This is a genomic window from Salmonella sp. SAL03688 (assembly GCF_046551895.1).
GTDB classification, from domain to species: domain Bacteria; phylum Pseudomonadota; class Gammaproteobacteria; order Enterobacterales; family Enterobacteriaceae; genus Salmonella; species Salmonella enterica.
The window spans coordinates 57,672-115,342 of record NZ_JBGDVI010000008.1; the positions used below are offsets into that span (position 1 = coordinate 57,672).

Genomic DNA, 57,671 nt, shown 5'->3' on the forward strand with positions numbered 1-57,671 from the left:
CGCTGGATCTGGAAACTTCCGCCACGATTCTGGCCCTGCTCAGACAGATCAACGCACAGCTCGGGATTACTATTGTACTGATCACCCATGAAATGAACGTGATCAAATCTATTTGCGATCGCGTGGCGGTGATGTCGGGCGGTAAGGTTGTGGAGTCGGGCGAGGTGTTTGATGTGTTTGCCCACCCGCAACACGCTTTCACACAGCAACTGGTGTCCCATACCCTTAATTTGACCCTGCCGGAACGTTTACGGGAACACCTGCCCGGGCAGTTGCTGAAAATTTTTTTTATCGGCGATTCGGCGGAGCAGCCGGTACTGTCAGAGGTGGCGATCAAGTTTGGCGTCGCGGTCAATATCCTGCATGGCAAGATTGAGTATATCGGCGAACGCGCGTTGGGCATTCTGGTGGTGCAATTAACCGCGCCGCATAATCCAACGGCGGTGGCCGCCGCCGTGGAGCATATCCGTCAACGTACCGCACAGGTGGAGGTGATCCGTGGATGATTTATTGCCGGATTTAACGCTGGCGTTCAATGAAACTTTCCAGATGTTGAGTATTTCAACGGTGCTGGCGATTCTTGGCGGTCTACCGCTCGGTTTTCTGATTTTTGTCACCGATCGTCATCTGTTCTGGCAGAACCGTTTTATTTATCTCGTCGCCTCGGTTCTGGTGAATATTATCCGCTCGGTGCCATTTGTTATTTTACTGGTGCTGTTACTGCCGCTAACGCAGCTTTTGCTGGGCAATACCATTGGCCCGATTGCAGCCTCCGTCCCGCTGTCGGTGGCCGCCATCGCGTTTTATGCACGCCTGGTAGATAGCGCGCTCCGTGAAGTCGATAAAGGGATTATTGAGGCGGCGCTGGCATTCGGCGCTAGTCCGATGCGTATTATCTGTACCGTACTGTTGCCGGAAGCCAGCGCAGGGCTGCTGCGCGGCCTGACGATTACATTGGTAAGCTTAATCGGCTACTCGGCGATGGCCGGGATTGTCGGCGGCGGCGGGGTAGGCGACCTGGCGATTCGCTATGGCTACTACCGTTACGAAACCGAAGTGATGGTTGTTACCGTAGTGGCGCTGATTGTGCTGGTTCAGGTCGTTCAGATGCTGGGCGACTGGCTGGCAAAACGTGCCGACAAGCGCGACAGACACTAAGCCGGCTCAATGTAGCGTCAGCCGGCAATAAAAATAAGCTATTGCGCTTTTAGCCAGTTGGCAACGTCTTGCCATGGGCCGCGAAAAACGATATTCGCGGCTTTTTTCTCCAGTTGATAGCGATACATTGGGTTGTAATATTCGTTAAGTAGCGGAACCAGCCATGCCATATGGCCGTCGGTGCTGCCGCTGGATAATTGCTCCGCCAGCGCCCTATCCAGCGTGTCCGTCAGTTCGGCAAAGCGTTGCAACCCCAGACGGCGGCGAATAGCGAACAGTCCATGATGAAGATATTCACTATACGCCTGCCAACCGGCTTCATCGCCGTAGGCGTGGGTGAAGTCGTGATGCATACGGATGAAATACTCTTCACGCAGTCGTTCCAGACGAAGCGCAAACGGATCTTCCACTACCGCAATGGGGGCCTGCGCCATTCTTTCGCGTAAACACTCAGGTAGATGGTTGGCGCCGATCGTTCGCCCTTCATCTTCCAGTACCCACCTTTTTAGCGTCTGACGCGCGTTAATTTTCAGCAATTCAACGGCAAGTTTGTTTTCAAAACTGGCCTGGCTGAGCTGGGGTTTCAGCGTGCGGCCAAAAGAGGAGCCGCGATGACGCGCGAGACCTTCCAGATCCACGCCGTTGGGCTGTTGTCGCACCAGTTGCGTTTTGCCGCTGCCCGTACAGCCGCCAATTAAAAGTATCGGTTTTTGCGCCAGTTGCCAGGTCGCCTGAATTGCTGTCTGGCGCAGCGCTTTATAGCCGCCTTCAATAAGCGGGCAGTCAATCCCTGTTTCTTGCAGCCAACGTTGTACGATATGTGACCGCTGACCGCCGCGCGCGCAGCACAGATACCCGTTGGGGAAACGTTGATACGCGGCTTTCCAGGCCTCAAGCCGCTGCTGGCGAATGTCGCCGCAAACCAGCCGATGCCCCAACGCTAACGCCGCATCCGCGCCCTGACGTTTGTAGCAGGTGCCGACGGCGGCCCGCTCGTCATCCATCATCAATGGCAGGTTGATAGCGCCCGGCATGGCGCCCTGTTCAAACTCAATCGGCGCGCGTACATCAATTAAAGGCGTATCGGCAAGGAGGAGCGCGCGATAGTCCTGTGCTTTTTGTCTGTCTTGCATAACGTAAAACGTAACCTTAAATCATCCTTTGCGCTATTTTACGCGCCAATTCGCAAAGTGGCTTGATTTTTAACAGCGTACCGTGTTGAAAATGGATAAAAAACCGGCTATTTCGGGCTGTCGTTGGGTAAATAATTTCACAATGTCTTCTACCGCTTTGCCTCCGCCAAATTTATGCCAGGCGAGGCTTAACGGTGAGGGCGGACGCATCGTCGGAATGGTACAGCTCACCAGTTCGTTTTTGTCGATCAGCGTTTGACAAAGCGGCTGCGGGACAAAACCGATACCGACGCCTGCCAGATGAGCGGCGATTTTGGTTTCCATATCAGGCACGATAATTTCCTTCTGCCCCGGAAGGCGCCAGGCTACCCGCTTGGTCAGCGTACGCGCGCTGTCTTCGATATTAATTGCCGGGAAACGGCGCAACTGCGCTTCTGTTAGAGGCCCGCTGACGTGAGCTAAAGGATGATCCGCAGACATCACAAAACGCCATTGTACGGAACCTAAAGGGTCGAGCATAAAGGTATTAGCCAACGGTTCGGTGCCAGTTACGCCAATCGCCAGCGAAAAACCTTCATACAGGAGCGAATCCCAGACGCCCATATAAATTTGCCGGGAAAAGTGAAACTGAGTGAAGGGGTAACGCGCATTAAGCCACGATAAGAGACTGGCGACCGCTTGCGGGCTATAGAGCAGGTTATTCACCACAATATTGACCTGACGCTCTACGCCGTCGTTAACCTGGCGTAGCTCGTCAGGCATGCTATCCAGCCACGCAAGCCAGTCTTTTGCCTGAGAGAGAAGGTGAGAGCCCGCCGCCGTCAACGAGACGCTTCGCGTTGTGCGAAAGAACAGCCCTACGCCGGTATTTTCCTCCAGCAGTTTGATGCGGTAGCTAATGGTTGCCGTGGTTTTACACAGGCGCTCCGCCGCTTTGGAGAAACTCCCCGTTTCGGCAACGCTGATAAAGGTACGCAGTGTTTCCGGGTCAAACATCGTCAGACGCCTCCTTACGATCCTGATAAAACCAGAATTGTTTTCCTATGATTTTTAAGTAGTTTTACATAATAGCCATGTTTGATTTGTGGTCTAAATCTACTTTTGGAAAAATATTCCAACTTTTATGTTGATGTTAAATCCCGAAGGTTTTAGATTGCATGGTATTGAAACCGGACAGAGTCCAAACCGCGGTTAAACGGAATCGAGCTACAAGGGAAAAATAATGAAACTTGAGGTATTACCGTTAGATCAGAAGACGTTCAGCGCTTATGGCGATGTTATTGAGACGCAGGAACGAGACTTTTTTCATATAAACAATGGGTTAGTTGAGCGATATCACGACCTGGCGAAGGTTGAAGTTCTGGAGCAGGATCGCACGCTGATCAGTATTAACAGGGCGCAACCGGCAGCGATGCCTATTGTGGTACATGAACTGGAACGTCATCCTTTAGGTACGCAGGCGTTTGTGCCGATGAACGGCGAGGCTTTTGTCGTTATTGTCGCGCTCGGCGATGATAAACCCGATCTCTCCACGCTGCGGGCGTTTATTAGCAATGGACGGCAGGGCGTCAATTATCACCGTAATGTATGGCATCACCCGCTGTTTGCGTGGCAGACGGTTACCGATTTTCTGACGGTGGATCGCGGTGGCAGCGATAACTGTGATGTTGAAAGTATCCCGACACATGAACTCTGTTTTGCGTGACGCTATTGGCCTTCTTGCATAAGATGAACATATTGTTCATTGTTTATGCTCATATTTTGGGCCGGAGTTAACGTAAATATGACGGAAGTAAGACGACGCGGCAGGCCAGGACAGGCAGAGCCGACTGCGCAGAAAGGCGCTCAGGCGCTGGAGAGGGGCATAGCGATATTGCAATATCTCGAAAGAAGCGGCGGCAGTTCATCAGTTAGCGATATTTCCGGCAGCCTGGATTTACCGCTTTCTACGACGTTTCGCCTGTTAAAGGTACTGCAAGCGGCTGATTTTGTGTACCAGGATAGCCAGCTTGGCTGGTGGCATATTGGTTTAGGCGTATTTAATGTGGGCTCTGCGTATATTCATAATCGCGATGTCCTCTCGGTGGCCGGACCCTTTATGCACCGACTTATGCTGCTTTCTGGCGAGACGGTCAACGTAGCGATTCGCAACGGTAATGAAGCGGTGTTAATCGGTCAAAAGGAGTGCAAATCGATGGTCAGAATGTGCGCGCCCTTAGGGAGTCGTCTGCCGTTACATGCTTCCGGCGCCGGAAAAGCGCTGCTTTACCCGCTCACCGAAGAAGAGCTGGTGGGGATCGTCGTCAATACCGGTTTGCGGCGGTTTACGCCGACCACTCTGGTGGATTTACCTATCCTGCTTAAAAATCTGGAGCAGGCGCGTGAACAGGGCTACACCGTCGACCAGGAAGAACATGTTGTCGGGCTGAATTGTATCGCCTCCGCTATCTATGACGATGCGGGCAGCGTGGTCGCCGCTATCTCAATATCGGGACCGGCTTCCCGGCTGACGGAAGATCGCTTTATCAGCCAGGGGGAACTGGTACGGGATACCGCGAAAGACATCAGTACGGCGCTTGGGCTAAAACCCCCTGTAGCCTGAGCCGCATCCCGCTCGCTGGAGCGGGACTTTTTTAAAATTTTTAAAAGTTGGAAACTTTTTCCAATAAAAAGAGGTAGCAATAAAATGGCAAAAATGAGAGCCGTGGATGCGGCAATGTATGTGCTGGAAAAAGAAGGTATCACCACAGCATTCGGCGTTCCTGGGGCTGCAATCAACCCCTTCTATTCTGCAATGCGTAAGCATGGAGGCATTCGCCATATACTGGCGCGTCATGTGGAAGGCGCTTCGCATATGGCTGAGGGCTACACACGTGCGGCGGCAGGTAATATTGGGGTCTGCCTGGGCACTTCCGGCCCGGCGGGAACCGACATGATCACCGCACTCTATTCCGCTTCTGCCGACTCTATCCCGATTTTATGCATTACCGGTCAGGCGCCACGAGCGCGTCTGCACAAGGAAGATTTCCAGGCAGTCGATATTGAAGCGATTGCAAAACCAGTCAGCAAGATGGCAGTGACGGTTCGTGAGGCGGCGCTGGTGCCGCGCGTATTACAACAGGCTTTTCATCTGATGCGCTCAGGCCGCCCAGGTCCTGTGCTGGTTGATTTACCGTTTGATGTCCAGGTTGCGGAGATCGAATTCGATCCGGATATGTATGAGCCGCTACCGGTATATAAGCCAGCCGCCAGCCGCGTACAGATTGAAAAGGCGCTGGAGATGCTGATTCAGTCCGAGCGCCCGGTAATTGTCGCGGGCGGCGGGGTTATTAACGCCGACGCCGCGCCACTGCTGCAGCAGTTTGCCGAACTGACCAGCGTACCGGTGATCCCTACTCTGATGGGCTGGGGCTGTATCCCGGACGATCACCCCTTAATGGCGGGGATGGTCGGCCTGCAAACGGCGCACCGCTACGGTAACGCCACTCTGCTGGCATCTGATATGGTTTTTGGCATCGGTAACCGTTTTGCTAACCGTCATACGGGGTCCGTTGAGAAATATACTCAGGGGCGAAAAATCATCCATATCGATATTGAACCGACGCAAATTGGCCGCGTGTTGTGCCCGGATCTGGGCATCGTTTCTGACGCCAAAGCGGCGCTAACGTTGCTGATCGATGTTGCGCAGGAGATGCAAAAAGCGGGGCGTTTGCCATGCCGGAAGACCTGGGTGGACGAATGCCAGCAGCGTAAACGGACTTTGCTGCGTAAAACCCACTTTGACAACGTGCCAGTGAAGCCGCAACGCGTCTATGAAGAGATGAACAAAGCCTTTGGTCGCGATGTGTGCTATGTCACCACCATTGGATTGTCGCAAATCGCGGCAGCGCAGATGCTGCATGTGTTTAAAGACAGACACTGGATCAACTGCGGCCAGGCGGGGCCTCTTGGCTGGACAATCCCAGCGGCATTAGGGGTATGTGCTGCCGATCCGCAACGCAATGTGGTGGCGATTTCCGGCGATTTCGACTTCCAGTTCCTGATCGAAGAGTTAGCCGTCGGCGCGCAGTTTAACATTCCGTATATCCATGTGCTGGTTAACAACGCTTATCTTGGCCTGATTCGCCAGTCGCAACGCGCATTTGACATGGACTACTGCGTACAGCTCGCCTTTGAAAATATCAACTCCAGCGAAGTGAATGGCTATGGCGTTGACCATGTAAAAGTGGCGGAAGGGTTAGGCTGTAAAGCAATTCGTGTCTTTAAACCGGAAGATATTGCGCCTGCATTTGAACAAGCCAAAGCGCTAATGGCGCAATATCGCGTTCCGGTGGTGGTGGAAGTCATTCTGGAACGCGTAACCAATATTTCCATGGGCAGCGAACTGGATAACGTAACCGAGTTTGAAGAGGTTGCGGATAGTGCGAAAGATGCGCCAACAGAAACCTGTTTTATGAAATATGAGTAAGGGAGGTAATCGATGTTACGTTTCTCTGCCAATCTTTCTATGCTGTTTACGGAATATGATTTCCTGGAACGCTTTGATAAAGCGGCGTTGTCGGGATTTCGCGGCGTGGAATTCATGTTTCCCTACGATAACGATATCGAAGTGTTAAAACGTAAGCTCAGGGATAATAATCTGGAACATACGTTACATAATTTACCGGCTGGCGACTGGGCGGCTGGCGAACGTGGAATTGCCTGTATTCCTGGGCGCGAAGAAGAGTTTCGCGATGGCGTAGCGGCCGCAATCCGCTATGCACGTGCGTTAGGTAATAAGAAAATAAATTGTCTGGTGGGTAAAACGCCGTCAGGATTCTCCGCAACGGAGATCCACGACACGTTGGTCGAAAACCTGCGCTATGCGGCAAATATGCTGGCGAAAGAAGACATTTTATTACTTATCGAACCTATTAATCACTTTGATATGCCGGGATTCCATCTCACCGGCACTCAACAGGCGTTAGCATTAATTAAGGATATCGGCAGCGATAATATCAAAATTCAGTATGATATTTATCACATGCAACGCATGGAAGGGGAATTAACGCAAACCATGACGGCATGGGCCGATAAAATAGGCCATTTACAGATTGCTGATAACCCGCGTCGCGGCGAGCCGGGGACCGGGGAAATTAATTATGACTTTATTTTTAATGTCATTAAACAGTCTGGTTATGATGGCTGGGTTGGCTGTGAATATAAACCACTGACTACCACGGAAGCGGGATTATCGTGGATTAATCAGTACCGTTAAAACGCAGAATAATTCGGGCAGCGCTTTTTTTCCACTGTGTTGGAAGGGGATTGTGTTGCCTGAATCTGGAAACACCGAAAGCAATAAAAGAGGTTGTATATGAAACTGGGATTTATTGGCCTGGGAATTATGGGCTCGCCAATGGCTATCAATTTGGCACGCGCCGGTCATCAATTACACGTTACGACTATTGGTCCGGTCGCGGACGAACTGCTCTCGCTGGGGGCGGTAAATGTTGAGACTGCACGTCAGGTAACTGAATTTGCAGACATTATCTTCATAATGGTGCCGGATACGCCGCAGGTTGAAGAGGTGTTATTTGGCGAACACGGTTGCGCTAAAACATCGCTTCAGGGAAAAACCATCGTCGATATGAGTTCTATTTCTCCTATCGAAACCAAACGTTTTGCCCAGCGCGTTAATGAAATGGGCGCTGATTACCTGGATGCCCCGGTTTCCGGGGGAGAAATCGGGGCGCGTGAAGGCACTCTGTCGATTATGGTTGGCGGCGAGCAGAAAGTCTTTGACCGCGTTAAACCGCTCTTTGACATCCTGGGAAAAAATATCACCCTGGTGGGCGGCAATGGGGATGGGCAAACCTGTAAGGTGGCTAACCAAATTATTGTTGCGCTGAATATTGAAGCGGTTTCTGAAGCCTTAGTGTTTGCTTCAAAAGCAGGTGCCGATCCGGTACGCGTGCGCCAGGCGTTAATGGGCGGGTTCGCCTCTTCACGCATTCTGGAAGTTCACGGCGAGCGGATGATCAACCGGACGTTCGAGCCTGGTTTCAAAATCGCGCTTCATCAGAAAGACCTTAATCTTGCATTGCAAAGCGCAAAAGCGCTGGCGCTGAATTTACCGAATACGGCGACCTGCCAGGAATTATTCAATACCTGTGCGGCAAATGGCGGGAGCCAGCTTGATCATTCGGCAATGGTACAGGCGCTGGAATTAATGGCCAATCATAAATTGTCCTAATTATGTGTATCGCTGCGGCTGCAGCGATACCTGTTCACAAGGAACACTCTGTAAAGGTGAAGAACATGAGTGAAACTAAAAAATCCGGAATTGATTACTGGAAACAAATTGTTGTCGTAATGAGTCTGGGCTGGGTAGCGATTTGGATCTATCGCACCGTGCTTACGCCAATTTATCCAGAAATTCAGGCATCTTTAGACAATGTAAGTAATGCTGAAATAGGCGCCATTGCAAGTTTTTACTTTTTTGCTTACTGCAGTATGCAAATCCCTTGCGGAATATTGGTCGATAAATTCGGTCAAAAAATCATGCTGATGGCCGGATTTACGCTTTTTATTATTGGTACACTCTGTATCGCGAAAGCCAATGGCCTGACCATGATCTATATAGGGTCGCTAATGGCAGGTGGCGGATGCGCTTCTTTCTTTAGCTCGGCTTATTCACTCTCTTCGGCAAACGTGCCGCAGGCCCGTCGGGCATTAGCCAACGCGATTATCAACAGCGGGTCGGCTATAGGGATGGGGATTGGCTTAATCGGTTCCAGCGTATTAGTAAAAAACATGAGCATGGCCTGGCAAAATGTACTGTATATCGTGGCCGCGATATTAGTAATCATGCTGTGCGTCTTTACGCTGATCATTCGCGGTAAAGCCAAAAGCGACTCTGCGCAAGCGGAAAAGCAAACCCAAACCGTTACGGAAGATGAGAAACGCGCACCTTTATTCTCTGGTTTATTGTGTAGCGTTTACTTCCTCTATTTCTGTACCTGCTACGGTTACTATTTGATAGTGACCTGGCTGCCCTCTTATCTCCAGACTGAAAGAGGATTTGATGGCGGAGCTATCGGGCTGGCATCAGCGCTGGTGGCGGTGGTTGGCGTACCGGGGGCGTTATTTTTTAGCCATCTGTCAGATAAATTCCGTAACAGTAAAGTTAAGGTTATTCTCGGTCTGGAAATTGTGGCGGCAGCAATGTTGGCGTTTACGGTTTTGTCCCCGAATACCACGATGCTGATGGTCAGCCTGACGCTATACGGCTTGCTGGGGAAAATGGCGGTAGACCCGATCCTGATCTCCTTTGTATCTGAACAGGCTTCGGCAAAAAGTCTGGGAAGAGCTTTCAGCCTTTTTAACTTCTTTGGCATGAGTTCAGCGGTTGTCGCTCCAACGTTGACCGGATTTATTTCGGATGTAACGGGGTCGAAGGAGATCAGTTTTGTGATTTCAGCTTGTTTAGTGGTTACCGGAACGCTGATCTTTGCTGTCGTCACTTTATATAAAAAGAAAGCAACGCAACGTATTGCTTCAGCTTAAAAATAATTATATCTACTGTTTCTTTATTTTATATTTATTTGTTCCTCATAGCTAAACCCATAACAACGTTATCCGATGCGTGAAAAGAGGGATTTATGGAACATCAAAGAGAGCTATACCAGCAGCGCGGTTATAGCGAAGACTTATTACCTAAAACAGAAACCCAACGAAACTGGAAGGCATTTAACTATTTCACCTTATGGATGGGATCTGTACATAACGTGCCAAATTACGTTATGGTCGGCGGTTTTTTTATACTGGGGCTATCAACATTTAATATCATGTTGGCCATTATTATCAGCGCATTATTTATTGCGGCGGCGATGGTAATGAATGGCGCGGCAGGCAGCAAATATGGTGTTCCTTTTGCTATGATATTGCGAGGTTCTTACGGCGTCCGCGGCGCGCTATTCCCTGGATTATTGCGAGGGGGAATCGCGGCAATTATGTGGTTCGGCTTACAATGTTACGCGGGATCGCTGGCATTTCTTATTTTGATTGGGAAGATCTGGCCAGGATTTCTGACATTAGGCGGAGATTTCAAGCTGCTGGGTCTTTCACTGCCAGGACTAATTACTTTTCTAATTTTTTGGATTATTAACGTTGGCATCGGTTTTGGCGGTGGTAAAGTATTAAATAAATTTACCGCTATCCTCAATCCATGTATTTACATTGTCTTTGGCGGCATGGCTATTTGGGCAATATCGCTGGTCGGCATTGGCCCGATTCTGGACTATCTGCCTTCAGGCGTGCAAAAAGCAGAGCACAGCGGCTTTCTGTTCCTGGTGGTGATTAACGCCGTAGTCGCCGTCTGGGCTGCGCCAGCGGTAAGCGCGTCCGATTTCACGCAAAACGCGCATTCATTTCGCGCTCAGGCATTGGGACAAACATTGGGGCTTATCGTAGCGTATATATTATTCGCCGTAGCCAGCGTGTGCATTATTGCCGGAGCCAGTATTCATTATGGTATGGATACCTGGAACGTGCTGGATATTGTGCAGCGCTGGGACAGTCTGTTTGCTTCATTCTTTGCGGTGCTGGTGATTCTGATGACGACAATTTCAACCAACGCTACCGGTAATATTATACCTGCGGGGTATCAAATTGCGGCGCTTGCCCCGACAAAGCTTAACTATAAAAATGGCGTAATGATTGCCAGTATTATCAGTCTACTGATTTGTCCATGGAAATTAATGGAGAATCAGGACAGTATTTATCTGTTCCTCGATATTATCGGCGGTATGCTTGGCCCGGTAATCGGCGTAATGTTAGCTCATTATTTTGTGGTAATGCGTGGAAAAATTAATCTTGATGAGCTGTACACCGCCAGCGGTGATTACAAATATTATGATAATGGATTTAACCTGACTGCATTTTCAGTCACCCTGGTCGCAGTCATTCTGTCATTAGGCGGCAAGTTTATACCATTTTTGGAGCCTTTATCCCGCGTGTCCTGGTTTGTAGGCGTAATAGTTGCGTTCGTTGCTTATGCGCTATTGAAGAAACGCACGGGTTTTGAAAATACAGGAGAGCAAAAACTCGCAGGTTAAATATTGAAAAAGCATTAAGCGTATTTAATGAAGTGTGCGCTATTTAAAAACTATCTGTATCCATACAAGGAGTTTGTTATGTCTTTTGATTTAATTATTAAGAACGGTACTGTCATCTTAGAAAACGAAGCGAGAGTTATCGATATCGCCGTCCAGGGCGGAAAAATCGCCGCGATTGGCGAGAACCTGGGGGAAGCGAAAAATGTGCTGGATGCGACGGGATTGATCGTTTCGCCGGGCATGGTTGACGCGCATACCCACATTTCTGAACCGGGCCGTACCCACTGGGAAGGCTATGAAACCGGTACGCGCGCGGCGGCGAAAGGCGGTATTACCACGATGATTGAGATGCCGCTCAATCAGCTGCCGGCGACGGTCGATCGTGAGACGATTGAGCTCAAGTTTGACGCGGCAAAAGGTAAATTGACCATCGACGCCGCGCAGCTGGGCGGTTTGGTTTCTTATAACCTGGATCGGCTGCATGAGCTGGACGAAGTGGGCGTTGTCGGCTTCAAGTGCTTTGTCGCCACCTGCGGCGATCGTGGCATCGATAATGATTTTCGCGACGTTAATGACTGGCAGTTTTACAAAGGCGCGCAAAAACTGGGGGAAATGGACCAGACGGTACTGGTACATTGCGAAAATGCTCTGATTTGCGATGAGCTGGGCGAGGAAGCTAAACGCGAAGGACGCGTAACGGCGCATGATTATGTCGCCTCACGTCCGGTATTTACTGAAGTGGAAGCCATTCGTCGCGTGCTGTATCTGGCGAAAGCGGCAGGTTGCCGTCTGCACGTTTGCCATATCAGCAGCCCGGAGGGGGTAGAGGAAGTAACGCGCGCGCGTCAGGAAGGTCAGGATGTCACCTGTGAATCGTGCCCGCACTATTTTGTCCTCGATACCGATCAGTTCGAAGAGATTGGCACCCTGGCAAAATGTTCTCCGCCAATTCGCGACCAGGAAAACCAGAAAGGAATGTGGGAAAAACTGTTTAACGGCGAAATCGACTGCCTGGTATCCGACCACTCTCCATGCCCTCCGGAAATGAAAGCAGGCAATATCATGCAAGCATGGGGTGGAATTGCCGGACTGCAAAACTGCATGGACGTCATGTTTGATGAAGCGGTGCAAAAACGCGGTATGTCGTTGCCGATGTTTGGCAAATTAATGGCGACCAACGCCGCCGATATTTTTGGTCTGAAACATAAAGGACGTATTGCCCCCGGCAAAGATGCTGACCTGGTCTTTATTCAGCCTGACAGCAGCTATGTTCTGAAAAATGAAGATCTGGAATATCGCCATAAAGTCAGTCCGTATGTTGGCCGTACTATTGGTGCGCGTATTACCAAAACGATTTTGCGCGGCGATGTTATTTATGACATCGAGCATGGCTTCCCTGTGCCGCCAAAAGGTCAGTTTATCCTTAAACATCAGCAGTAATCCGGTGTGATTTAATGCCCGTCGTCACGACGGGCATTCTCTATTTTAAGGTGTGGATATGTTCCCTGTTATTAACCGCGAAAGTGTATTGTCCGGCTTTCAGTGGTTTTTCTTTATTTTCTGTAACACGGTTGTGGTTCCCCCTACCTTGCTGTCCGCTTTTCATCTTCCCGCTGATAACCTGTTAATGCTCACACAATACGCTTTTTTGACCACCGCGTTGGCCTGCCTGGTTCAGGCATTTTGCGGCCATCGCCGCGCCATTATGGAAGGGCCGACAGGGTTGTGGTGGGGCGCTATTCTTACGATTACGCTTGGCGAGGCGTCTCGCGGCACGCCGCTGAACGATATCGCCTCCAGCCTGTCGGTCGGGATTGCGATCTCCGCGATGGTGACGATATTTATCGGCATTAGCGGGTTAGGACACCGTCTGGCTCGCCTGTTTACGCCGGCGGTAATGGTTTTTTTCATGCTGCTTTTGGGCGCGCAGCTGACCTCAATATTTTTTAAAGGCATGCTGGGGCTGCCTTTTGGCATTGCCGATACCAGCGCCAGAATCAAATTGGCCCCCTTTGGGTTGGCGGTCGCGGTGATGTGTTTTATCCTCGCAATGATTATTTTCCTGCAACAGCGTATCTCCCGTTACGCGTTACTGGTAGGGACCGTGGTCGGGTGGGGGCTATGGCGGTTATGCTTTCCTTCATCACACTTACCGCCGGGTGAATTAAGCTGGCGATGGTTTCCGCTGGGCAGCCACGGCACGCTGATGCCGGGTATTATTGTGACGGCGGTGATGACGGGGTTAGTCAACATCAGCAACACTTACGGCGCCATCCGCGGTACCGATATCTTTTATCTGCATCAAGGGTCGGGCAGTTCTCGTTATCGCCGAAGCTTTATGATTTCCGGACTGATGACGTTAGTGACGGTGCCTTTCGCGGTCGTGCCTTTTTCGCCTTTTGTATCTTCCATTGGTTTATTAACGCAAACCGGCGACAGTTCTCGCAAATCCTTTATCTGCGGTAGCGCGCTGTGTCTGCTGGTTGCCATTATAACGCCGTTAACCCGCTTATTTTGCGCTATTCCACTGGCGATCAGCAGCGCCGTTATGCTGGTCTCTTATTTACCTTTACTTTATTCCGGTTTGGTTTTTAGCCAGCAAATTACGTTTACCGCGCGGAATATTTATCGCCTGGCATTACCGCTTTTTGTCGGCATTTTTTTGATGGGGCTTCCTCCGGTCTATTTACAGGATCTTCCACTGATGATTCGTCCTCTGCTTAGCAACGGATTACTGGTGGGAATCTTACTGGCAGTGCTTATGGAAAATCTTATTCCGTGGGAACGCATTAAATAACGTGAGAAAACAAGGAGACATGATGAAGATTGTAATTGCGCCAGATTCATTTAAAGAGAGCTTAAGTGCTGATAAATGCTGTCAGGCTATTAAAGCGGGATTTTCAACCGTATTTCCTGATGCGCGCTATGTTTGTTTACCGATCGCCGATGGCGGAGAAGGAACCGTGGACGCAATGGTGGCTGCGACCGGCGGGAAACGGGTTTCTGTGGACGTTAGCGGGCCGATGGGGGAAAAAGTAAACGGATTTTATGGCCTGACCGGCGACGGCAAAACGGCGATTATTGAAATGGCGGCGGCGAGCGGATTGATGCTGGTGGCGCCCGAGGCGCGTAATCCGCTGCTGGCATCCAGTTTCGGCACCGGCGAATTGATTCGTCACGCCCTGGACGCGGGGATTCGCCATATTATTCTGGGTATCGGCGGCAGCGCCACGGTGGATGGCGGAATGGGAGTAGCGCAGGCGCTCGGTGTGCGTTTTCTGGACGCGCAGGGAACGCCGCTTGGCGCCGGAGGGGGCAATTTATCGCGCCTGGCGAGCATTGACCTGCAGGCGTGCGATCCGCGAATTTCAGAGTGTCGTATTGAGGTCGCCTGTGATGTTGATAACCCGTTGGTGGGGCCACGCGGCGCGGCGGCGGTATTCGGTCCACAGAAAGGGGCGACGCCTGAAATGGTTGAGACGCTGGAAAATGGATTACGTAATTATGCCCGTGTTTTACATGCCCTGACCGGACGCGACATGTCTCAAATACCGGGCGGTGGAGCGGCCGGAGGAATGGGGATTGCTGCTATCGTCTTCCTGGAAGCGGAAATGAAGCCCGGTATTGAGATTGTTATGCAGGCGGTGAAGTTGGAGGAGGCGGTAAAAGAGGCCTCGCTGGTGATTACCGGAGAAGGGCGAATCGACTCGCAAACGGCGGGAGGAAAAGCGCCGATAGGCGTTGCGTCAGTGGCGAAACGGCATCACGTCCCGGTTATCGGCATTGCCGGCGTACTGGGCGACGGCGTGGAAGTGGTCCATCGCCACGGTATTGATGCGGTATTCAGTATTTTGCCGCGGCTGGCGCCTTTGCCGGAGGTTCTGGCGAACGGTGAACAAAATCTCTACCACAGCGCCTGTAATATTGCCCGCGTCATCAAACTTGGCCAGGATATCGGGACTCGTTAAGCATAAAAAAAGCCACGGTTCTCACCGTGGCAAAATCCAACATAGCTAAATTAAAAATAATCAGGAGGGCTGTCCGCCGTTAAATCATAACGTCGCGGTTACAGTCTTTGGAGTAGATGTAGCTAAATGCTTCGCCACGACCTACACCGTATCCGGCCTGCAGGGAATAAGCGCCCATGAAGATGTAGTCGCCTTTTTTCACTGGCACCCAGTTGTTGTCGAGGTTATAAACTCCCTGGCCGGAAAGGATATAAGCGCCATGTTCCTGGACGTGGGTTTCAATATAGCCGTGGCTGGCGCCCGGTTCGAACGACAGAATATGCATATTCATATCGAAGCCCAGCTCTTTAGGCAGGAAATCCAGCAGAATAACATCTTCCATGCCTTCATAATGAATACGCTCCAGCTGGCTGGCGTTGCCGGAAACCAACCACGGGGCATGCCCCTCGACAGGAGTATAGCGGCGTTTATATAAAAATAGCTGGCTGTCTTCCGTTTGAGCGTTGCTAAAGGTCATCATCTCGCCCGGTGGACAATAGAGGTATCCGCCCTGGGTTAAAGAGAGTGTTTTTCCTTCTGCTTTAGCTTCAATATTTCCCGTAATGACATAGAGAAAAGTTTCAATCCCCTCGCCGCCAAAGCCCTGCTGGTTGCCGCCATTCTGATGTAAGGTGACCAGATAATCGACGAAAGAAGCACCCAGCTTCGGCGTCGAAAGGATGGTGACGTCACAGTTTTCAAATCCGGGAATAATATTTTTCACCAGACCGTCCGGCGTTAAGAGCGCATAGTTACCGTGTTTCACAATGGCGCGGTTCGCCAGTAAATCATCGCGGTAACCCGTGACGTTATTCAGATATCCCATTGATGGCTCCTTATTTTTGCCAGGCAAGTTGATGCAGCATTAATGCCAGAGTTTTGACCCCTTCAGCAAGGTCATTAATGTTGGTACGTTCCGCCGGGTTATGGCTGATACCATTAATGCTGGGGACGAAAATCATACAGGTAGGGACGCGCGGCGCGAAAATTTGCGCGTCATGACCTGCGCCGCTATGCATTATGCGATAGTTCAGTTGTTCGGTTTCACACAGCCTGGTGAGGGCCGCGACCAGTTCGGCGTTCATCGGCACCGGCGCTTCGTCCATCCACAAATCGATATCGATGCTGATATCCATTTCATCGCAGATTGCGCGCATATCGTTTTCCAACTGTTCGGTAAATTCGCGAAGTACCGCGGCGTCCGTATGCCGGCAATCGATTGTAAATGTGGTTTTTCCAGGGACAACATTGACCGTATTCGGCTGCGGCTCAACTTTGCCGAACGTTAATACCAGGGGATCGCCATGCTGTTTGGCTTTTTCAATGGACTGACTGCAAATACGACTGAAGGCATGCACCGTATCGCGACGATAGCCCATTGGCGTTGTGCCTGCATGGTTGGACTCGCCGTTGAGCGTCACCGTGTAGCGACGTTGCCCGACGATGGCGTTGACGACGCCAATCGACTGTCCGTTGCTCTCCAGAACGCAGCCTTGCTCAATATGCAATTCAACAAAGGCGCGGATATCGGTTCGCGCGGCGAGCGGCGCGGCGGGAAGGGTAAATCCGCACGCCTGCATAGCGTCGACAAAGCCTGTGCCTTTGGCGTCCTGGATATGGCGTACCTCTTCAGGATTCGCCAGGCCAAAAATGTTCTTGCTGCCCCAAAAAACGTAAGGGAAACGGCTGCCTTCTTCCTCAGCCATTGACACTACCTCGACGGTGCGCAGCGGCGCGCCGTAGGTCGCTTTTAGCCAGTCGAGCGCCAGCCAGGCGGCAAGCGCGCCGAATTGCCCGTCCAGATTGCCGCCGTTGACGACCGTATCAATATGCGAACCGCTTAAAATCACCTGCTCCGGAAATTGTGTGCCGCAAAGGCGGCCATATAAATTTCCGACGTCATCAAAGCGTGTCTCCAGACCGCTTTCTGCCATTCGCTTTTTAAACTGCTGCTGTGTTTCCAGCCACTCAGGCGAATAAAGTAAACGCGTCATTCCACCCGTAGGATCGGCTCCAATGGAAGAGAGCCAGGGCAATGTTTCTTCTATCGCGTGGCGAAAATGCTTTATCATAGAAAATTCCTGTTTCAATAATTATTGGGCAAAGGGATTTTTTGTTTCGTATGACTTGAGATAGAGGGCATCGGAAATCAGATATTGATAAATATCATCAACAATATCGATACCATTCATATCGGCATTTTTCTGTTTAATATCCTGATCCTGTCCAGGATAATAAACCTGTTTAAAACCGGGGGCGGGCTTCACGGAATTGAGTTCCTGCATGGTCTGACTAATATGTTTGCGGAATAATTCACAGGAAGAGAAGAACGCCGGATTAATGACCAGATGAAGTTGTCCTAAATTGCGTCCGGCGTGTAAATCTTCATACATCGAACTGACCTGGCGGCCAAACGGCAGCCCCAGCAGAATACCGGACAGAATATCGATCATCATCATCAGGCCGTAACCTTTCGGGCCTGCGGCGGGTAATAACGCATTGACGGCAAAAGGATCATGTGTCGGCGCGCCGTTTTTATCAACGGCCCAATTCTCCGGAATGGACTCATTGCGGGACCGTGCATCGAGGACTTTTCCCCAGGCCTGCACGGTGGTGGCCATATCGAAGGTAATGATGTCGTCGCCTTCGCCCGGCGCGGCAAAGGCCAGCGGATTAGTGCCATAGTAAATATCCGCCCCGCCAAACGGCACGACCATAGGATCGGACTGACAGATAGACAGACCGATCAGGCCTTCGCGAGCAGCCTGGCGGACGAAATAAGAGATGGCGCCGCTATGGCCCATTCTGCTAATGCCGACAACCGCGACGCCATTTTTTTTGGCTATTTCAATAGCATGCTCCATTCCCATTTTGGCTGCGACCTGTCCGGCAGCATTATCGGCATGCAGTATCGCCGTACAGGGACCGGTATTCTCAATGCGGAACGTCGGCTCCCGGTTGGTGCCGCCTTTTGAAATTCGTTCGGCATAATATTCAACGCGTACGGCGCCATGTGAGTGAATACCTCTGGCATCTGCATAAACCAGTACGTCGGCGACGATGGCGGCGTGCTCACGTTTTAGTCCGGCTTTATAAAGCTTATTTTCGATAAGCTGATGGAGTGTTTCCCGACTGATTTTCATCTGTCTTCCTTTTTAACGACGGTGTGAAGCATGACTGCGATTAACATACCGGGAAAATAAAATGATTATGTGATCCAGACAGGCAAAAAAATATAATTAGAATTTATTTGATAATCAGGCGGGTTTTATCTTTTTGCTTAAATAAAAAGCTTTTTTAGAAAATCATAACTAATCCTTTAGCTGTTGTTTGAATTCTTTTGTTAATAAATTTGATGTGACGTTAATCACTCTATTTACCCTCCTGGATATATACCGTGAAGCGCACATTAACACTGCTCGTGCAATTGCAATGGGTGCAATTATTAAGGAGTTGTTATGATCCACGCCTTTATTAAAAAAGGGTGTTTTCAGGACTCTGTCAGCTTAATGATTATTTCTCGAAAGCTGAGTGAGTCCGAAAATGTTGATGATGTATCGGTAATGATGGGAACGCCTGCGAATAAGTCGCTGCTGGAAACTACCGGTTTCTGGCATGACGATTTTCATGGCGCAACGCCCAATGACATTTGTGTGGCGATTCGTACCGAAGCGGTAGATGACGGCATTACGCAAGTGATTGTGCGACAGCTCGAAGAAGCATTGCAGCAGTTGGCGCAGGGAAGCAGCGGCAGCCAGTCGTTAATCCAGGTCAGACGCTGGGAAAGCGCCTGTCAGAAACTGCCAGAGGCGAATCTGGCGCTGGTATCGGTGGCCGGCGAATATGCGGCGGAACTGGCGGAGCAGGCGCTGGATCGTTCGTTGAACGTGATGATCTTCTCCGATAATGTCACGCTGGACGATGAAATCAGACTAAAACGCCGGGCGCGTGATAAAGGACTGCTGGTCATGGGGCCGGATTGCGGCACCGCTATGATCGCCAATACGCCGCTGGCTTTCGCTAACGTCATGCCAGAGGGCAACATCGGGGTGATTGGCGCTTCCGGCACCGGTATTCAGGAGCTCTGTTCACAGATTGCGCTGGCGGGGGAAGGGATTACCCATGCTATCGGGCTTGGCGGACGCGATTTGAGCGCCGAGGTCGGTGGGATCAGCGCGCTAACGGCACTGGACATACTCAGCGCGGATGAAAAGAGCCAGGTGCTGGCCTTTGTCTCCAAACCGCCTGCCGATGCGGTTCGTCAGCATATTATCTCGGCGATGAAAGCCACCGGGAAACCCGTTGTAGCGCTGTTCTTAGGGTTTTCCTCCCCCGTTGCGCGTGAGGAAAACGTCTGGTTTGCCTCGACGCTGGATGAAGCCGCCCGACTGGCATGTTTATTGTCTCGCGTGACGTCGCAGCGTAAAGAAATGGTTTCAACAGGCGGCGTGATTCGTGGTCTCTATACCGGCGGAACGCTGGCGGCGGAAGCGGCGGGGCTGCTGGCTGGCTATCTGGGCGTCGCGGCGGATACGGAACATCACCATGGCATGATGCTTGACGCTGACGGCCACCAGATTATCGATCTGGGCGATGACTTTTATACCGTTGGGCGACCACATCCGATGATTGACCCGGCGTTACGTAATCAGCTTATCGCCGGGCTTGGCGCGCAGCCGCAGGTACGCGTGTTATTAGTAGACGTCGTTATTGGTTTTGGCGCGACCGCCGATCCCGCCGCATCGCTGATTCAGGCCTGGCAGAAGGCATGTGCCGCACGCGCCGGCGACCAGCCGCTGTTTGCCATCGCAACCGTCACCGGAACGGAACGCGATCCTCAGTGCCGCTCGCAACAAATCGCCGCGCTCGAAGATGCCGGCATCACGGTAGTGGATTCTCTTCCCGAAGCCACTCTGTTGGCCGCGGAACTGATTCGACCCACTCTCTCTTCCACTCATCCATCAGCTCCCCGGTTACTGGAAGCGGTAGCGGTGATTAATGCCGGGTTACGTAGCTTCGCGCTGGATTTACAGGCTGCCGGTATGCCCGTGGTGCACTACCAGTGGGCGCCTGTCGCTGGCGGTAATAAAAAACTGGCTCGTCTGTTAGAACGTTTGCAATAAGGGGTTCCCATGTTTACATCAGTGGCGCAAGCCAACGCTGCAGTCATCGAACAAATTCGTCGCGCACGTCCGCACTGGCTGGATGTGAAGCCAGCTTCTTCATTAATTAGCGTGCTCAATCAAGGGAAAACGCTTCTTCATGCCGGCCCGCCGATGCGCTGGCAAGAGATGACCGGCCCGATGAAAGGCGCCTGTATCGGCGCATGCCTGTTTGAAGGATGGGCCAAAGATGAAATGAGCGCGCTCGCGCTGTTAGAGCAGGGAAAGGTCAACTTTATTCCCTGCCATCACGTTAACGCCGTGGGGCCGATGGGCGGTATTACCTCAGCCAGTATGCCGATGCTGGTCGTGGAAAATATCACCGACGGCAATCGCGCGTACTGCAATCTCAACGAAGGGATCGGCAAAGTGATGCGTTTCGGCGCCTATGGCGAGGATGTTCAGCAACGTTTGCGCTGGATGCGTGATGTGCTGATGCCGGTATTAAGCGCGGCGCTGGGACGTCTGGAGCGGGGGCTCGACCTGACCGCAATGATGGCGCAGGGCATTACGATGGGAGATGAATTCCACCAGCGCAATATCGCCTCTTCCGCATTGCTGATGCGCACGTTGGCGCCGCATATCGCCCGTCTGGAACACGATAAGCAGCAGATAGCGGAAGTGATGGATTTTCTGAGCGTCACCGATCAATTCTTCCTTAATCTGGCGATGGCCTACTGTAAAGCCGCCATGGACGCGGGCGCGCAGATTCGCGCCGGCAGTATTGTGACGGCGATGACCCGCAATGGCGATATGTTTGGCATTCGGGTTAGCGGTCTGGGCGACCGTTGGTTCACCGCGCCTGTTAATACGCCACAGGGGCTATTTTTTACCGGTTTTTCGCAGGATCAGGCCAACCCGGACATGGGCGACAGCGCCATTACTGAAACGTTTGGTATTGGCGGCGCTGCGATGATTGCCGCGCCTGGCGTAACGCGTTTTGTCGGTGCCGGGGGAATGGAAGCGGCGAAATCTGTTTCTGAAGAGATGGCTGAAATTTATCTCGAACGCAACATGCAGCTACAAATCCCCGGCTGGGATTTTCAGGGGGCCTGTCTGGGACTGGATATCCGCCGCGTGGTCGAGACCGGAATTACGCCGCTGATTAACACGGGTATCGCGCATAAAGAGGCGGGGATTGGCCAGATTGGCGCGGGAACCGTCCGTGCGCCGCTGGCCTGTTTCGAGCAGGCGCTGGAAGCGCTGGCGGAAAGCATGGGCGTAAGTTAAGAGAGCGTCTCATGAAACGTATCCATCCTCTTATGGCAAGCCGACAATCGGCGGATTATCGGCAACCCTGGCAGATGTCAGGGGTATGGCGTCGCTCTATTAATTTTGTGGCGAAAAGCGGTGAGTTATTAACACTTCACCGTCGGGGGAGCGGCTTCAGTCCGGGAGGGTGGATACTGCGCGGCGGCGATTTTGACGCCTTGCGCGATGTGCTCACCGATGGCGAAAAACCGCAGTCAACCGCTGCCGGTATTCAGATTGGCGAGTTTCTTTTATGCGAGCCGGAGAGGCGCTGTTCGCTGCGGGTTCCGCGCTATCTTGCGTCGCCGCGTCTTAACGCGACGTACATGCAGCGTAGTGAGGAGACGGGACTGTTTGGGCCGTTAACCGTCGCCGCAGCTCAGCCTCTATGTCCGGAACTTCGCCAGTTTTGTCACTGCTTTCAGTCGGCGCTTGCAGGTGCTGCGACTGACTGGCGGCTATGGCTGGGTAAAGGGCCGGGCTTAACGCCCAGTCATGACGACACGCTGACGGGAATGTTGCTGGCGGCCTGGTATTTTGGCGCCATAGATGAACGCGCCGGGCGTAATTTTTTTGCCCAATCCGGCAGCCTTGATCGGGCGACGACGCTCGTGAGCGTCAGCTATTTACGCTATGCGGCTATGGGTTATTTCGCGTCGCCTTTACTCCACTTTATTCATGCGCTGCGACGAGATGCTCGCACAGAAACGGCGATTGACGGACTGCTGGCGCTGGGGCACACCTCTGGCGCGGATACGCTGCTGGGGTTCTGGCTTGGACAACAAATAGTAAAAGGATAGGGAATGAAAACGTTGGTAGTTGCTCTTGGCGGCAACGCATTATTGCAGCGCGGAGAAGCGCTAACGGCAGAGAATCAATATCGTAATATTGCCGACGCGGTGCCTGCGCTGGCGCGACTTGCCCGCTCGTATCGGCTGGCGATAGTACATGGCAACGGCCCCCAGGTCGGCCTGTTGGCTTTACAGAACCTTGCCTGGAAAGCCGTTGAGCCTTATCCGCTGGATGTGCTGGTAGCAGAGAGTCAGGGAATGATCGGCTATATGCTGGCGCAGCGTCTGGCGCTTGAACCCGATATGCCGCCGGTGACTACAGTATTAACGCGAATAAAGGTATCGGCGGACGATCCTGCTTTTCTTGAACCGGAAAAGTTTATCGGTCCCGTTTATTCGCCAGAAGAGCAAATGGCGCTGGAAGCGACTTATGGTTGGCGTATGAAACGTGATGGAAAATATCTGCGCCGTGTCGTTGCTTCCCCGGCGCCGCGTCAGATTATCGAAAGCGCCGCTATTGAGTTATTGCTAAAAGAGGGCCATGTGGTGATTTGCAGCGGCGGTGGCGGGGTACCTGTTGCCGGCGAGGGCGAAGGGGTCGAGGCGGTGATAGATAAAGACCTGGCGGCGGCATTGCTGGCGGAGCAGATAGCGGCCGATGGTCTGATCATTTTGACGGATGCGGATGCGGTGTATGAACATTGGGGAACGCCGCAGCAGCGAGCTATTCGTCAGGCTTCGCCCGATGAGCTGGCGCCGTTTGCCAAAGCCGATGGCGCGATGGGACCGAAGGTGACCGCGGTAAGCGGGTATGTGAAGCGGTGCGGAAAGCCGGCATGGATTGGCGCATTATCGCGTATTGACGATACCCTGGCGGGCAGAGCGGGAACCTGCATCTGTCTGTGATCGCGACGGGCGGCGACAGAGAATGCGCCGCCCACGCTGTTTATTTAAGCTTACTTTGCGCCCAGATAATGCCGCTGGCGTATTCGCCCGGCAGGAGCGGAGAGAGCGCTTCCAGGGTGGCGCTAAGACGTGACGTATCGCTGTCGGTCAGATTCAGATGGCCGACTTTTCGCCCCGGACGTACCGCTTTATCATACCAGTGCAGATGTACCAGCGGCAGCTTCAGCCAGTCGTAATTCAGCTCGCTGCCGATCAGGTTGATCATCACCGACGGGGCGTTAATCACCGGCGCGGGCAACGGCAGGCCGGTAATCGCGCGCAAATGCAATTCAAACTGACTGATGCTGGCGCCATTTTGCGTCCAGTGTCCGCTGTTATGCACGCGCGGCGCCAGTTCATTGATTAACAGGCCTTCCGGCGTGATAAAACATTCCATCGCCATTACGCCGACGTAGTTCAGCGCCTGCATAATTGCTGACAGCATCGATTCCGCCTGCGCCTGCTGTTCGGCGTTCGCCTGTGGGAACGCGACGCTGGTCCGCAAGATGCCGTCCTGATGCAAATTGTGCGTTAGCGGGTAAAACACGGTACTGCCGTCATGAGCGCGCGCGCCGACTAACGACACTTCGCCGGAAAAATGGATACCGCGCTCAACAATACATTCGCCATAGCAGTCATCCGGCAGTTGCCCGGTTTCGTCCGCGCGTAGACGCCACTGCCCGCGACCGTCGTAGCCGCCAACGCGACGCTTAATAATCGCCAGTTCGCCCAGACGGTCAAAGATGCCGGACCACTCGTCGGCGCTGGTCAGCAGCTGCCACGGCGCGGTCGCGAGTCCCAGTTTATCGAAAAGCTGTTTTTGTGTCAGACGGTCGGCGATGATCGGAAATACATCGCGATTGACGAAGGCCGGGTGGCGCGCCAGCTCGCGGGTAAGCGCGGTTTCCGGCCAGCGCTCAATCTCTGCGGTAATGACGCTCTGCTGTACCGGCACGGCGGTAGGCTCTGCATCCAGGCCAACCGGCCAGACGGCGATACCCAGCGGTTCGCCCGCCTGGCGCAGCATTCGGCCCAGTTGTCCGTTGCCGAGAACGCAAACTTGCTTCATAGCGTCCCCCGCGGATCGGGATTTTCCAGAACTTCATCGGTTTGCGCTTTGCGCCAGTCAGCGATGCGCTGATGCAGTTCCGCGTCGTGTTGCGCCAGAATCTGCGCGGCGAGCAGGGCGGCGTTAGCGGCACCGGCTTTACCGATCGCCAGCGTACCCACCGGAATGCCGCGCGGCATCTGCACGATGGAGTAGAGGCTATCCACGCCGCTGAGCGCAGCGCTTTGTACCGGCACGCCGAGTACCGGGACCAGCGTTTTTGCCGCAATCATTCCCGGCAGGTGCGCCGCGCCGCCCGCGCCGGCAATAATCACTTGATATCCGTTCTCTTCCGCCGTTTCGGCGAAGCTGAACAGTTTATCGGGGGTGCGATGAGCGGAAACCACTTCTACATGGTGCGGGACATCCAGAATTTCAAAAATTTCGGCGGCGAATTGCATGGTAGCCCAGTCGCTTTTGGACCCCATCACGATGGCGACACGCGCCGGATTATTGCGGGAAGACATGCGTCTTAAAACTCCTGTGGTGCGGGACACGCTGCTTTTGAGGTGTCAAAGAATAGCATGATAATCAGGCAAGGAAAACGGTTGCGTGTGCGCCGTAACGGACGATTCGACGAACATTTACAGGGGGAAGGCGATTAACTCAACGTTGTCCGGCGTGACTTTTACCATTGAACCTTCATGATGCCATGCGCCTAACACCACGCGGAACGCGGGCTGGTCGTTGACGGAAAGTTCATGTACCGCCGGGCGGTGGGTGTGACCGTGAACCAGCCACTGTACGCGGTGTTTTTCCATTTCGGCGACGACGGTCTGCGCATTGACGTCCATAATATCCAGCGATTTGCTGCTGTTGGCGGCTTTACTGCCGGCGCGCATTCTGGCGGCGATACGGCGGCGGATAAACAGCGGCAGGGTAAGGAATAGTCGTTGAACCCACGGATTATGGACTTTGGCGCGAAACGCCTGATATCCGGCATCATCGGTACAGAGCGTATCGCCGTGCATAATCAACACATTGCGGCCATACAGGTCGAGCACTTTTTCCTGCGGCAGTAGAATCATGCCGCTTTCGCGGGCAAATCGCTTGCCAATCAGGAAGTCGCGATTACCATGAATAAAGAAGCAGGGAACGCCAACATGCACCACCGCTTTGATGGCGGCGGCTATCTCACGATGTAGCGGGTTGGGGTCGTCGTCGCCAATCCAGGCCTCGAAGAGATCGCCAAGAATATACAGCGCGTCGGCCTGACGGGCTTCTACGGCTAAAAAACGCAGAAAACCGGCGACGATCGCCGGTTCTTCCGTTTGCAGATGCAAGTCTGCAATAAACAGTGTCGCCACGATTACTCGCTGACGGTCACGTTTTCAATGATGACGTCTTCTTTTGGTACGTCCTGGTGCATACCGCTACGGCCAGTGGCGACGCCTTTGATTTTATCTACCACGTCCATACCTTCTACGACTTCCGCAAAGACGCAGTAGCCCCAGCCCTGCAGACTTTCGCCGGAGAAGTTCAGGAAGTCGTTGTCTGCCACGTTGATGAAGAATTGCGCGGTAGCCGAGTGTGGCGCCTGAGTACGTGCCATTGCCAGCGTACCACGGGTATTTTTCAGACCATTGTTGGCTTCGTTTTTGATCGCCTCTTTGGTGGCTTTCTGTTTCATGCCCGGCTCAAAGCCGCCGCCCTGAATCATAAAACCGTTAATCACACGGTGGAAAATGGTGTTGTTGTAAAAACCTTCGCGGCAGTAGTCCAGGAAGTTTTTAACTGTTTCAGGCGCTTTATCATCAAAGGTTTTGATTACGATATCGCCGTGATTAGTGTGGAAAGTAACCATTTTTGCATCCTGTTCCAAGAGAGTGGTGCTTTAGCCCGCAATGGGGCACATATAGGGGCTTGTTATAGCATAACCGTAAGCTGCGATCACCTTGCAAAGTGTGCTGCTTCGATTACGAATAATATGTATCATACGGAGATTATTACCCACACACGTCTATACGGAATCTTCGATGTTAAAAATTTTTAATACACTGACGCGCCAAAAAGAGGAATTCAAACCCATTCATGCCGGGGAAGTCGGCATGTACGTGTGTGGTATCACCGTTTACGATCTCTGCCACATTGGTCACGGACGCACGTTTGTCGCTTTTGACGTTGTCGCGCGCTATTTGCGTTTTCTCGGTTATAAGCTGAAGTATGTGCGTAACATTACCGATATCGACGATAAAATTATTAAACGCGCCAATGAAAACGGCGAAAGTTTTGTCGCGCTGGTCGACAGAATGATTGCGGAAATGCATCAGGACTTCGACGCGCTGAATATTCTGCGTCCGGACAGCGAGCCGCGTGCGACGCACCATATTCAGGAAATTATCGAGCTCACCCGCACCTTAATCGAGAAAGGGCACGCCTATGTGGCGGATAACGGCGATGTGATGTTTGATGTACCGACCGATCCGACTTATGGGCAGCTTTCCCGTCAGGATCTTGAGCAGCTTCAGGCGGGCGCGCGCGTGGATGTCGTTGACGTGAAGCGTAACCCGATGGACTTCGTGCTGTGGAAAATGTCGAAAGAGGGCGAGCCGAGCTGGCCGTCGCCGTGGGGCGAAGGGCGTCCGGGCTGGCACATTGAATGTTCGGCGATGAACTGCAAGCAGTTGGGCAACCATTTTGATATTCACGGCGGCGGTTCCGATCTGATGTTCCCGCACCATGAAAACGAGATTGCCCAGTCTACCTGCGCGCATGACGGCGAATACGTCAACTACTGGATGCACTCCGGTATGGTGATGGTGGATCGCGAGAAGATGTCCAAATCGCTGGGCAACTTCTTTACCGTGCGCGACGTGCTGAAATACTACGATGCGGAAACCGTGCGCTACTTCCTGATGTCCGGGCATTACCGTAGCCAACTGAACTACAGCGAAGAGAACCTCAAGCAGGCGCGCGCCTCGCTGGAGCGGTTATACACCGCATTGCGTGGAACGGATAAATCAGCGGCCCCGGCGGGCGGCGAGGCGTTTGAAGCGCGTTTCGTGGAGGCGATGAATGACGATTTCAACACGCCGGAAGCCTACTCCGTCCTGTTTGATATGGCGCGTGAAGTCAACCGTCTGAAGGGCGAGGATATGACCGCCGCGAATGCGATGGCGTCTCATCTGCGGAAGATTTCCGGCGTGCTGGGACTGCTGGAGCAGGAGCCGGATGTTTTCCTGCAAAGCGGCGCGCAGGCGGATGACGGTGAAGTTGCGGAAATTGAAGCCTTGATTCAACAGCGTCTGGATGCCCGTAAAGCGAAAGACTGGGCGGCGGCGGACGCGGCGCGCGATCGTCTCGCTGAAATGGGTATTATTCTGGAAGATGGCCCGCAGGGCACCACCTGGCGGCGTAAGTAATTGCCGTATTGCCGGATAAGGCGCAGGGCGTCTTATCCGGCCTACCTGAGATGAAATCTACAGGTCGGGTAAGCGTAGCGCCGTCCGACATTAGCGAGCCCGCTTTTCGTCCCCTATACGCCATCTGTGCCAGCCCAATATCCCCATTAGCACGCCTCCCGGTAGCCACACCCATAGCAGCTCCGAAATAATCACCTGGTGTCCATACGGCGTGATGTAGCTTGAAAGCGCGAACGGCGCGACTTTAATCACCTGCCAGGGCGCAAAAAAACGTTCATCTGACCACGGCCACAGCCATCCGACGCCTTTCCCACCCGTGGTTATCGAATCCAGCAGGCTGTGCGACAACAATGAAACGGTTAAAAACAGCCAGCAGCGCACCTGCCCAGCTCGAAACCATCGTCGTCCCGCGAGTACGCACAACAGGGGGAGGACGAATGCGAAAAGTAAAGAGTGGGTAAATCCGCGATGGCCGAACACGTTGCCGTAGGCGACGCCAAATTTAAAGGCCAGCACGTCGGCATCGGGGAGCATCGCCAGCACAACACCGGCAAACAGCAGGCGAGGAGGGATAACTTTCAGGCCTAAGCCTGCGCCAAAACACAGGGGAACGGCGGCGTGGGTGATAACGGTAGGCATAGCGATGGTTCACAGGGAAATAGCCATGCTAGCAGTTGGAACGCAGAGGATTAAGTGGATGATTATCTGAAAAGACAGCGTAATCAGGCCGGATAAGACGCTTTGCGTCGCTATCCGGCACTCTGTATCAGGCCACGACGTTCACACTTTGGCCTTCGAAGCTAACGGTTTGCCCGGCGACAATTTTGCAGCGTTTACGCGTTTCAACCACGCCATCAACCTTCACCAACCCGTCGGCAATGGCGATTTTCGCCTGCGCGCCGCTTTCGCTCCAGCCTTCCAGCTTGAGCAGATCGCACAGCTCGACGTGCGGGTGCTTGCCTAAAGAGAATGTCGCCATATTATTTTCCTTGTGGATCGTGATATTCAATGCACGCCTGCAGCGTGTTTTCGATAAGCGTGGCGACCGTCATCGGGCCGACGCCGCCCGGTACTGGCGTGATGTATGACGCGCGCGCCGCGGCTTCGTCAAACACGACGTCGCCAACGACCTTGCCATTTTCCAGACGGTTAATACCGACATCAATCACAATTGCGCCTTCTTTAATCCATTCGCCGGGAATAAAGCCCGGTTTACCTACGGCGACAATGAGCAAATCAGCATGCTCGACATGGTGACGCAGATCTTTGGTAAAGCGGTGCGTAACGGTAGTCGTACAGCCAGCCAGCAGCAGCTCCATGCTCATCGGGCGTCCAACGATATTGGACGCGCCAATGACCACCGCATTCAGGCCGTAGGTATCAATATTGTAACGCTCAAGCAGCGTCACAATACCGCGGGGCGTACAGGGACGCAGGCGTGGCGCACGCTGACACAGACGACCGACATTATAAGGATGGAAACCGTCTACGTCTTTATCTGGCGCGATACGCTCCAGCACTTTAACGTTGTCGATACCTGCCGGTAAAGGCAACTGCACCAGAATACCGTCGATCGTGTTATCTGCATTCAGAGTATCGATAAGCGCCAGCAGTTCGGCTTCGCTGGTGGTTTCTGGCAGGTCATAGGAGCGGGAGACGAATCCCACTTCGTCGCACGCTTTACGTTTGCTTGCGACATAAATCTGTGAGGCCGGATTGCTGCCGACCAACACCACAGCCAGGCCGGGAGCGCGAAGACCTGCTGCGACGCGTGCCTGAACTTTTTGAGCAACCTCAGATCGCACCTGCTGCGCAATCGTTTTACCGTCAATAATCTTTGCTGCCATCAGAGAGAAGATTCCATCTGTTACTTCAAGTCAAAGGGGATAACGCTATTTTGTCAGAAGCGGGCCTCGCTGTCAGTTAACGTTTGTGTTTCCGATGCAAACGCGACGTCTCCCCCGTCCGTTGCCGATACTGAGACGTGACCAGTAAGCGCGCCATGATTAACCAAAAAGAAACAATTCATCACCCTGGCTATGGTTACCGTAATCCCTCGTCGTTAATAGCGTCGGGCGGCATAATGCGACATTTTATACAAAATAAGATTAGACCCTTCTTATATCCCAATAAGAATTAGCTTAGGTCATTAAAAGAGTTTGCGGCTATTTTTTATTTAGCGAAATGTTTAATTTATTACCGTGACGAAATGTCATATTCGCAAAGATTAATTACTGCGTCTGATACTCAGGGGAGAAACAGAAAACTAATTAATCTGCGATATCTATCTTTACAGGATGCAGAGATAACTTTTCTGACATGCTATGTCGATAATAATTCAAACGGAGCCGACAGGATGCCGAAACCGGGTGTGTGTAATTCAAGGGAAATCCATGAAACATAAATTAATGACCTCTACTATTGCGAGTCTGATGTTTGTCGCTGGCGCAGCGGTTGCGGCTGATCCTACTCCGGTGAGCGTGAGTGGCGGTACTATTCATTTCGAAGGTAAACTGGTTAATGCAGCCTGTGCCGTTAGCACTAAATCCGCCGATCAAACGGTGACGCTGGGTCAATACCGTACCGCCAGCTTTACGGCGATTGGTAATACGACTGCGCAGGTGCCTTTCTCCATCGTCCTGAATGACTGCGATCCGAAAGTGGCGGCCACCGCTGCCGTGGCTTTCTCTGGTCAGGCAGATAACACCAACCCTAATTTGCTGGCTGTCTCCTCTGCGGACAATAGCACTACCGCAACCGGCGTCGGGATTGAGATTCTTGATAATACCTCTTCACCGTTGAAGCCGGACGGCGCGACCTTCTCGGCGAAGCAGGCGCTGGTTGAAGGCACCAATACGCTGCGTTTTACCGCACGCTATAAGGCAACCGCCGCCACGACGCCAGGCCAGGCTAATGCCGACGCCACCTTTATCATGAAATACGAATAATCCCGTCTGGGAACGCCAGGGAAGGGAGGCGCCTCAACGGAAGAGGCTATCGGGGATAAAAGAGAACATAACAGATGATAAGGAAAGGCGCGGCGCTAGCGGGGCTTGTTTTGATGTCGCCCGTCATTGCGCAGCCGGTAATGGTGGAGAGCGGGCGTGTTCACCTGCGCGGACAACTGGTCAATGGCGGCTGCGCTGTCGCCACTGAAAGCCAGGATTTGCGCGTACTGATGGGACAGTACCGCACGAATGCGTTTACCGGTCCTGGCAGCTTCGCTCCCGTCAGCGTTCCATTTTCGTTACGGTTAATCTCCTGTAGCGCGGAGGTCTGGCGTCATGTCGGCATTGCGTTTGCCGGCGTTACGCCTGCGGAAGATCCCCATGTTTTTCTGGCCAGCGGCGAGGGTATCGGTAATGCCGGAATCGGCCTGGCATTATTTGATGACCAGCAGCGGCAAATCATACCTAACACGTTACCGCTTCATTACACGCCCATTTTAACGTCAGAAATGACTTTGCATTTTACTGCCCGCTATCGGGCAATTTCAGAAAATATGACGCCGGGACGAATTCATTCAGAAGTGTGGTTTACGCTGGTTTACCCATGAATTTTCTTGCCGACGTGACTCAATGCAAAAGGTATTTTTTACCATGCTGAATAGTATAAAATTAGGCTTTATTGTTCTTCTCACGTTATTTACTTCGCTGAACGTACAGGCGGCGGGGGGGATTGCATTAGGCGCCACGCGCGTTATTTATCCCTCGGCGGCGAAACAGACCTCTCTGGCAATCAGTAATAGCGATACTCAAGAACGTTACCTCGTCAATTCATGGATCGAAAATAGCGCCGGGCAGAAAGAAAAAACGTTTATCGTTACGCCGCCTTTATTCGTCAGCGAGCCCAAAAGCGAAAACACGCTGCGCATTATCTACGCCGGGCAACCGCTACCCGGGGATCGGGAGTCGTTATTCTGGATGAACGTGAAAGCCATTCCGTCGGTCGATAAAAGTCATATTGAAGGAAAAAACGTTCTGCAACTGGCGATTCTGTCGCGCATCAAACTGTTCGTGCGTCCGGCGAATTTGCCGCAGACGCCGGAAGACGCGCCGACCTTGCTGAAATTTTCCCGTGTCGGCAACCATCTCAAGATAACCAACCCATCTGCTTATTACCTCACGCTGGTCAATATCAGCGTGGGCGCGAAAAAGATTGATAACGTGATGATCGCGCCAAAAAGCGACATGCAAATTCCCTTACCGACTGGCGCGCAGGGCAGCGTGACATTTCAGACCGTCAATGATTACGGCGCATTGACGTCGGCGACAACGGCCAGTCTCGGTTAAGCAGAGAGCGTGAAGCCACACGAGAACACGATGAAGAAGACAACCTGGTTTGCAGGGCGATTTCCCGGCTATGTATCACCGTTAAACGGCGTGGCGCTGTCGGTGCTGGCGGCGCTGTGTCCGCTGACGAGCCGCGGCGAAAGTTATTTCAACCCTGCGTTTTTGTCGGCGGATACCGCGTCCGTGGCGGATTTATCTCGCTTTGAAAAAGGTAATCATCAGCCGCCCGGTATTTACCGGGTGGATATCTGGCGTAACGACGAATTCGTAGCGACGCAGGATATTCGTTTTGAGGCGGGCGCCGTGGGTGCCGGCGATAAATCCGGCGGCCTGATGCCTTGTTTTACACCGGAGTGGATTAAACGGCTGGGCGTGAATACCGCGGCGTTCCCTGTCTCAGATAAAGGCGTCGATACCACGTGTATTCGCCTTCCTGAGAAAATTCCGGGCGCGGAGGTCGCGTTTGATTTCGCGTCGATGCGCTTAAATATTAGCTTGCCGCAGGCGTCATTGCTCAACAGCGCGCGTGGCTATATCCCGCCGGAAGAGTGGGATGAAGGGATACCTGCCGCACTCATTAATTACAGTTTTACCGGTAGCCGCGGAACAGACAGCGATAGCTATTTTTTGAGTCTGCTGAGCGGGTTGAACTATGGCCCCTGGCGGCTGCGTAATAACGGAGCCTGGAACTATTCGAAAGGGGACGGCTATCATTCGCAACGCTGGAACAACATTGGCACCTGGGTACAGCGCGCCATCATTCCGCTAAAAAGCGAACTGGTCATGGGGGACAGCAATACCGGGAACGATGTTTTCGACAGCGTCGGCTTTCGCGGAGCGCGGCTGTACTCTTCTGACAATATGTATCCCGATAGCCTGCAGGGCTACGCCCCCACGGTTAGAGGAATCGCCCGGACGGCGGCAAAGCTGACGATACGACAGAACGGGTATGTTATCTACCAAAGCTATGTGTCGCCGGGCGCGTTTGCGATTACCGATCTTAATCCTACCTCTTCCAGCGGCGACCTTGAGGTGACGGTAGATGAAAAAGACGGTAGCCAACAACGTTACACGGTGCCTTACTCTACCGTTCCGCTATTGCAGCGTGAGGGCAGGGTGAAGTATGACCTGGTGGCCGGGGATTTTCGCAGCGGCAATAGTCAGCAGTCTTCGCCATTCTTTTTCCAGGGAACGGTGATTGCCGGCCTGCCTGCGGGGCTGACGGCTTACGGCGGTACGCAACTTGCCGATCGTTACCGTGCCGTGGTGGTCGGGGCGGGGCGAAATTTGGGCGACTGGGGAGCCGTGTCGGTCGATGTCACACATGCGCGTAGCCAACTGGCAGATGACAGCACCCATCAGGGGCAATCGTTGCGTTTTCTGTACGCCAAATCGCTGAATAATTACGGGACTAATTTTCAATTGCTGGGTTACCGCTATTCCACACGCGGATTTTACACCCTGGATGATGTGGCATACCGCAGTATGGAAGGGTACGACTACGAATACGATAGCGACGGACGCCGCCATAAAGTGCCGGTGGCGCAGAGCTACCACAATCTCCGCTACAGCAAAAAAGGCCGCTTTCAGGTCAATATTTCGCAAAATCTGGGGGATTACGGGTCACTGTATCTTTCCGGCAGTCAACAAAATTACTGGAATACGGCGGATACCAATACCTGGTATCAACTGGGATACGCCAGTGGATGGCAAGGCATAAGTTATTCGCTGTCATGGTCGTGGAGCGAGTCGGTGGGGATCTCAGGCGCCGACCGCATTCTGGCATTCAATATGTCCGTTCCGTTTAGCATTCTGACCGGACGGCGCTATGCGCGCGACACTCTTCTTGATCGTACTTATGCCACGTTTAACGCCAACCGCAACCGCGACGGCGACAATAGCTGGCAGACCGGCGTGGGCGGCACGCTTCTGGAAGGACGTAATCTGAGCTACAGCGTGACGCAAGGACGTAGCAGTAGCAATGGTTATAGCGGCAGCGCCAGCGCTAGCTGGCAGGCGACGTATGGCACGCTGGGCGTGGGATATAACTACGATCGCGATCAGCATGACTATAACTGGCAACTTTCCGGCGGCGTGGTCGGTCATGCGGATGGTATTACGTTTAGCCAACCGTTGGGCGATACCAATGTCTTGATTAAAGCGCCGGGAGCGAAAGGCGTGCGCATCGAAAACCAGACCGGCGTGAAAACGGACTGGCGGGGCTATGCGGTAATGCCCTACGCCACGGTATATCGCTATAACCGCGTCGCGTTAGATACCAACACGATGGACAACCATACCGATGTCGAAAATAACGTCAGCAGCGTAGTGCCGACAGAGGGCGCGCTGGTGCGGGCTGCTTTTGATACGCGGATAGGCGTAAGGGCAATCATTACCGCGAGGCTTGGCGGACGTCCGTTACCGTTTGGCGCGATAGTACGAGAAACCGCCAGCGGCATTACCAGTATGGTCGGCGATGACGGGCAAATTTATCTGAGCGGCTTGCCGCTAAAAGGTGAATTGTTCATCCAGTGGGGAGAGGGGAAAAACGCACGTTGTATCGCCCCTTACGCCCTGGCGGAGGATAGTCTGAAGCAGGCGATTACGATAGCCAGCGCGACCTGTATCCGTCCGGCGTCATAAAAGGAAAAATAGAGATGAAAATATACTCAGCGCTATTGCTGGCGGGGACCGCGCTCTTTTTCACCCATCCCGCGCTGGCGACGGTTTGCCGCAATTCAAACGGGACGGCGACCGATATCTTTTACGACCTGTCAGATGTTTTCACCAGCGGCAATAATCAGCCGGGACAGGTGGTGACGTTGCCGGAAAAATCAGGTTGGGTCGGCGTAAACGCGACGTGCCCGGCGGGGACAACGGTAAATTATACCTACCGAAGCTATGTATCAGAATTACCGGTACAAAGCACCGAAGGAAATTTTAAATACCTCAAGCTGAATGACTACCTTCTGGGCGCGATGAGCATAACCGATAGTGTCGCTGGCGTATTTTATCCGCCCCGTAACTATATTCTCATGGGCGTCGACTCTAACGTGTCGCAGCAAAAGCCGTTTGGCGTGCAGGACTCAAAGCTGGTTTTTAAATTAAAAGTGATACGGCCTTTTATTAATATGGTGACGATCCCTCGCCAGACAATGTTTACTGTCTATGTGACGACCTCTACCGGCGACGCGTTGAGCACGCCGGTGTATACCATTAGCTACAGCGGCAAAGTGGAAGTACCGCAAAACTGTGAAGTGAATGCCGGACAGGTCGTGGAGTTTGATTTCGGCGATATCGGCGCGTCGTTATTTAGTCAGGCGGGGGCGGGTAATCGTCCGCAAGGCGTCACGCCGCAAACGAAAACTATCGCTATTAAATGTACCAACGTCGCGGCGCAGGCCTATTTATCGATGCGGCTTGAAGCCGAAAAGGCCTCAGGGCAGGCGATGGTATCCGATAATCCGGATTTAGGCTTTGTGGTTGCTAATAGCAACGGTACGCCGCTCACACCCAATAATTTGTCGAGTAAAATTCCGTTTCATCTTGATGATAACGCCGCCGCTCGCGTAGGTATTCGCGCCTGGCCAATCAGCGTGACGGGGAATAAACCGGCGGAAGGGCCGTTTACTGCGCGCGGCTATCTACGAGTCGATTATGATTAAGGAGGTATAATGATCCTTCGGCGCGTTTTCATCACTATTGGTTGTGTTTTGTTCAGCCCGCTGAGTCAGGCCAACTCATCTCTGGGCGAAGTGAATATTGAACTGCGCGGTAACGTGGTGGATTTTACCTGCGCCGTGGTGGCGGGCGACAGTAACAAATCGGTTAACCTCGGCACCTGGCCGACAAAACAGCTTCACGCCGCCGGTGACGCCACGCAACCGGTAGCCTTTAGCCTAAAACTTGAAGGCTGCCCGCCGGGGTCGGCGTCTATAACGTTTTCCGGGACGCCAGCGCCCGGCACGGCATTACTGGCGCTTGCTGATACGGCAATGGCGCAAAAACTGGCGATTGAAATTCGCGATGGCGATCAACGTCGCTTGCCGCTTGAACAGGCCAGCAAGGCCGTCGATATTGACAACAACGGCAATGCTACCCTGAAATTCTATGCGAACTATATCGCCTTAGCCGATGGCGTGCAGCCCGGACTTGCTAACGCGGATGCGACCTTCCTGATCAATTACAATTAGTGTCCGTTATTGTGGCTCCCGAACGATAATTCGCCGGGAGTACATTTACAATAATTCGTGTGATTTGGCGTAATCGATAAGCTCAACGATAGAGTGAAGGCCAAGTTTAGAAAATATATTGGCCTTATGCGCGCTGATAGTCTTGTTACTCAATAAAAGTTGCTCGGCAATTTCTTTGTTAGACATTCCATTGGCCAGATAGCGCAGCACGGTAACTTCGCGGTTAGATAGTGGCATATCATGGTGCCCGCCTTTGGGGGTACGGGTATTACTGATGAAATTAAGCGTCTCAGATGGGAAAAAAGAATAGCCGGATAAAATCATTTTTACCGCATTATAAATATCATTGAGGTCTTTGCGTTTACTTACAAATCCGTTTGCGCCCGCTCTTATTGCTCTTCCGGCATAAAAAGCCTCTGATTTCGACGATAAAAAAAGTATCCGGGTATGTTCCTGGATAGATTTGATTCGTTTAAGTAAGGTAAAGCCGTCGGTGCCCGGTAATTCAATATCCAGAATGACAAGGTCAACAGGATAAGTGCGCAGATACTCTATCGCTGTTCGGCTATCATCCGTTTTCAGGACAACCTGAATATTGCTATTTTTACCGAGTAAAACTTCGATCGACATTCTTACAATAGGGTGTTCGTCCATAATGATAACAGATGCAGGTTTCATTGTTGTATGCCTCAGACTGTTATGCGTCCTTCGTTTTAGAATAAGCGTCAGACACCTTAAAGATTGTGAAATAGCCAGATCTACACACCACACAGTGGAGCAATAATAAAGAATGAGACCTCCCTGTTGACTGGCTATTTTGCGTAAGAGTAATAAATATGTGGAATATCCATTTCGCACCAACAAAAAAGAAATTTCTGATTAAGTAAAAACAATATGGATTATACCTGGTCTGATTTCTCGGAAAAGTCTTGCGAAATGCGAATTATGGATAGCGGGTAGGATGTTCTGTGGCGTTATAGAAAATTTGTTCGTGGTAGAGCTATTTTCTTTGGAGTTGACATTGAGTGGTTTAAACTGTTGTTTTTAAGTATAAAAATAATATGAAAGACTAATTGTTTAGTATTTGTTATGTAATAACAGAAAGATGTTGACGCTGGAGACCTCGAAAAACGAGGAGGAACAGGGGACGATGTAAGAAAAAAATTTTTATCGCTTACCAGGACGAGTTGTAAATATTAATTTTATGTGAAATATTTACATTTAATGGAAGTGAAAATAAGTAATTTCTTAAAAAATCTTATTCACCAAAACGTTAGTTCGTTAAAAAATATCGTGGAAAGTAACGTTTAACTGCTGGACCAGCCGAAGAAAGCTTTGCCTGTGGGGAAGGTTAAGGAGGGTGATAAGTTGTTTAATCCGGTAAACCACACGATGATAAGGTACGCTTTGCTGACGTGCTATTTCTTTTAAAGAGGCGCCTTGCGCTAAAGTTTCAATCATCAACCAGTCAGTACGGCTAAAGCTTTCCGATAAGCGAGGTTTGGCGGCTGATAACAAGGCTTCGCGTACTGAGGCCAGATTTTGTTGTCGTGACAGAACAAAAAAACGCCCAGCCATACGGATAAACTGTGTTATAGCGGGGGTTTTATCTGATACCAGCAGGTAAATCTGGATATCGCTTTGTTGCCAACTGAGCGCGCGTAGCTGGTTAAGCGCCTCAATACAGGAGACAGGTAGCGCCTCCATATCTACAATCAGTTGTCTGAGCGACCCCTTTTCAATCCACAAAGAAATGTCATCTAATGAGCGGAATGCAGCGGTACGTTTTCCGGAAAATAAGTAGTGACTCAGCGAATAGCCGAGGTAGTTATCAGTTGTAATTATTGCCTGGGAAATGATACCAACCGGCAAGGCATAATTAAGCTGTTGGTCCAGTAACTCAAGGCGATCAAATATCTGCGGCGTTGGAGAGTGATAACGGCAGGCGCAGTCTTTGGCATTTCTTAAACGGCGGTGTCTTTCCCTGCGTGGTACGCTGCGCATCCTGCTTTTTCCATTGCTCTAATATATATCTGGTAATATGGCTGGCCATAAATAACCTTGTCCCATCGTTGCACCAGCGTAAAAAGCAATGCTTCGTTGCTCTGATGTTTCAATGCCTTCCATCAGCATTAACTGCTGAAAAAAACTTCGCTATCATGTTTTGACGGAAGTTGCGTCAGGACCTCATAGCCGATTAATTGCGCAGTTGAGAGATTAACGATTGGCTCAGATTTTAACAATCCGCTGTTGAGATATGAATGGCGTGTTGGCGAAGACGCCAGGTGTGGGGGATTTATCCTTTCCTTTAATAAAGTACCCTGTGCCACCAAACACTCCTCCAGGCATTTATGATGCAGCCATATATTTTCGAACCCTGAATCTATCAGGATATTATGGGCATCATTGTGGCAGCGTTAAAAAAATGCCTGTAGGTATCGTTACTTAATTATTGGTGAGATATTTCGTAAGCCTTGTGAAAAGTTAAGTGAGTTTACTTACTGAGTAAGAAATGAAGGTTAACTCTAATATATTTTAAAAACTGCTGCTCCGTTTTAACATGTAATTTTCGCATAATGCTCCGGCGGAGTGACTTTGTCTGCTCTTCAGAAAGTGAAAGTAAAGCGGCCGTTTCGCTTAAATGATAACCGCTGGCGATCAGTTTTAACAGGTGACGTTCTGTTACTGAAAAATGACGAGTCGTGCAGTAGTGGCAAATGCCAGAAGGGACGCTATGTCGAAGCGCTCGCTTATGTAAGATCAATATCATTTTCCGGGTAATTTCTTCAACATCATCTTCCCGATAAATATGCGGCAGCATATACAGACATGGTCTGAACATGAGCTTTTCTTTATCGCATTTATTACAAATAATCACCCGTAGCTGATGTTGGGTATGCATAGGTATCTGATAACAGCCTGCGCTGAACCAATCATCATCCAGGGCCAGGAAAGCGATATCGGCATTATCTATCTCTTCTGGCGGCAGAAAGTCAATTTTCTGCTGCCATTGATTCGCCAGACGCGTCATGATGATTTTCAAACCATGCTCAAAGTGACTGTTTTGTTCCTTAATAGCGATACTCAGCATGAAAAATATCCTACACGGCAGGTGAATCATGGTGAAATATTAAAGAAACTGATTGATTATCTAAATACTGGCGGCCTTAATTCCCACTTTATGCGTGCTGAGATGTGTCCAGGCGATTTCCTGGAACCTGGCATTGCGCCAGAAAAGACGATATTCGTACACTTAGTCAGCAACCAGAACAAAAGCCATTGACTCAGGAGTACCTGACCGTATAATTCTCGCGTTTCGTCTACACGAAGTCTTCACTTCACAAGGCGCCCTTAGCTCAGTTGGATAGAGCAACGGCCTTCTAAGCCGTGGGTCGCAGGTTCGAATCCTGCAGGGCGCGCCATTGATAAATCAAGCAGTTACATCAAAAAACCTATCATCTAAAATTATCCTGCAGTGTAAGTATCAGGGTAAGTTTTAAATCATCTCTGTATTTGCGCATTATCTCGCAACAGGTGTCGTTACGGGTGCTGTTTAATTTCCCTCAAATAAAACTCTTAAATCCAATGCTGAAATGTTTGTAATACAATAAAACTTTGTGCTTCCCTAAAAAGGAGTCGGGTCATTTTGATTCCGTCTTGCTGCTTAGTCTGTCAACCGCTGTATTTTTCGGGATTATCGCCTACGTAGAGCGTCTATTAGCGTTGAAACCGCCACAGGGCAGGTTGCAGAGTCGACGTAAGGGAAGCGTTATTGATCATTACCAGCGTTCCCTTTGCGATGATTGGCGGCATGATTACCACGCCGCTGCTGTCGCTGTTTATCATTCCGGCAGCCTACAAGCTGATGTGGCTGCGCAGGCATCGCCGCCTTGCGGCATAACGTGTGTCGCCCGCCTGCGACGTCAAACTGTAGGCGGGTTCAGTATACGTTTATCGTCCGAGCGCGTTGACCCGTTTGCGGTACTCGCCTGGTGTACAACCGAATTCACGGACAAAAGCTTTGTGAAAAGAAGATTCGCTCGCATAACCTACCGACTCAGCAATCACCATCACCGGCAGCGCTTCACGCGACAGGGTCTGGGCGGCGATTTGCAGGCGCAGCGTTGTTAACACGGCTAAGGGCGTCGTTGCGGACACGTCGCGAAATAGCTGGGCGAAGCTCGCCCGCGACATGTGTACCCGTTGCGCCAGCGTTTCGACCGTCCAGGGATGCGCCGGTGTTTCCAGCATGTGAAGGATCACGCGGCCCAGCCGGGGATGCAGCAATAAATTGAGCACGCTTTTCGCCGTGCCAGCCTGCGATAGCCAGTCGCGAACGGCGAGGGTAAACAGCGTGGCGCACTGCTGACTGTATAAGACGTCAGCGCCAGGTAAATGGCGTTCTGACTCCTGCTGTAACAGCAAAATGGCGGCGTTAAGCCAGATACTGGCGGGGCTATGCGGCGGCGGGGCAAGACATAACACTTCCGGCAACGCGGTAAGGAAATAACGTGACGTCGTGTGCAGACGTAGACTACCGCACACGATATGTGTCGGTGCTTCGCCAGACTGGCGCAAACGGTGGGCAGAGTTTTGCGGCAGAATCACCACCTTTCCCGGCGTAAGCGTCATGGCGTCGCCGGTAGGCATTTCCAGTTGCGCTTCGCCCTGCGTAACGGTATGCCAGCGAATCACCGATAGCTCGCCAGCGGCGTGCGGCAACTGCCAGTCGCCGCCTAACGGGCAATTCTTGTCGATTGAGCCCTGAGGGGCGTTAAGCGTCAATAGCCGACTAAGCGCATCCATATAGACTCCAGAACAGATTCTTTTTCAAAAATAGGGATAACCATTTCTGTCTCTGATTACTATATTTCGGACTCAATGTCATTTCTACTCTTGTTTTTGCTAACCGCTAATTTAGACGATAAGACAAAAATTGGCGCATTACGGATAACCCTGGCTTTTTTGACGTTATTTATACTTGTCCTGACAAACAGATGGTGATTTGGCGGAGAAAGAAGATGACACAGTATCAGGCGCTCATTATTGGTTTTGGCAAGGCAGGAAAAACGTTGGCGGCAACTCTGGCGAAGACGGGATGGCGCGTGGCGATTATCGAACAGTCCGCCAGTATGTTCGGCGGAACCTGCATCAACATTGGCTGTATTCCAACGAAAACGCTGGTGCATGACGCGGAACGTGAGGGCGATTTTTCTGTCGCCATGCAACGCAAAGCGGCGGTCGTAAATTTTTTACGCGACAAAAATTTTCATAATCTTGCCGACCTGGACAATGTCGATGTGATTGAGGGAAGGGCGGAGTTTATTGATAACCATACCTTACGGGTATTTCAGGCGGACGGCGAGCGGGTGTTACGGGGAGAAAAGATCTTCATTAATACTGGCGCAGAGTCGGTGATCCCGGCTATTACGGGCTTAACAACGACGGCAGGGGTGTTCGATAGCACCGGGCTACTCAGCCTGAGCCAGCGTCCGGCGCGGCTGGGGATTTTAGGCGGTGGTTATATTGGCCTTGAATTTGCCTCAATGTTCGCCAACTTTGGTACGAAGGTCACTATCTTTGAAGCAGCGCCGCAATTCCTGCCTCGTGAAGATCGGGATATCGCGCAGGCAATTACCCGCATTTTACAGGAAAAGGGCGTCGAGCTGATTTTAAACGCCAACGTACAGGCCGTATCCTCAAAGGAGGGCGCGGTACAAGTAGAAACGCCGGAAGGCGCGCATCTTGTGGATGCCCTGCTGGTGGCGTCGGGGCGAAAACCGGCGACGGCTGGCTTACAGTTGCAGAACGCCGGCGTGGCGGTGAACGAACGCGGCGGGATCATCGTGGATGATTACCTGCGTACCACGGCGGACAATATCTGGGCGATGGGCGACGTTACCGGTGGGTTGCAGTTTACCTATATTTCACTGGATGATTTTCGTATTGTACGCGACGGGTTATTGGGAGATGGCAAACGCAGTACCCGCGATCGCCAGAATGTTCCGTATTCCGTCTTTATGACGCCGCCGCTCTCTCGTGTCGGGCTGACGGAAGAACAAGCGCGGGCAAGCGGCGCAACGGTGCAGGTGGTGACATTACCGGTGGCGGCGATCCCTCGCGCCCGTGTTATGAACGATACTCGTGGCGTACTAAAAGCGGTAGTGGACGTGAATACGCAGCGTATTGTAGGGGTGTCATTGTTATGCGTCGATTCTCATGAAATGATTAATATCGTTAAAACCGTTATGGATGCAGATTTACCTTATACGGTGTTACGCGACCAGATATTTACCCATCCTACAATGAGTGAGTCTTTAAACGATCTCTTCTCTCTCATTAAGTAAAACATAAATAACGTAGCCCTGTTAATCAGGGCTTTTTTTTGCCTGTCAGGCTATAAAAATACGCCAGGACAAATATGCTGGCGTCTGAAAGAAAAGGCTTTAGTCAGGCGTAACGTATTATAACACCATTGAAATAACCCACGACTGGAAATCTCGATGTTAAAAGTTACCACACTTATTGCTTCATTATTGGCTGCGCCGCTGGCGTTTTCCGTCTCCGCCCAGCCGCTAACTGACGTTGAATATATCAGCGTTTCTGCGGTGTCAGCAACGCCGTCAATGCTTGAAGACGCTATTGCCAGACTGGCGCAAAGTAAACAGGCGTCGTCATGGAAAATTACGTCAATGCGTATTGATAATACGGGTTACGCCACTGCGATTTTATATAAGTAAGGAGAGCCTGAGATGGATAAATATCTTCGTCTGTTAAGTCAGGGGGATCGGCTGGGATTAACATTAATTCGCCTGAGTATCGCCATCGTTTTTATCTGGATTGGACTACTAAAATTTGTGCCCTATGAGGCAGACAGTATTACCCCGTTTGTAGCGAACAGCCCGTTTATGTCTTTTTTCTATGAACATCCGGAAGAATATCGTCAGCATCTGACTCATGAGGGCGAACTAAAACCGGAGGAACGCGCCTGGCAAACGGCCAATAATACGTATGCGTTTTCGGATGGTCTGGGCGTGGTGGAATTGATTATCGCGGCGCTGGTACTGGCTAACCCTGTCAGCCGCTGGTTAGGGCTGGCGGGCGGCGTGCTGGCATTCCTGACGCCATTTGTCACGCTGTCGTTTTTGATCACCACGCCGGAGGCCTGGGTTATGCCGCTGGGCGATGCGCATTATGGTTTTCCGTATTTATCGGGCGCCGGGCGGCTGGTATTAAAAGATACGTTAATGCTGGCAGGTGCGGTGATGATCATGGCGGACTCCGCCCGTTCGTTACTTTTACAGCGACAGTAGCGACCCTCTTACCCTCTTACCCTCTTTATGCCGCGATTCGTCGGATGGCGCTTGCGCCATCCGACAATGTGTTGATGAATGATGGACTACCCTGACAGAAGTTCCTGTTCCACCTGTTGAACCTGCGCCTCCAGCGTATTGCGAATTTCGGTTAGCGCCCGTTCCTGCTCGGAGAAATAGGCTTCCTTATCCGCAAGGGAAGAGACGAGCCGCCAGGCGTTTTCCGTTTCCAGTTGCGTTATCTCTTTCAACAGCGCGTCGATTTGCGTGCGGAGCTGGCGTATTTTATGGCGCAGATGTTCCAGATTATTTAGCCTGTCGCTTGCCATCATCGGTTCCAGACCGCTTTGCAGCTGCGTCAATAACGCGCGAATTGCCGCCAGATCGGCATTCTGCCGCGCCTGATTAAGCTGTACCATCATCTGGTGCGCTTTTTCTTTCAATTCATCGGCGACCACATCCGGGTGACACAGGCGGCTGGCCTGACGCCACAAACGTTTTAATTCATTGCGTTCGTCAGCCGACAAACGTTGATCGCGGGCGTAGCGGAATTGCGCTTCCTGCTGCTGCTCCCGGTACTGGTGATAGTCCTGTTCCGCATTTTCCTGCGCCTGGCGGAATGCGCTGTCGTCCTGATGGGAAAAATCCGCTTCCAGCTCGCGAATTTCCGCCAGCAACGCGGTAATTAATTCCGTCTGCTGCTGGATTCGCTGACGGATGCCCACCGCTTCGCGCGAGGCGGCATTCAATCCTGTCCACTGCTGTTTTAGCGTTGCCAGTTGATCCACGGCCTGGGAAATAAATTGCAGGCAGGATTGATAATCCTTTTCCCGGCGTTTTATTTCGGCTTCTTGCTTACGCTGCATACTCACCGCGAGCTGTTTACGCAACTCCAGAATACGGCTCATCAACGGCCCGAGGCGCAGATGATAGAGGTCGTTGAAATCGTCGAGGATTTGTACCCGCGCATTTCGTTTGTCAATCAGATCGCGAAGCTGGGCTTCAAGCGCTTTCAGCTCCAGTTTACTGGCGGCAATAGAGGGATCTTGCCACGTCGAGAGCGCCCGTTGAGCCTGTAGCCAGGCGGCGATCTCTTGCATGGCGTCACTGAATCGACGAGCTTCAATTGCCTGGGCAATGGCGCTGATTACGGCATCCTGCGGCTCATTTTTCAGGTAGATGAGCTGCTGACGGATAATCTCTTCGTCCTCAAGTTCGATGGCGCTTTTGATGATCTCTAAACGTTTGATGATCTTATTCATGACGTTGATGCCTGGCGTGGCTCAAAAACGGATAACAGATACCAAGTCTGATTCACCTTTTTGAAAATACTGAAAAAATACTAAATGTATTCTGTAGGGTGTCGTACTTTTCGTCCAGAGTTATTCACATATTTTATACCCGGCGTCTGTCACCCGTAACGTTCTATATCGGCGCGCACTCTTTTCTTTTTACTCCCCACGGCATCTTTTTTTACACGATAACGTTAACGTCCGGAGTTGAGCCTTGACAAACGATTGCGCCTTGCGGCAGCGAGAGTGAAATGTTAAAAGGTGCCCCTCAATAAAAACGATACAGGGGTAGGACGTGAAAAACGCGTCAACTGCATCCGGCGCCAGCGTGTCGGATGCCGCGTCGAAGAATGAACCGACGCTTCAACGGGGGTTGCAAAACCGCCATATTCAGCTAATCGCCCTGGGCGGCGCCATTGGCACCGGACTGTTTCTGGGCATCGGCCCGGCGATTCAAATGGCGGGGCCGGCTGTTTTGTTGGGCTATGGCGTTGCCGGGATTATCGCTTTTCTCATTATGCGCCAGTTGGGTGAAATGGTCGTGGAAGAGCCGGTTTCCGGATCGTTTGCCCACTTCGCCTGGAAATATTGGGGGCCGTTTGCGGGCTTTTTGTCGGGCTGGAACTATTGGGTCATGTTTGTGCTGGTCGGGATGGCGGAGCTGACCGCGGCGGGCATCTATATGCAGTACTGGCTGCCTGACGTACCAACATGGGTATGGGCGGCGGTGTTTTTTATTATCATTAATGCCGTAAATCTGGTGAACGTTCGTCTGTATGGCGAAACGGAATTCTGGTTCGCGCTGATTAAAGTGCTGGCGATTATCGGCATGATAGGTTTTGGTCTGTGGCTGCTGTTCTCCGGCCACGGCGGCGAACATGCCAGCATTGATAACCTCTGGCGTTATAACGGTTTCTTCGCTACCGGTTGGCATGGTTTGCTTCTGTCGCTGGCGGTGATTATGTTTTCTTTTGGCGGACTGGAGCTGATCGGCATTACTGCGGCGGAAGCGCGCGATCCGCAAAAAAGCATCCCGAAAGCGGTGAATCAGGTGGTATACCGTATTTTGCTGTTCTACATCGGTTCGCTGGTGGTGTTGCTGGCGCTCTATCCGTGGGTAGAGGTGAAATCCAATAGCAGCCCTTTTGTGATGATCTTCCATAACCTGGACAGTAATGTGGTGGCTTCGGCGCTGAATTTCGTTATTCTGGTCGCGTCGCTTTCGGTATATAACAGCGGCGTTTATTCGAATAGCCGAATGCTGTTCGGCCTGTCCGTACAAGGCAATGCGCCGAAATTTTTAACCCGCGTCAGCCATCGCGGCGTACCGGTGAACTCGCTGATACTTTCCGGAGCGATTACCTCGCTGGTGGTGCTGATCAACTATCTGTTGCCGCAAAAAGCGTTTAGCCTGTTGATGGCGCTGGTTGTCGCGACGCTATTGCTAAACTGGATAATGATCTGTCTCGCGCATTTACGTTTTCGCGCGGCGATGCGTCGTAAAGGGCGCGAGACGCAATTTAAGGCGCTGTTCTATCCCGCCGGAAACTATTTGTGCATTGCGTTTCTGGCGCTGATTCTGGTGTTAATGTGTACGATGGACGATATGCGATTGTCGGCGATTTTGCTGCCGGTATGGATTGTATTTCTGTTTATCGCGTTTACAGTTTTGCGCCGTAAGGCTCATTAACTTTTTTGCCCGATCCCATGCTCATGCGATCGGGCAATCCATTAATGCCGCAATGTCCCTGACAGCGCGCGAATATCGCTGCCGGTCGGCGTCTGATGAATACGCAAGCCAAACTCTTCCACCACGGCAAAAATATGGTCGAAAATATCGGCCTGGATGCTCTCATATTCCAGCCACACGACGGTATTGGTAAAGGCGTAGATCTCTATCGGCAAACCATGATCGTCAGGCGCCAGTTGGCGTACCATCAGCGTCATATCTTTACGGATGCGCGGATGGTGGCGTAAATATTCGTTCAGATAGGCGCGAAATGTCCCGATATTGGTCATTCGGCGGTGATTTAAGGCTGATTCCGGCGCATCCAGCTGTTTATTCCATTCATCGATTTCCTGATGACGGCTGGTAAGGTACGGCTTTAACAGTTGCGCGGTTAACAGCCGCTGTTTTTCATCATCATCCAGAAAATGGATACTGGTCGCGTCAATATTAATGCTGCGTTTAATCCGGCGTCCGCCGGACGCAGACATGCCGCTCCAGTTTTTGAACGAATCGGAAACCAGCGACCAGGTGGGAATGGTGGTGATGGTATTATCCCAGTTGCGTACTTTTACCGTGGTTAAGCCAATATCAATGACCGCGCCATCTGCGCCATATTTCGGCATTTCCAGCCAGTCGCCTAGTTTGAGCATATCGTTGGCGGAAAGCTGTATACCGGCAACCAGGCCAAGAATCGGGTCTTTAAAGACCAGCATTAATACCGCGGCCATCGCGCCAAGCCCGCTGATTAAAATTGCTGGTGACTGGCCAATCAGCAGTGAGATCATCAGAATGCCGACGATAATTGCGCCGATGAGCTTAATACCCTGAAATATTCCTTTTAGCGGTAACTGAGAGGCGGCGGGCCATTTTTGCGATAGATTGAAAATCACGTCCAGCAGAGAAAATAACGACAGCAGGGCGTAGGTCATAATCCATAACTGCGCGCAGGTCGTCAGGATATCCGCAGCCTCACTGCCTTTTTGTAGCCAGAGCGCGGCCTGAATATTGACAATGATGCCTTGCAGCGTAAAAGCCAGACGATGGAATAATTTATTCTGGGTAATAATTTGCAGCCACAGGCGGGAACTGGCGCTGGCGCGTTTTTCGAAAGCGCGCAGTACTATCCAGTGCAAAATAATATGCACGACAACTGCTGTCAGAAAAATAATACCAAATATCACCACCAGCGACGTGGTGTGATTCATTTCAATTCCCGCTAAATCTTCTACCCGGGATATCAATTCCTGCATAATCTCTCCTTTATAAACAGCAGCCTATGATGACTGCTGAATGGCATTTATGCAAATCAGGACGCCTGCGCTTCAGGCATAATCAGCAACAGACGGGTAAAAGCGCTTCAGGGGTTATCCATACGCTATATTTTATCCAGCGCCCTATAAACGTCGTTATTTTACGCCACCCAATTTTTTTGAACAGGCGCCAGTTCGTCAACAATGGATGAAAACATTTTAACCAGAATGCTTAAAACGATTGCAATGTTTCTGTCGGATGATGATTAGCACCGTCGTACCTCTCAACAATAACATTAAGGAACATCGGATGACCCAAAAGCGTACCCTGCTAAAATACGGCATACTCTCGCTGGCGCTGGCCGCGCCATTATCTGCCTGTGCGTTTGACTCTCTTACGGTATTTGGCGATAGCCTTAGCGATACCGGGAATAACGGTCGCTGGACCTGGGATAGTGGTCAAAATAAGCTCTACGACGAACAGTTGGCCGAACGATTTGGGCTGGCATTAAGCCCTTCCAACAATGGCGGTTCTAATTATGCCGCCGGCGGCGCGACGGCGACCCCGGAATTAAACCCGCAGGATAATACCGCGGATCAGGTACGGCAGTGGCTTGCCAAAACGGGGGGAAAAGCCGACCACAACGGTTTGTATATTCACTGGGTCGGCGGAAACGATCTGGCGGCGGCCATCGCGCAACCAACCATGGCACAGCAAATAGCCGGTAATAGCGCCACTAGCGCGGCGGCGCAGGTAGGGCTGTTACTGGATGCCGGCGCCGGGCTGGTCGTGGTGCCAAACGTACCGGATATTAGTGCGACGCCAATGCTTCTGGAGGCGGTAATCACCGCCGGGCTGGGCGCAGCGGCGCCCCCGGCGCTAAAAGCGGCGTTAGAGGCGCTGGCGGAGGGCGCTACGCCCGATTTCGCCAGTCGGCAACAGGCGATCCGCAAGGCGTTGCTGGCGGCGGCTGCAACGGTAAGCAGCAATCCGTTTATTCAGCAACTGCTCGTTGAGCAACTGCTGGCGGGCTATGAAGCGGCGGCAGGGCAGGCGTCAGCTCTGACCGATTATTATAATCAGATGGAAGAGAAGGGGCTGGAGCAACACGGCGGCAATATAGCCCGTGCCGATATCAACGGCCTCTTTAAGGAAATTCTTGCCAACCCGCAGGCGTTTGGTCTGACAAATACCGTAGGCATGGCCTGCCCGCCGGGCGTATCCGCTTCGGCGTGCTCCTCGGCAATGCCAGGATTTAATGCGTCGCAGGACTATCTGTTTGCCGATCATTTACATCCCGGTCCGCAGGTCCATACCATTATTGCGCAATATATCCAGTCGATCATTGCCGCGCCGGTACAGGCGACATATCTGAACCAAAGCGTTCAGTCGATGGCGCAAGGTAGTCGTACCACGCTTGACAGCCGTTATCAGCAGCTTCGCCAGGGGGAAAATCCTGTTGGTTCACTGGGCATGTTCGGCGGATACAGCGGGGGATATCAACGTTATGATAATAATGAGGCCGACGGGAACGGTAATCATAATAATCTGACGGTTGGCGTCGATTATCAGCTTAACGAGCAGGTACTGCTGGGAGGGCTGATAGCCGGTTCTCTGGATAAGCAACATCCTGACGATAATTATCGTTATGACGCCCGCGGTTTTCAGGCCGCCGTATTCAGCCATTTACGCGCCGGTCAGGCGTGGCTGGATAGCGATTTACACTACCTGTCCGCTAAATTCAGTAACATTCAACGCAGTATAACGCTCGGTGCGCTAAGACGGGTGGAAGAGGGCGAAACCAACGGTCAGCTGTGGGGCGCGAGATTAACCAGTGGTTATGATTTTGTCATGATGCCGTGGTTAACGACCGGACCGATGCTGCAATATGCATGGGATTACAGCCACGTTAATGGCTATAGCGAGAAGCTCAATACCAGTACATCAATGCGTTTTGGCGACCAAAACGCCCATTCGCAGGTGGGTAGCGCGGGTTGGCGTCTGGATCTCCGCCACAGCATCATTCACTCCTGGGCGCAGATTAATTATCGCCGTCAGTTTGGCGATGATACGTATGTGGCGAACGGCGGCCTTAAATCGACCGCGCTGACGTTTAGCCGCGACGGAAAAGCGCAGGATAAAAACTGGGTTGATATCGCGATTGGCGCAGATTTTCCGCTGTCGGCAACGGTGTCCGCTTTCGCCGGGCTGGCGCAAACGGCAGGGTTAAGCGATGGCAATCAAACCCGTTATAACGTTGGGTTTAGCGCCCGATTTTGATGACACGCCAGGGAGGGCCAACCCCGTTCGTTCGTGACACGATGAGCCGAAAGCGCAACGGTAAGTTTTATAAAAAGTAAGTATTTTCAAAAATGTGGGTGAAGCCTGTGACGTCGTTTGTAAATTATCGTATAAGCGGAGTTTACGTTTTTGGCGGGGCGCAGGTATGAATAAAGAGTCCATATTTCGTCAGTTGGAGCTACGGCTGGCCGGATGTTCACTAACAGCCGACGCGTTAAGCGGGTTTAGCGCAATGGCGATTGCCGACAGTCTCAGGCAAAAACGCAGCATTATTAGTCACCATCTTAATAACTTGCATCGTGAGCAGCGGGTGGTCAAAGTGAATAGCCGCCCGGTGCTGTTCCTGCCCGTCGAGGCGCTACGTCGTCACCACCGGCTGGCGGTTCGACAGGGGGATTACGCGTCCATTCAGGCGCTGTGCGCGGAGCGGCAGGACAGTCTGGAGCTGCTCATTGGCGCGCAGGGCAGCTTGCAGGAGTCCCTGCGTCAGTGTAAGGCGGCGATCAGTTATCCCGGCGCGGGCTTGCCTTTGCTGCTGCGCGGCCCGACGGGGACAGGAAAAAGTTTTTTGGCGCGTCAGCTTTGGCAGTACGCCATTGAACAGGGCATTTTGCCCCCGGAAGCGCCCTTTACCGTGTTTAACTGCGCCGAATACGCTAATAACCCGGAATTGCTGACGTCAAAATTATTTGGTCATGCCAAAGGTGCGTTTACCGGCGCAGACAGAGCGGTATCCGGGTTAATTGAGACCAGTAATGGCGGCGTATTGTTTATCGATGAAGTGCACCGTTTGCCGCCGGAAGGGCAGGAAAAACTGTTCCATTTTATGGATAACGGCACCTGGCGTCGCTTAGGCGAAAGCAGCGATGAACGCAGCGCCACCGTACGCCTGATATTCGCCTCTACCGAAGATCTGGAAAAGCACTTTCTGGCGACATTTATTCGCCGGATACCGGTCATTGTCAAAATTCTGCCCATCGCCGAACGCGGACAGTATGAGCGGCTGGCGTTTATTCACCATTTTTTCCGTCGCGAGGCGCAGCGTCTTCATCTCGATTTGTCGCTGGATAGTGAAATTATCAGCCAACTGATGCAGGAGACCCTGGAAGGGAATGTCGGCGGCCTGGAAAATCTCATTCGTAATATTTGCGCCAGCGCCTGGACTTTCGGCCAGCGTGACGATGGGGTACTGGAAGTAAAAGCCGGGCAACTGCCGGATCGTCTGCTGATGGAGGTGCCCTTTACCGTTCCGCAGACGGCGGAACGCGTCATGATTTATCGCGAAGGTGGCGTTTTTCCGCAAGTTTCCGGTCAGCATCAGGAATATTTACGGTTGACGGAAAACATTTGCGGCCTGTGCGAAGAGCTGGCGCAGGAGAATATTTCCGCACGGACGTTTGACAAGCTGGTCTATCAAAACCTCACGTTATATCTCGATGCCTTAATGAATAAAGAGAGCCCTCGCGCTCGTCAGGACAAGCGGCTGCGTTTTATCGAAGATGTCGGGAAAGCGATCGCTGCACATTACGATCTCGAACTGAATGCGGAATTCGCTTATCTCACCGGACGTTACCTTACCAGCCTGCCGTTAACGCCGGTGGAGGTGTCGCCATCGGTTCGCCATGTGATGCTGCGCTGGTTGGAGGAGGCGCCGGGGCTGGCGCAGCGTGTGGCGCAAAAACTGCTGGACGTGGTAAATAATAAATATGATTTGTTAATCGACACGCTCGACAGACTGGTCGTGGCGGCCATCGTCAGTAATGCCATTGACGCCACCAGCGGCGGTAAGGTAAAAGCGCTGATCATCGCGCATGGTTATTCGACCGCCAGCAGCATTGCAGGCGTGGCGAACCGTCTGATTGGCGAAAAGATTTATCATGCGATGGATATGCCGATGGAGGTCGCGTTTAGCGATGTCAGCCGGGCCATTGTCGATTATCTCCAGCATACGGATACCCGCGCAGGCGTCATGGTGCTGATCGATATGGGATACACCAAAGAGATCGCCGATGCGCTTTTGAGCGTAATTCATGGCCCGCTGGTGGTGGTCGATAACGTTACGACGCGTCTGGCGCTGAACGTAGCCAGCGAGATCGCGCTGCAAAAAAACATCGAACAGATCGCCGAAGAGATCGTCCCGTTAAATCAGTCGCGCTGGGATGTCTTCTGGCCCGCGCAGAAAAAAGCGCGCGCGCTGCTGGTGACCTGTATTACCGGCATCGGGACGGCGTTTAAATTTAAAAATTTGATGGAAAAAAGTCAGTTGACCGACTTTGATATTAATATTATCGCCTGTGAATATACTCGCCTGAAAAACAGCCGGATGGCGGCCTCGTTGCTGAATCAGTATGAAGTGATTGCGGTTGTCGGCACCATTGACCCGCAGCTGGCGGGCGTTCCCTGGGTGGGGATTGAAGAGCTGCTTGGTGAGCAGGGGTATGCGCATTTAAGTCAGTTATTAAGCGGTTATCTTAACGATAAACAAATTGCGTTAATTAATAAAAATATGGTTCGCGAATTTTCGTTGCATAATGTGGTTAATTCGCTGACCATTCTCAATGCCAATAAGACGATAGGGCATATCGAAACGATTATTGCCGAATGGCAAAATACGCTGGGCTTCAGCTTTAATAATAATTTGATTATTAGTTTATATGTTCATTTGAGCTGTATGATTGAGCGACTGGTCATGCGCAATGAAATTACCCACTATAAAAACATGACGGAATTTAACGAGCGGCATGGTGAATTTATCGCGATGGTAAATCATTCGTTTCAGCGATTGAAAATTCTTTATAACGTGGCGCTGCCGGTAGCGGAAATTGGCTATATTCACGATATTTTCGAATTACGGATAGAGGATTTTCGCTGGTAGCCGCGGTAGTTCAGGAAAAAAGGGGCGCTAGCGCCCCGCAGAAGAAAGGCCTGATGGCGCTACGCTTATCAGGCCTACAGATTGCTTTGTAGGCTGGATAAAGCGAAGCCGCCATCCGGCATAACTATTAATATTCAACTTTCCACATATACCGGCGGGTGGTCAGTGGGTGATTACGGGCTGTCGCCAGAGCGAGGTTATAAACGTCCAGCACACAGTTGTGCAACAGACCGCAGAAGTATTCGCCAACGTCGGTGGACAGATCCTGAATGCCGAGTTTATCCGCATCGATCAACTGCAGTTTTCCCTGATAGCGTTCAATAAAGCGAATCGCACGATCGTCCAGCGGGCGAGTGCGACCACTGCTTTGCAGCAATATAAACGGCGTGCCCGGCTCGGTGATTTCGAACGGTCCGTGGAAATACTCTCCGCTATGTATGCTGGCGGAGTTGATCCACTGCATTTCCAGCAGAATACAGATAGACTCTTGATGCGCGGCGCCGAAAGAGGGGCCGCTGCCCATCATATAGACCACCTTCTCATCCTTCCATTCGGCGGCGAAACGCTGAGCATCTTCTTGTACCTGCCGTTGGGCGCCGTGAACAACGTCGCTAAAGCGCCCAAACGCGCTGACTAACTCATCGTATTGCGCATAGCCCTCTGTTTGGGCGAGAATTTCCAGCGCCAGCCACAGGCTGTATGCGGCTTTTTGTTGTGCAGGGTCGACCGTTTCCGGATAACGCGCCCACTGATATTCAATGATGTAGTCGCTGTATTCGCACAGCGGCGTGTCAGGTTGGTAAACCAGACCGATGGTCGCCGCTCCTTTTTCACGCGCCACGCGGGCGGCTGCGACGGTTTCCGCCGTATTGCCCTGCTGCGAGGCGAGAATAACGACGCTATTTTTTCCTAATGCTTTTGGTGTGGCGTGGACAAATTCATTACTGGTGATATAACCGACAGCCAGTTTTGACGCTTCACAGTCCAGAAAGTATTTCCCTGGCCAGAAGCCGGTTAATGAACCGCCGCAGCCGACAAACCAGACGCGTTCAATGTTTTGTTTACCTAAAATATCGCTAATAATACGGCGGGCATTTTCATGAGCAACAGACATATTTATCTCCTTAGCGTGTAGCGCGTCCTCCGCAACAGCGCGGATAATAACGAGCATTAATAAAAATTAAATTTCTTGCTTACTTTTCATTTTTTGATGGAATTGCGGATCTTTGGGTATCGCCGGATTAATGCCTTTTTGCGGGGGTAATATCGCGCATAGCATTTGTAGCGGAATGATATATTCAAAGACGGCAAAGTCCTCATCATTGACAAACGGGAAATTCAGATTCAGACCATTATTTTCTACCTGCGGGCCGATGCGGTAAATAGACGGCGTCCACTCACCGAGTATTTGCGCCAGCCGATCCTGACGCGCGTCAGGCTGCGGGTCGAGCATAATGAGTGCGGATTGCGCATTAAAGGCATTGTAAATACCGTGAATAAACTCCTCGAATTCGTAGCCCGACACCGGGCAGCGCAACGTCTCCAGCATCTTGAGCGCACCCTCCTGCACCGTACCGAATAGCGTTGCCGGGCCGGTCAGACGAATATCTGCGCTATCGCGCAGCGCCAGCGCATTGGTTTGCGCCCACGCCTGCGAGGCGGTAATCAGCGCGGGCAGGTGGTTAAAGGTCTTTTCCATCCGTAGCAGCAGTGACCGGCGCTGTTCGCCGTCCAGCCGCTGTTGCTGCCCGGCGACGGCGAGCGCCAGCAGCATCAAATTGAGAACCGTGCAGTGATAGCCTTTTGTTTTCGCGCCAGCGGTTTCTTCGCCGCAGGGAACGGTAAGGATATAATCCGCCGCCCGGTCGATAGTCGCAGGCGCCACGCCAGCCATTGAGGCGGTGATATGACCAACATTGCGGGCGCGCTCCATCGCCGCCAGCGTTGAGAGGCTGCCGCCGCCCTGGGAGATGCCGACAACCAGCGCCTTGCCGCTGCGTGCAAGCGTCTCGTCGTCAAGCATAAACGGCCAGCAGACATCCACCGGCAATGCGCACCAGCGCTGCATAAACGCGCGAGCGGTCAACGCGCCGTGGTATGACGTGCCGGAGCCTGTCAGAATAATGCGGGTGACGCCGCGTTCCGTTAGCGCCTGCGACGCGCGCCAGAGATCTTCCCGCGTCTGCGTCAGCATCTCCAGCAGGCGAAGGGGCGTCTCGTTCATATAGTCTTCTACTTGCATAGTGTTACCTCTCGTCAAAGCAGGCCCAACGCGCTGGCAAGAAGCCCAAACGCGACGGTGCCTAACAGGATCCAGTTAATGTTCACGCCCTTACGGATAAGTTTGTACATGCCGAGCGTGAAGAGCAGCGGCAGCAGGGAAGGGAGGATTTTGTCAATAAAATCCTGCACTTTCATGGTAGTCTGCCCGGCGGTAAAGCTCAGCGGGGTTGTAATGTCGATCATGCTGGCGGTCATGGCGCCGACGACCATCAACCCGACGATTGACGCGATATAAGTCACCCTGTCCATCAGCCCGCTTTGCCAGAGGCGCATCAGCCAGGTGGTCCCCGCCCGGTAGCCCAGTTTGAGGGCGTACCAGCGGCAGAGGATGTGCGGAATGTTATAGACCAGTAGGGCGAGAATCGGCCCCAGAATGCTGCCCTGCTGGGCAAAGTAGATCCCCATCCCGGCGGCGATAACTTTCAGCGATCCCCAAAAGATGGAATCGCCGATCCCGGCCAGCGGCCCCATCAGGCTGGTTTTAACGGCATTGATCGACTCTTCGTTAAAGTCCGGGTTGCGTTGATTTTCCTCCTCCATCGCAATCGACAGGCCAAAGACAAACGTTGACAGATGCGGCGTGGTATTAAACAGCACCAGATGGCGCTGTAAGGCGCGCCCCAGTTCGGCGGGGTCCTGGTAGATACGCTTTAGCGCTGGCGACATAGCGAAGGCATAGCCCATATGCTGCTGGCGTTCATAGTTCCACGATCCTTGCAACGTAAAGGAGCGCCAGAAAACGCTGCGTAAATCGCGGGCGGTGATGCGGCTTTCGCTTTGCGAGTGAGCCTGTGCGTCGTCGATCAGGGTCTGCGTCACTTCACTCATGATTAGCCCTCCTGTTGGGATGTGTTAAGAAACTGGCTGATAATGAAAGCCAACACCACGGCAAACAGCGCGATGGCGATGATGTCCAGTTTGGTATATGCGGCGATCAGAAAGCCCAGCCCAAGGTAAGGCATTAATTTGCTGCTAAGCATCATGCTGATCAGCAACGCGAAACCCAGCGCCGGCAAAATCTTACTGGCGACAACCAGGCCATTGGTAATAAAGGCGGGAATGGCGTCGAGGAACCAGGTGACGGCGGCAGAACCGAGCAAAATGGCGAAAAAGACCGGCAGAAAACCGCTTAGAAAATAGAGCAGCGTTGGGCCCCCCAGGTGCATAACGGCAACCATCCGGGTATTACCCTGCGCCGCATAACGATCGGCCATGTGGCCAAAGCGGGCGTTAACCACGCGCACCAGGACGCCGAGGGTCTGCGCCAGCATAGAGATAGGAATCGCGATGGTCAGCGCCGCTTCGGGCCCGCGCCCGGACATAATAGAAAACGCGGTCGCCAGTACCGAACCGGTCACGACATCAGGCGGTACCGCGGCGCCGATAGCAACATTACCTAAAAAGATCAGTTCCAGCGTCGCGCCGATCAGAATGCCTTCGTGTAAATTGCCGCAGACCAGACCGGTGAGGGCGCACATCACCAGCGGACGGTCAATCATCGACACGCCGAGTAAACGCCCGTCAAGAATACCTAGTGCGGCAATCAGGCCGAGCAGCGTTGCGGTGAGCAACATAGTGACCTCCGGGTTCAGAGTTTATCGTTAAGCAATTCGGCGGAATGGGCCGGAACCTGGCGCATTTCCAGACGGATGCCTTTGGCTTTTAGCGCCTGGCTATCGGCAATCTCCTGCTCGGTCAGGTATATGGCTTTGCCGAACTGCTGTGCGCCCTCTTTTTGCGCGATACCGCCGTAGTTGATAACGCTAATCCCTGGCACTTTCTCGACGAAGGCGAGGGTTTCGGCAGTATTTCCCAGCACCACCATCACTTTTTTGTGATCCAGCTTGCCGCTGGCGAGTTTTTCCGCCGCCTGTTCCACCGTGATAATGTCCAGCGACACGCCAGCGGGTTTTGCCAGACTTAATGACATAGAGACAAACGCGTCGCCGGCGGCGTTGGCGTTAGCGACGATGATATGGTCGATATCCAGCGCCCGGGTCCAGGCGAAGACCACCTGGCCGTGCAGCAGGCGGTAATCAATGCGCACTAATTTGATCATGGGATTCTCCCTGTAGGTCAGCGGATGGTTGTGTTATTAGCGTGTTGATAAAGACAATGGATTCACGC

The 57,671-nt window shown here is 52.1% G+C and carries 53 protein-coding genes, 1 tRNA gene and 2 pseudogenes (2 of these 56 cut by a window edge); 31 read left to right on the forward strand and 25 right to left on the reverse strand.

Annotated elements, in window-relative coordinates; genetic code table 11:
* Both sfbB and ACLJR2_RS10495 read left to right on the forward strand, forming a co-directional pair.
* On the forward strand, positions 1–506 hold the 3' end of the coding sequence (sfbB, locus tag ACLJR2_RS10490; RefSeq protein WP_000569658.1) for a virulence-associated ABC transporter ATP-binding protein SfbB. 511 nt of this gene lie to the left of the window's left edge; 506 of the gene's 1,017 nt are visible here — the last part of the coding sequence; the start codon falls outside the window, past its left edge; the stop codon is at positions 504–506.
* A complete protein-coding gene (locus ACLJR2_RS10495) occupies positions 499–1,158 on the forward strand; it encodes a methionine ABC transporter permease (RefSeq protein WP_000342247.1) in 660 nt (219 codons plus the stop codon). The genes sfbB and ACLJR2_RS10495 overlap by 8 nt, the downstream gene beginning before the upstream one ends.
* 38 nt (positions 1,159–1,196) lie before the next feature.
* Here ACLJR2_RS10495 and mnmH read toward each other — a convergent pair whose 3' ends face one another.
* Together mnmH and allS are read right to left on the reverse strand one after the other, a co-directional pair.
* A complete protein-coding gene (mnmH, locus tag ACLJR2_RS10500; protein ID WP_001154068.1) occupies positions 1,197–2,291 on the reverse strand; it encodes a tRNA 2-selenouridine(34) synthase MnmH in 1,095 nt (364 codons plus the stop codon).
* Positions 2,292–2,360: 69 nt separating this feature from the next.
* A complete protein-coding gene (gene allS / locus ACLJR2_RS10505; RefSeq protein ID WP_000460169.1) occupies positions 2,361–3,287 on the reverse strand; it encodes an HTH-type transcriptional activator AllS in 927 nt (308 codons plus the stop codon).
* 226 nt (positions 3,288–3,513) lie between these two features.
* Between allS and allA the strand changes: the two genes are divergently transcribed.
* The 10 genes from allA to glxK all read left to right on the forward strand — a co-directional run bounded on the left by allA (position 3,514) and on the right by glxK (position 15,357).
* The gene (allA, locus tag ACLJR2_RS10510; protein ID WP_000764659.1) at positions 3,514–3,996 is read left to right on the forward strand and encodes an ureidoglycolate lyase; all 483 of its coding nucleotides are present in this window, start codon (positions 3,514–3,516) and stop codon (positions 3,994–3,996) included.
* Positions 3,997–4,074: 78 nt separating this feature from the next.
* Positions 4,075–4,893 carry an HTH-type transcriptional repressor AllR gene (gene allR, locus ACLJR2_RS10515; protein WP_000141265.1) on the forward strand — a complete coding sequence of 273 codons (819 nt, stop codon included), beginning with the start codon at positions 4,075–4,077 and terminating at the stop codon, positions 4,891–4,893.
* A gap of 84 nt (positions 4,894–4,977) precedes the next feature.
* Positions 4,978–6,759, forward strand: a complete 1,782-nt coding sequence (gene gcl, locus ACLJR2_RS10520; RefSeq protein ID WP_001096868.1) for a glyoxylate carboligase — start codon at positions 4,978–4,980, stop codon at positions 6,757–6,759.
* 12 nt (positions 6,760–6,771) lie between these two features.
* Entirely contained in the window at positions 6,772–7,548 is a 777-nt protein-coding gene (gene gip / locus ACLJR2_RS10525) for a hydroxypyruvate isomerase Gip (protein ID WP_000943591.1), read from the forward strand.
* A gap of 99 nt (positions 7,549–7,647) precedes the next feature.
* Positions 7,648–8,526: a 2-hydroxy-3-oxopropionate reductase gene (gene glxR / locus ACLJR2_RS10530; protein ID WP_000765815.1), complete on the forward strand. Its 879-nt coding sequence runs from the start codon at positions 7,648–7,650 to the stop codon at positions 8,524–8,526.
* A 65-nt stretch (positions 8,527–8,591) separates the two neighbouring features.
* On the forward strand, positions 8,592–9,839 hold the full coding sequence (locus ACLJR2_RS10535) for an MFS transporter (protein ID WP_000005070.1): 1,248 nt from the start codon (positions 8,592–8,594) through the stop codon (positions 9,837–9,839).
* Positions 9,840–9,934: 95 nt separating this feature from the next.
* Complete coding sequence (locus ACLJR2_RS10540; RefSeq protein ID WP_000401060.1) at positions 9,935–11,389, forward strand: allantoin transporter; 1,455 nt, start codon at positions 9,935–9,937, stop codon at positions 11,387–11,389.
* Positions 11,390–11,467: 78 nt separating this feature from the next.
* A complete protein-coding gene (gene allB / locus ACLJR2_RS10545) occupies positions 11,468–12,829 on the forward strand; it encodes an allantoinase AllB (protein WP_000006865.1) in 1,362 nt (453 codons plus the stop codon).
* A 58-nt stretch (positions 12,830–12,887) separates the two neighbouring features.
* Entirely contained in the window at positions 12,888–14,186 is a 1,299-nt protein-coding gene (locus ACLJR2_RS10550) for a uracil/xanthine transporter (protein ID WP_000484505.1), read from the forward strand.
* 22 nt (positions 14,187–14,208) lie between these two features.
* Positions 14,209–15,357 carry a glycerate 3-kinase gene (gene glxK, locus ACLJR2_RS10555; RefSeq protein WP_000706329.1) on the forward strand — a complete coding sequence of 383 codons (1,149 nt, stop codon included), beginning with the start codon at positions 14,209–14,211 and terminating at the stop codon, positions 15,355–15,357.
* Positions 15,358–15,436: 79 nt separating this feature from the next.
* Here the strand turns inward: glxK and allE are convergent, their stop codons facing one another.
* From allE to allD, 3 genes are read right to left on the reverse strand one after another with little or no spacing between them, the layout of a single operon-like run.
* Positions 15,437–16,222: a (S)-ureidoglycine aminohydrolase gene (gene allE / locus ACLJR2_RS10560; protein ID WP_000540987.1), complete on the reverse strand. Its 786-nt coding sequence runs from the start codon at positions 16,220–16,222 to the stop codon at positions 15,437–15,439.
* Positions 16,223–16,232: 10 nt separating this feature from the next.
* Positions 16,233–17,468: an allantoate deiminase gene (gene allC, locus ACLJR2_RS10565; protein ID WP_000589769.1), complete on the reverse strand. Its 1,236-nt coding sequence runs from the start codon at positions 17,466–17,468 to the stop codon at positions 16,233–16,235.
* A 21-nt stretch (positions 17,469–17,489) separates the two neighbouring features.
* Positions 17,490–18,539 (reverse strand): ureidoglycolate dehydrogenase AllD, encoded by a 1,050-nt coding sequence (gene allD / locus ACLJR2_RS10570; protein ID WP_000703930.1) that lies wholly within the window; start codon positions 18,537–18,539, stop codon positions 17,490–17,492.
* A gap of 315 nt (positions 18,540–18,854) precedes the next feature.
* Here allD and ACLJR2_RS10575 point away from each other — a divergent pair, with 315 nt between their 5' ends.
* From ACLJR2_RS10575 to ACLJR2_RS10590, 4 genes are read left to right on the forward strand one after another with little or no spacing between them, the layout of a single operon-like run.
* Positions 18,855–20,519: an acyl-CoA synthetase FdrA gene (locus ACLJR2_RS10575; RefSeq protein WP_000580923.1), complete on the forward strand. Its 1,665-nt coding sequence runs from the start codon at positions 18,855–18,857 to the stop codon at positions 20,517–20,519.
* A 9-nt stretch (positions 20,520–20,528) separates the two neighbouring features.
* Positions 20,529–21,788: a DUF1116 domain-containing protein gene (locus ACLJR2_RS10580; protein ID WP_000495330.1), complete on the forward strand. Its 1,260-nt coding sequence runs from the start codon at positions 20,529–20,531 to the stop codon at positions 21,786–21,788.
* 11 nt (positions 21,789–21,799) lie between these two features.
* Positions 21,800–22,609: a DUF2877 domain-containing protein gene (locus ACLJR2_RS10585; protein ID WP_000821191.1), complete on the forward strand. Its 810-nt coding sequence runs from the start codon at positions 21,800–21,802 to the stop codon at positions 22,607–22,609.
* A gap of 3 nt (positions 22,610–22,612) precedes the next feature.
* Complete coding sequence (locus tag ACLJR2_RS10590; RefSeq protein WP_000855345.1) at positions 22,613–23,506, forward strand: carbamate kinase; 894 nt, start codon at positions 22,613–22,615, stop codon at positions 23,504–23,506.
* A gap of 40 nt (positions 23,507–23,546) precedes the next feature.
* Here ACLJR2_RS10590 and purK read toward each other — a convergent pair whose 3' ends face one another.
* From purK to ppiB, 4 genes are all read right to left on the reverse strand, one after another.
* Positions 23,547–24,614: a 5-(carboxyamino)imidazole ribonucleotide synthase gene (purK, locus tag ACLJR2_RS10595; RefSeq protein WP_000815599.1), complete on the reverse strand. Its 1,068-nt coding sequence runs from the start codon at positions 24,612–24,614 to the stop codon at positions 23,547–23,549.
* Positions 24,611–25,120: a 5-(carboxyamino)imidazole ribonucleotide mutase gene (purE, locus tag ACLJR2_RS10600; RefSeq protein ID WP_000098736.1), complete on the reverse strand. Its 510-nt coding sequence runs from the start codon at positions 25,118–25,120 to the stop codon at positions 24,611–24,613. Before purE ends, purK begins: the two co-directional genes overlap by 4 nt.
* A gap of 117 nt (positions 25,121–25,237) precedes the next feature.
* Positions 25,238–25,960 carry a UDP-2,3-diacylglucosamine diphosphatase gene (gene lpxH, locus ACLJR2_RS10605; RefSeq protein WP_000212276.1) on the reverse strand — a complete coding sequence of 241 codons (723 nt, stop codon included), beginning with the start codon at positions 25,958–25,960 and terminating at the stop codon, positions 25,238–25,240.
* 2 nt (positions 25,961–25,962) lie between these two features.
* Positions 25,963–26,457: a peptidylprolyl isomerase B gene (gene ppiB, locus ACLJR2_RS10610; protein ID WP_000255991.1), complete on the reverse strand. Its 495-nt coding sequence runs from the start codon at positions 26,455–26,457 to the stop codon at positions 25,963–25,965.
* 172 nt (positions 26,458–26,629) lie between these two features.
* Between ppiB and cysS the strand changes: the two genes are divergently transcribed.
* Entirely contained in the window at positions 26,630–28,015 is a 1,386-nt protein-coding gene (gene cysS, locus ACLJR2_RS10615; protein WP_000912376.1) for a cysteine--tRNA ligase, read from the forward strand.
* 90 nt (positions 28,016–28,105) lie between these two features.
* Here cysS and ACLJR2_RS10620 read toward each other — a convergent pair whose 3' ends face one another.
* The 3 genes from ACLJR2_RS10620 to folD all read right to left on the reverse strand — a co-directional run bounded on the left by ACLJR2_RS10620 (position 28,106) and on the right by folD (position 29,862).
* The gene (locus ACLJR2_RS10620) at positions 28,106–28,654 is read right to left on the reverse strand and encodes a metal-dependent hydrolase (protein ID WP_001143506.1); all 549 of its coding nucleotides are present in this window, start codon (positions 28,652–28,654) and stop codon (positions 28,106–28,108) included.
* A 127-nt stretch (positions 28,655–28,781) separates the two neighbouring features.
* Positions 28,782–28,994: a ribosome-associated protein YbcJ gene (ybcJ, locus tag ACLJR2_RS10625; RefSeq protein ID WP_000190281.1), complete on the reverse strand. Its 213-nt coding sequence runs from the start codon at positions 28,992–28,994 to the stop codon at positions 28,782–28,784.
* Between the two features lies 1 nt (position 28,995).
* The gene (gene folD / locus ACLJR2_RS10630; protein WP_000729165.1) at positions 28,996–29,862 is read right to left on the reverse strand and encodes a bifunctional methylenetetrahydrofolate dehydrogenase/methenyltetrahydrofolate cyclohydrolase FolD; all 867 of its coding nucleotides are present in this window, start codon (positions 29,860–29,862) and stop codon (positions 28,996–28,998) included.
* A gap of 546 nt (positions 29,863–30,408) precedes the next feature.
* On the opposite strand from folD, the gene fimA reads away from it, so the two are divergent.
* From fimA to sfmF, 6 genes are all read left to right on the forward strand, one after another.
* Positions 30,409–30,963 (forward strand): type 1 fimbrial protein subunit FimA, encoded by a 555-nt coding sequence (gene fimA, locus ACLJR2_RS10635; RefSeq protein ID WP_000681033.1) that lies wholly within the window; start codon positions 30,409–30,411, stop codon positions 30,961–30,963.
* Between the two features lie 74 nt (positions 30,964–31,037).
* Positions 31,038–31,571 (forward strand): type 1 fimbrial protein subunit FimI, encoded by a 534-nt coding sequence (gene fimI / locus ACLJR2_RS10640; RefSeq protein ID WP_000619604.1) that lies wholly within the window; start codon positions 31,038–31,040, stop codon positions 31,569–31,571.
* Between the two features lie 43 nt (positions 31,572–31,614).
* A complete protein-coding gene (gene fimC, locus ACLJR2_RS10645; protein ID WP_001519112.1) occupies positions 31,615–32,307 on the forward strand; it encodes a type 1 fimbria chaperone FimC in 693 nt (230 codons plus the stop codon).
* 30 nt (positions 32,308–32,337) lie between these two features.
* On the forward strand, positions 32,338–34,950 hold the full coding sequence (locus ACLJR2_RS10650) for a fimbrial biogenesis usher protein (protein ID WP_000754203.1): 2,613 nt from the start codon (positions 32,338–32,340) through the stop codon (positions 34,948–34,950).
* 14 nt (positions 34,951–34,964) lie between these two features.
* On the forward strand, positions 34,965–35,972 hold the full coding sequence (gene fimH / locus ACLJR2_RS10655; RefSeq protein ID WP_000708649.1) for a type 1 fimbria D-mannose specific adhesin FimH: 1,008 nt from the start codon (positions 34,965–34,967) through the stop codon (positions 35,970–35,972).
* Positions 35,973–35,981: 9 nt separating this feature from the next.
* On the forward strand, positions 35,982–36,500 hold the full coding sequence (gene sfmF / locus ACLJR2_RS10660; RefSeq protein WP_000603410.1) for a fimbria assembly protein: 519 nt from the start codon (positions 35,982–35,984) through the stop codon (positions 36,498–36,500).
* Between the two features lie 45 nt (positions 36,501–36,545).
* Here sfmF and fimZ read toward each other — a convergent pair whose 3' ends face one another.
* From fimZ to fimW, 4 genes and pseudogenes are all read right to left on the reverse strand, one after another.
* Positions 36,546–37,178, reverse strand: a complete 633-nt coding sequence (gene fimZ, locus ACLJR2_RS10665; protein ID WP_000801273.1) for a fimbria biosynthesis transcriptional regulator FimZ — start codon at positions 37,176–37,178, stop codon at positions 36,546–36,548.
* A 603-nt stretch (positions 37,179–37,781) separates the two neighbouring features.
* A complete protein-coding gene (fimY, locus tag ACLJR2_RS10670) occupies positions 37,782–38,504 on the reverse strand; it encodes a fimbria biosynthesis regulator FimY (RefSeq protein WP_001258107.1) in 723 nt (240 codons plus the stop codon).
* 18 nt (positions 38,505–38,522) lie between these two features.
* A pseudogene (locus ACLJR2_RS10675) lies at positions 38,523–38,833 on the reverse strand (diguanylate cyclase).
* 161 nt (positions 38,834–38,994) lie between these two features.
* Positions 38,995–39,591 carry a fimbria biosynthesis transcriptional regulator FimW gene (gene fimW / locus ACLJR2_RS10680; protein WP_000948629.1) on the reverse strand — a complete coding sequence of 199 codons (597 nt, stop codon included), beginning with the start codon at positions 39,589–39,591 and terminating at the stop codon, positions 38,995–38,997.
* A gap of 254 nt (positions 39,592–39,845) precedes the next feature.
* Here fimW and ACLJR2_RS10685 point away from each other — a divergent pair.
* A tRNA-Arg gene (locus tag ACLJR2_RS10685) sits at positions 39,846–39,922 on the forward strand.
* A 374-nt stretch (positions 39,923–40,296) separates the two neighbouring features.
* Positions 40,297–40,401: pseudogene (locus tag ACLJR2_RS10690) on the forward strand (cation transporter); the annotation flags it as partial.
* A 50-nt stretch (positions 40,402–40,451) separates the two neighbouring features.
* Here the strand turns inward: ACLJR2_RS10690 and rclR are convergent.
* Positions 40,452–41,306, reverse strand: a complete 855-nt coding sequence (gene rclR, locus ACLJR2_RS10695; RefSeq protein WP_000339624.1) for a reactive chlorine-specific transcriptional regulator RclR — start codon at positions 41,304–41,306, stop codon at positions 40,452–40,454.
* Positions 41,307–41,521: 215 nt separating this feature from the next.
* Here rclR and rclA point away from each other — a divergent pair, with 215 nt between their 5' ends.
* The 3 genes from rclA to rclC all read left to right on the forward strand — a co-directional run bounded on the left by rclA (position 41,522) and on the right by rclC (position 43,813).
* Positions 41,522–42,847: a reactive chlorine resistance oxidoreductase RclA gene (gene rclA, locus ACLJR2_RS10700; protein ID WP_000195929.1), complete on the forward strand. Its 1,326-nt coding sequence runs from the start codon at positions 41,522–41,524 to the stop codon at positions 42,845–42,847.
* A gap of 156 nt (positions 42,848–43,003) precedes the next feature.
* On the forward strand, positions 43,004–43,240 hold the full coding sequence (gene rclB / locus ACLJR2_RS10705) for a reactive chlorine resistance periplasmic protein RclB (protein ID WP_000922173.1): 237 nt from the start codon (positions 43,004–43,006) through the stop codon (positions 43,238–43,240).
* Positions 43,241–43,252: 12 nt separating this feature from the next.
* Entirely contained in the window at positions 43,253–43,813 is a 561-nt protein-coding gene (gene rclC, locus ACLJR2_RS10710) for a reactive chlorine resistance membrane protein RclC (protein WP_000362177.1), read from the forward strand.
* 86 nt (positions 43,814–43,899) lie between these two features.
* Here rclC and ACLJR2_RS10715 read toward each other — a convergent pair whose 3' ends face one another.
* Positions 43,900–45,075 carry a DnaJ family molecular chaperone gene (locus ACLJR2_RS10715; RefSeq protein ID WP_001033454.1) on the reverse strand — a complete coding sequence of 392 codons (1,176 nt, stop codon included), beginning with the start codon at positions 45,073–45,075 and terminating at the stop codon, positions 43,900–43,902.
* A gap of 325 nt (positions 45,076–45,400) precedes the next feature.
* Here ACLJR2_RS10715 and pheP point away from each other — a divergent pair, with 325 nt between their 5' ends.
* A complete protein-coding gene (gene pheP, locus ACLJR2_RS10720; RefSeq protein WP_000786291.1) occupies positions 45,401–46,795 on the forward strand; it encodes a phenylalanine transporter in 1,395 nt (464 codons plus the stop codon).
* Positions 46,796–46,836: 41 nt separating this feature from the next.
* On the opposite strand, the gene ACLJR2_RS10725 is transcribed toward pheP, so the two are convergent.
* On the reverse strand, positions 46,837–48,084 hold the full coding sequence (locus ACLJR2_RS10725) for a mechanosensitive ion channel family protein (protein ID WP_001156978.1): 1,248 nt from the start codon (positions 48,082–48,084) through the stop codon (positions 46,837–46,839).
* A 310-nt stretch (positions 48,085–48,394) separates the two neighbouring features.
* Between ACLJR2_RS10725 and ACLJR2_RS10730 the strand changes: the two genes are divergently transcribed.
* Positions 48,395–50,365: an autotransporter domain-containing esterase gene (locus tag ACLJR2_RS10730; protein WP_000192409.1), complete on the forward strand. Its 1,971-nt coding sequence runs from the start codon at positions 48,395–48,397 to the stop codon at positions 50,363–50,365.
* Positions 50,366–50,531: 166 nt separating this feature from the next.
* A complete protein-coding gene (locus tag ACLJR2_RS10735; RefSeq protein WP_001031471.1) occupies positions 50,532–53,261 on the forward strand; it encodes a sigma 54-interacting transcriptional regulator in 2,730 nt (909 codons plus the stop codon).
* Positions 53,262–53,388: 127 nt separating this feature from the next.
* Here the strand turns inward: ACLJR2_RS10735 and ACLJR2_RS10740 are convergent, their stop codons facing one another.
* The 6 genes from ACLJR2_RS10740 to ACLJR2_RS10765 form a co-directional block, all read right to left on the reverse strand.
* Positions 53,389–54,375, reverse strand: coding sequence for an SIS domain-containing protein (locus tag ACLJR2_RS10740; RefSeq protein ID WP_000109360.1), 987 nt, complete (start codon positions 54,373–54,375; stop codon positions 53,389–53,391).
* A gap of 66 nt (positions 54,376–54,441) precedes the next feature.
* Positions 54,442–55,485 (reverse strand): glutamine--fructose-6-phosphate aminotransferase, encoded by a 1,044-nt coding sequence (locus tag ACLJR2_RS10745; RefSeq protein ID WP_077905096.1) that lies wholly within the window; start codon positions 55,483–55,485, stop codon positions 54,442–54,444.
* Positions 55,486–55,517: 32 nt separating this feature from the next.
* Positions 55,518–56,372, reverse strand: a complete 855-nt coding sequence (locus ACLJR2_RS10750) for a PTS system mannose/fructose/sorbose family transporter subunit IID (protein ID WP_000005802.1) — start codon at positions 56,370–56,372, stop codon at positions 55,518–55,520.
* Between the two features lie 2 nt (positions 56,373–56,374).
* A complete protein-coding gene (locus tag ACLJR2_RS10755; RefSeq protein ID WP_000927523.1) occupies positions 56,375–57,118 on the reverse strand; it encodes a PTS mannose/fructose/sorbose/N-acetylgalactosamine transporter subunit IIC in 744 nt (247 codons plus the stop codon).
* A gap of 14 nt (positions 57,119–57,132) precedes the next feature.
* Positions 57,133–57,603 (reverse strand): PTS sugar transporter subunit IIB, encoded by a 471-nt coding sequence (locus tag ACLJR2_RS10760; RefSeq protein WP_000594177.1) that lies wholly within the window; start codon positions 57,601–57,603, stop codon positions 57,133–57,135.
* On the reverse strand, positions 57,581–57,671 hold the final stretch of the coding sequence (locus tag ACLJR2_RS10765) for a PTS sugar transporter subunit IIA (RefSeq protein ID WP_001216659.1). Its footprint extends 359 nt past the window's final position; 91 of the gene's 450 nt are visible here — the last part of the coding sequence; the start codon falls outside the window, past its right edge; it ends in the stop codon at positions 57,581–57,583. The genes ACLJR2_RS10760 and ACLJR2_RS10765 overlap by 23 nt, the downstream gene beginning before the upstream one ends.

Bases quoted from the DNA above. Each gene is read 5' to 3' on its own strand.
- ACLJR2_RS10585 (WP_000821191.1), top strand. From the start codon at position 21,800: ATGAAACGTATCCATCCTCTTATGGCAAGCCGACAATCGGCGGATTAT.
- ACLJR2_RS10580 (WP_000495330.1), top strand. From the start codon at position 20,529: ATGTTTACATCAGTGGCGCAAGCCAACGCTGCAGTCATCGAACAAATT.
- allB (WP_000006865.1), top strand. From the start codon at position 11,468: ATGTCTTTTGATTTAATTATTAAGAACGGTACTGTCATCTTAGAAAAC.
- ACLJR2_RS10550 (WP_000484505.1), top strand. From the start codon at position 12,888: ATGTTCCCTGTTATTAACCGCGAAAGTGTATTGTCCGGCTTTCAGTGG.
- sfmF (WP_000603410.1), top strand. From the start codon at position 35,982: ATGATCCTTCGGCGCGTTTTCATCACTATTGGTTGTGTTTTGTTCAGC.
- fimH (WP_000708649.1), top strand. From the start codon at position 34,965: ATGAAAATATACTCAGCGCTATTGCTGGCGGGGACCGCGCTCTTTTTC.
- ACLJR2_RS10755 (WP_000927523.1), bottom strand. From the start codon at position 57,118: ATGTTGCTCACCGCAACGCTGCTCGGCCTGATTGCCGCACTAGGTATT.
- allA (WP_000764659.1), top strand. From the start codon at position 3,514: ATGAAACTTGAGGTATTACCGTTAGATCAGAAGACGTTCAGCGCTTAT.
- gip (WP_000943591.1), top strand. From the start codon at position 6,772: ATGTTACGTTTCTCTGCCAATCTTTCTATGCTGTTTACGGAATATGAT.
- fimZ (WP_000801273.1), bottom strand. From the start codon at position 37,178: ATGAAACCTGCATCTGTTATCATTATGGACGAACACCCTATTGTAAGA.
- ACLJR2_RS10740 (WP_000109360.1), bottom strand. From the start codon at position 54,375: ATGTCTGTTGCTCATGAAAATGCCCGCCGTATTATTAGCGATATTTTA.
- glxR (WP_000765815.1), top strand. From the start codon at position 7,648: ATGAAACTGGGATTTATTGGCCTGGGAATTATGGGCTCGCCAATGGCT.
- ACLJR2_RS10715 (WP_001033454.1), bottom strand. From the start codon at position 45,075: ATGAATAAGATCATCAAACGTTTAGAGATCATCAAAAGCGCCATCGAA.
- ACLJR2_RS10535 (WP_000005070.1), top strand. From the start codon at position 8,592: ATGAGTGAAACTAAAAAATCCGGAATTGATTACTGGAAACAAATTGTT.
- rclA (WP_000195929.1), top strand. From the start codon at position 41,522: ATGACACAGTATCAGGCGCTCATTATTGGTTTTGGCAAGGCAGGAAAA.
- ACLJR2_RS10735 (WP_001031471.1), top strand. From the start codon at position 50,532: ATGAATAAAGAGTCCATATTTCGTCAGTTGGAGCTACGGCTGGCCGGA.
- purK (WP_000815599.1), bottom strand. From the start codon at position 24,614: ATGAAGCAAGTTTGCGTTCTCGGCAACGGACAACTGGGCCGAATGCTG.
- fimW (WP_000948629.1), bottom strand. From the start codon at position 39,591: ATGCTGAGTATCGCTATTAAGGAACAAAACAGTCACTTTGAGCATGGT.
- mnmH (WP_001154068.1), bottom strand. From the start codon at position 2,291: ATGCAAGACAGACAAAAAGCACAGGACTATCGCGCGCTCCTCCTTGCC.
- ACLJR2_RS10725 (WP_001156978.1), bottom strand. From the start codon at position 48,084: ATGCAGGAATTGATATCCCGGGTAGAAGATTTAGCGGGAATTGAAATG.
- allR (WP_000141265.1), top strand. From the start codon at position 4,075: ATGACGGAAGTAAGACGACGCGGCAGGCCAGGACAGGCAGAGCCGACT.
- ACLJR2_RS10745 (WP_077905096.1), bottom strand. From the start codon at position 55,485: ATGAACGAGACGCCCCTTCGCCTGCTGGAGATGCTGACGCAGACGCGG.
- ppiB (WP_000255991.1), bottom strand. From the start codon at position 26,457: ATGGTTACTTTCCACACTAATCACGGCGATATCGTAATCAAAACCTTT.
- rclB (WP_000922173.1), top strand. From the start codon at position 43,004: ATGTTAAAAGTTACCACACTTATTGCTTCATTATTGGCTGCGCCGCTG.
- ACLJR2_RS10540 (WP_000401060.1), top strand. From the start codon at position 9,935: ATGGAACATCAAAGAGAGCTATACCAGCAGCGCGGTTATAGCGAAGAC.
- ACLJR2_RS10575 (WP_000580923.1), top strand. From the start codon at position 18,855: ATGATCCACGCCTTTATTAAAAAAGGGTGTTTTCAGGACTCTGTCAGC.
- rclC (WP_000362177.1), top strand. From the start codon at position 43,253: ATGGATAAATATCTTCGTCTGTTAAGTCAGGGGGATCGGCTGGGATTA.
- ACLJR2_RS10590 (WP_000855345.1), top strand. From the start codon at position 22,613: ATGAAAACGTTGGTAGTTGCTCTTGGCGGCAACGCATTATTGCAGCGC.
- allD (WP_000703930.1), bottom strand. From the start codon at position 18,539: ATGAAAATCAGTCGGGAAACACTCCATCAGCTTATCGAAAATAAGCTT.
- allE (WP_000540987.1), bottom strand. From the start codon at position 16,222: ATGGGATATCTGAATAACGTCACGGGTTACCGCGATGATTTACTGGCG.
- ACLJR2_RS10730 (WP_000192409.1), top strand. From the start codon at position 48,395: ATGACCCAAAAGCGTACCCTGCTAAAATACGGCATACTCTCGCTGGCG.
- fimI (WP_000619604.1), top strand. From the start codon at position 31,038: ATGATAAGGAAAGGCGCGGCGCTAGCGGGGCTTGTTTTGATGTCGCCC.
- ACLJR2_RS10620 (WP_001143506.1), bottom strand. From the start codon at position 28,654: ATGCCTACCGTTATCACCCACGCCGCCGTTCCCCTGTGTTTTGGCGCA.
- fimC (WP_001519112.1), top strand. From the start codon at position 31,615: ATGCTGAATAGTATAAAATTAGGCTTTATTGTTCTTCTCACGTTATTT.
- folD (WP_000729165.1), bottom strand. From the start codon at position 29,862: ATGGCAGCAAAGATTATTGACGGTAAAACGATTGCGCAGCAGGTGCGA.
- rclR (WP_000339624.1), bottom strand. From the start codon at position 41,306: ATGGATGCGCTTAGTCGGCTATTGACGCTTAACGCCCCTCAGGGCTCA.
- allC (WP_000589769.1), bottom strand. From the start codon at position 17,468: ATGATAAAGCATTTTCGCCACGCGATAGAAGAAACATTGCCCTGGCTC.
- ACLJR2_RS10750 (WP_000005802.1), bottom strand. From the start codon at position 56,372: ATGAGTGAAGTGACGCAGACCCTGATCGACGACGCACAGGCTCACTCG.
- cysS (WP_000912376.1), top strand. From the start codon at position 26,630: ATGTTAAAAATTTTTAATACACTGACGCGCCAAAAAGAGGAATTCAAA.
- fimA (WP_000681033.1), top strand. From the start codon at position 30,409: ATGAAACATAAATTAATGACCTCTACTATTGCGAGTCTGATGTTTGTC.
- ACLJR2_RS10760 (WP_000594177.1), bottom strand. From the start codon at position 57,603: ATGATCAAATTAGTGCGCATTGATTACCGCCTGCTGCACGGCCAGGTG.
- gcl (WP_001096868.1), top strand. From the start codon at position 4,978: ATGGCAAAAATGAGAGCCGTGGATGCGGCAATGTATGTGCTGGAAAAA.
- allS (WP_000460169.1), bottom strand. From the start codon at position 3,287: ATGTTTGACCCGGAAACACTGCGTACCTTTATCAGCGTTGCCGAAACG.
- fimY (WP_001258107.1), bottom strand. From the start codon at position 38,504: ATGCGCAGCGTACCACGCAGGGAAAGACACCGCCGTTTAAGAAATGCC.
- ACLJR2_RS10650 (WP_000754203.1), top strand. From the start codon at position 32,338: ATGAAGAAGACAACCTGGTTTGCAGGGCGATTTCCCGGCTATGTATCA.
- purE (WP_000098736.1), bottom strand. From the start codon at position 25,120: ATGTCTTCCCGCAATAATCCGGCGCGTGTCGCCATCGTGATGGGGTCC.
- glxK (WP_000706329.1), top strand. From the start codon at position 14,209: ATGAAGATTGTAATTGCGCCAGATTCATTTAAAGAGAGCTTAAGTGCT.
- ybcJ (WP_000190281.1), bottom strand. From the start codon at position 28,994: ATGGCGACATTCTCTTTAGGCAAGCACCCGCACGTCGAGCTGTGCGAT.